Origin of the sequence: Rhodoferax sp. (assembly GCF_010365055.1) — a bacterium.
Classification (GTDB): Bacteria; Pseudomonadota; Gammaproteobacteria; order Burkholderiales; family Burkholderiaceae_C; genus Rhodoferax.
The window spans coordinates 1-54,231 of the sequence record NZ_JAAFHA010000018.1 but is presented as its reverse complement, the minus strand read 5'-3'; the positions used below and the strand labels follow the sequence as shown (position 1 = coordinate 54,231).

Below are 54,231 nucleotides of genomic sequence, written 5' to 3'. Positions count from 1 at the left end.
CCGAGCAGGATCCGAGCGAGCCGTCTGGATTGATCCGGCCGATGCCGGTATTGGGCCAGGTTTGCGGCGTCGGACGTCCCTTGTCATCAAGCTCAACGGTGCTGCCATGGCACTGCAGACAGCCAGCGTTGACGGCAGCGGGCCCGCCTATCACCTCGCCCAGCAGGTTGTCCAGCGAGGCCAGAATATTGCCGGCCTTGGCGTGGTGCGAACGCTGCTGTTGCGCCACTTCAGTCGCATGGCAATTGGCGCAGGTCATGGGGCTGACGACCACATGAATATAGGCGCCCTCATGCAGGAAGGCCCCTTTGTCGCCTTGCTTGGACTTGTGGCAGTCGTAGCAATCCACGTTCTTGGCCGCGTGGGTGCTCTTCTTCCACTCGCCATAGATGCCCGGGTCGTCTTCGGGCCCGTGGCAGCTGAGGCAGTTCTTGCCGATCGCCGCATCGGCGGGCGATTTTTTGTTCGTGGTGTCAACACGCACTGTCTTGCTCGCCCCCGGGGTGGCGGCAAATGCCGGCAGCGCCAACAGGCAGGCCAGTGCCACCCAGATTTGCGCTATCAATCGACCAATTCGCCTCATGGAGTTCTCCTTAAATGATTGTGAAGAAGTGTAAACCGGTGCCGCGGGTAGGAACTTAATGTGACTTAAGAAAAGACACGATTAATGGCCGCTGATCCATGAATCGCTTGGTCCTCGAAGGTGTGCCAGCACACAGACGGCCTGCCGGGCGCCCCGCATGATGAAAATTCGACGTCTCGCCGAATGCTGATCGACGAGAGCGACAAGGCGCAGACCATGATCAAGCGACCGCTGCGAAACGCGGCAGACACCGAATCAGTCCTGTTCCTTGTACCCCTGTCTATTTATTTAAGGTATTCCATGAAACTACTCCGACATTCGAAGCTGGCCCTGGGCGGTGTGTTGATTGCAGGCCTCGCGGCCTGTGGTGGTGGCGGCAGCGCCAGCACCGACAGCAGCGGCAGGTTGAGCCTGGCGCTGACCGACGCTCCGGCTTGCGGCTATGACGCCGTCAACGTGACCATCGAGAAGGTCCGGATCCACCAAAACGGCAACGCCAGCGACACCGACGGCGGTTGGTCTGAGATTGTGCTGAGCCCGGCCCTGCGCGTGGATTTGCTCAAGCTGCAAAACGGCGATCTGGCAGAACTCGGCGAGCTCACACTGCCGACCGGTAGCTACAACCAAATGCGGCTGGTGCTGGCAGACAACGCGGGCGCCAATGTGCTGGCCAATTCCGTGGTCCTCACCAGCGACCCGACCAAGGCCGAGCTCGCCCTCAAGACACCGAGTGGCCAGCAATCGGGCGTCAAGGCCAAGCAATTCAGCCTCACTATCGCCCCGAACCAGCTGGCCAATTTCGTGATCGACTTTGATGCCTGCAAATCGGTCGTGGTCGCCGGCAATTCGGGCCAATATCTGCTCAAGCCGCAGCTCAGCGTGCTTCCGCGCTACATCTCCGGCGTTACCGGCTTCGTGGATGCGGGCCTGGCCAACGGCTTCGCCAGCGTGTCATTGCAGCAGAACGGGGTAGTCATCAAGGCCACCGCTCCCAGCATCGATCCCGCCAATTTCGGCAAGTTCTTGCTGCCGGTCGCACCGGGCAACTACTCGCTGGTCTTGACGGCGCCCGGGCGCACCACGGCCGTCGTCACCAACGTGGTCGTGGCCGCGGACACCGTAACTTCGGTCAACACCTCTGGTGGCGCGCTGAACCCGGCGGTTTCCGATAGTGGAACCGTGACGGGCACCGCCCCGGTGGATACCTTGGTGCGCGTGCTGCAGCCACTGACGACTGGCCCCATCGAAGTCACGGGCCGCTTCGTTGACGGCGGCACGGGTCTCTACACCTACGCGCTGCCCGTGAACGCTCCGCTGGTGGCACCCTATGTGGCGGCACCGGGCGCCCTGGTGTTTGCTGCCGACGCCGCTGCAGCCGGCAAGTACACACTCAACGCCAGCTTGACCGGCTTTACCGACAAGACGACAGTACTCCCCACCTTGGCCGCGGATGCCACGGTCCAGACCAACCTCACATTCCCTTAACCCTTCGAAAGGTCAACAGTGAAAAATACGCAAATCAAAACGGGCCGCGCCTTGGCGCTCCTGCTCGCAGGCCTGCTGGCCACGGCAGGCGCCATGGCCGAGAAGCCGGAGTGGGCGGGTGGTGGCAAGCACGGCAAACCGCAGCAGAAACAGCAACAGCAGCAGAAACAGCCACGTCAGGAGAGCCCATCGCAGGTCAGCCCAGACCGGGCCAGCGGACACTTCCGCGATGACCAGCGCACAGCCGTGAGCAATTACTACGGCGAGCAGTACCGCGTGGGCCGTTGCCCGCCCGGACTGGCCAAGAAAAACAATGGCTGCATGCCGCCGGGGCAAGCGCGCAAATGGGCAGTGGGTCAGCCGATGCCGCGTGACGTGGTGACTTACAGTTTGCCGCCCGCCGTCATCGTCCAATTGGGCGTGGCACCGGCCGGGCACCGCTATGTGCGCGTGGCCTCCGACATTCTGCTGATTGCCATTGGCACCGGGCTGGTCGTCGACGCCATTCAGGACCTGGGGCGCTATTAGTCAAGCCATCAATGCGACTCGAAGCTCGCGAGCCGGTGCACGTCGAGAATGCGAATCTCGCGTTTGTCGATCTGAATCAGCCCCTGGGCTTCGAGTTCGTGCAACACGCGCGAAAAGTACTCGGGTGTCAGTGACAAGCGCGAGGCAATCGTGGCCTTGCTGGCCGGCAAACTGACGGTGATGCTGATGGGATTGCCGCTGCCGGCATCCGCCCCCTCGACGTCGCGCAGCAAGTAGCCAATGAGGCGCTGCATGCCGCTGTGCAGGGCGTAGCTCTCAACGTCCTGAATCAAGCTGTGCAGTCGGCGCGAAATGCCCGCCAGTAGGCGCAGCGAAAAGCGGGGGTCGCGCTCCACCTCAGCCAGCACCGCCTGTTTGCTCACACTGACCAACAGCGTGTCGCTCAGTGCCTGCGCATTCACGATGTGCGGTTGCCCCAGAAACACCAGCGCCTCGGCAAAACTGCGACCAGGGCCAATGATCTCAATCACCTTTTCCTGCCCGGAAGGGGACGCCACATAGAGCTTGATTTGCCCTGATGCGACGATGTGAAACGCCTCACAGGCCTCACCCACCCGAAAAAACATGTCGCCGCGCGCCAGGCGTTTTAACTGGCAACCTTGGGCGACACGTTCGCGCTCCAGCGGCGACAGCGCGCTAAAGAGCGGCAGCGCCGACAGCAGGCGCTGCATGTCGAAAGTTCCGGGATTCATTCTTATTGTCTATGATTAAAACAGCCTCTAGCCCTTTGGCTATATGTCTGAGCAGCTACTCTTTTTGATAAATAGCCGGCTAGACCTCTGAGGGAGAGGACTGGCGGCCTATCTTGTGTCTAGCGTGGCGCCAGCACCGCCATCGTGATGCGCGACAGGCAGCTCAGTTCGCCCGCATCGTTGTGCATGTCGATCTGCCAAACCTGGGTGGTGCGGCCAATGTGCACCGGGCGGGCGGTGCCGGTGACCCAGCCGCTGGTGACGCCCCGGATGTGGTTGGCGTTGATGTCGAGCCCGACAGCGAGTTGACCGTCCGGGCTGGCGTAGGCGGCGCCGCAAGAGCCCAGCGTTTCGGCCAGCACCACGCTGACGCCGCCGTGCAGCAGCCCGTACGGTTGCTTGGTGCGGTGGTCCACCGGCACGCGCGCCCGGATGAAATCGTCGCCGACCTCCAGAAATTCCATCCCCAGGTGGTCAACGGCGGTGTTGACGCTGATAGCGGTGAGTTCAGCCACCGAGATCGGTCGTTTCCAGATAGTCATCAAGGCTCCAATAAGACGAAGGGTCTAGACTATAAACAAAACAAGCCGCTGGCCCTTGTCAACCAGGCGTCATCAGCTATCTTTTTTGAAGTGCATGACTGCCTCAATCGGGCATCTTGTACTGTCCTTGCATCTTGCTGACGTGATCGCTCCAGACCTTGGCGTAGCGCACATCATCGGTCACCGGCTTCCTGATCATCTTCAGGCACTGCGCCATCTGGCCTTCGGTGCTGCTGGGTTTGGAGTACATCTGCAGGGCGAATTTGGAAAAGTCGCGCACCATGAAGTCGAAAATCTGGTCCAGCAATTCGGGCTCGACTTCGTAAATCTTCGCGTTTTCCAGCACCAGCTGGCCATACACCACCAGCGTGAACATCTCGCCCACGGTCAGCAGAAAGTCGATGTCTTTGGCCTGCGCCGGCGTGGGCGGCGCCAGCATCGCCATTTGCTTGAAGGTCTCGATCTGTTCCTTGAACACGCTGAGGTTGGGTGTATCGACGCTGTTGTAGGCGATGCGATAGTCATGGAACTTGATCTTGCCCAGGCCTTTGGTCGGGCCCTGATCGAACAGGAAGCTGTCGTTGCTGCCTTCGTCGCGGCGCGCCACCTCCGGGTACACAGCCGGGGCAAAGAAGTAGTTGGCCATGAACTTGATGATCAGCGCCATGTTCACATGCACCGTACCCTCCAATTTGGGCAGGCCGCGAATGTCGATGGCGGCCATTGCAAAATACATGTCCTTCTCGAAGCCCTTGGCGGCAATCACATCCCACAGCAGATTGATGACCTCTTCGCCTTGCGTCGTGACCTTCATTTTCTGGATCGGGTTGAACAGCAGATAGCGCCGGTCTTCATTGGACGCCGCTTTCATGTAATCGGCGGCGCGCAGCCCAAACAGCTTCATCGCCACCAGGCGCGCGTAGGCGTCGGTAAAGAGCTGGCGCACATGCGGAAAATCCGTCACCGTCATGTTGTACAGATGGCGGTTGCTGGCGTGGTCAAAAGCCTCATAAAACGCATGCGTGCAAATGCCGATCGAGGCCCAGCCGAGGTTGTATTTGCCGACGTTGACGGTGTTGAGCGCGGCGTTCCAGGCATCGTCGCCGTGGTGCAGGATGTCGTCTTCGCTCAAGGGGTACTCATGCAGCTGGTACTCGGCCACGTAGTTCTGGCTGTAGACCACGTTTTTCACCAGCTCGTACTGGGGGTGCTGCGAGTCGGCGACGAAGTAGATGTACTCGCCGGTATCCGCCATCTTGCCGAAGGTGCTGACCATGCGCGCCTTGTTGGCGTTGCCGATGTAGTACTTGCCGCCCGACGCCAGGTACGTACCGTCGTCCAGCTTGGTCACGATCATGTCCGACGAGTAGATGTCGGCGCCGTGCTCTTTCTCGGACAGGCCGAAGGCAAAAACCTCGCCTTGGTCAAGCAGGCGCTTCGCCTTGGCCTGCGCGACCTTGTTCTTGCTCATCCAGATGGGGCCGATGCCCAGCACCGAGACCTGGTAGGCGTACCAGTAGGGCAGGCCATAGAAGCCCAAGATTTCGGCAAAACCGCACACGCGCCAAGTGTCCCAGACCGCGTGCTCGCCGTCCTTGCCGTGCTCGGCGGGCGTCATCATGGAGGCAAAAATGCACTCTTCCTTGCAGAAGTTGAGGAAATCCTCGTACCAGACCGCGCCGTGAAAATCCGCTTTCAGCTTGGTCAGGCCGTTTTTCTCGAAGAAGGCGACGGTCTTCTCCATGATCTCGCGCGAGCGTTGATCGGGGTAATGGCGAACCAGATGGCGGGGATTGAGCAGCAGCATATGAAGCACCTTGGGTTGGTAAGAGGGTAGCTGGTCACTATACCGCTGACCTTTGCGATTGCCGGGCTGGCAATTAGAGGGCTGAGCCTTGTCAGGGCCGAGTTTGCGCTAGGTCAACTCCGGCGCAGGTGGTCACGGTCCCTGTACTTTTTTGGTGAATCTAAATGCGATACACTCTCATTTAGATTAATGCGCTTCTGATGCGAAATCTCCACTTTCTACAGGCTCCCTTCATGCTCTTGTCTCAACTTCCCAACGGTACGCACGCCGTGGTTCAGCGGGTCGTTCCGGCCAATGCCGACGTCGGCGAGGCCACGCTGCGGCGACTGGGGGAGCTGGGTTTTATCGCCGGCGAGCCGGTGCAGGTGCTGCGCCGTGGCCCGGGCGGGCGTGAGCCGCTGGCGGTACAGGTCGGCGAGACGCTGTTTGCCCTGCGTCTGCTCGAAGCCCAGTGCATTGAAGTGCAAACGCCAGACGGCGCCATCCTCTAAGGTCTCTATGTCCCCAACTTCCGGCGCCAACCCGTCACTTCCGATGCACTGCATTGCCTTGGTGGGCAACCCCAATTGCGGCAAGACCGCGCTCTTTAACCTGCTCACCGGTGCGCGCCAGCATGTCGCCAACTACGCCGGGGTCACGGTCGAGCGCAAGGTCGGCCTGGTCCATTTGCCGAACGGCCAGACGGTGTCGGTGGTGGATTTGCCGGGGGCCTACAGCCTGAGCGCCGCGACGCCCGACGAACAGGTGACGCTGGAGGTGATCGAGGGCCGCCGCGCGGGCGAAGACACGCCCGATGCGATTGTGGCGGTGGTCGATGCCACCAATTTGCGCATGAACCTGCGCCTGGTGCTGGAGCTCAAGCGCCTGGGACGGCCGCTGCTGGTGGCCGTCAATATGGCCGATGTGGCGCGCGCCCAGGGGCTCAAGCTCGACCTGGCGCGCCTCTCCAACGAGTTGGGGCTGCCGGTGGTGGAAACCGTGGCCGTCAAACACAATGGGCACGCGCAACTGCTGGCGCAACTGGAGCAACACCTGACGCAGCCCTGGCCCAGTGCGCCCGCCCTGCCCGCCGGCACAGCGCCGGCCAGTTCGGCAGATCTGCAGCGCGAAGTGCGCCGCATCCTGGCCGTGGTGGCGCCGCAGGCCCCGACCTTGGGGCGCTTTCAATACCGGCTCGATGCGGTCGTCATGCACCCGGTGTGGGGCCTGGTGGTGCTGGCGGCGGTGTTGTTCCTGATTTTTCAGGCCGTTTTTTCCTGGGCCAATTGGCCTATGGATGCGATCAAGGGCGCGATGGCGGCGGCAGGCAACTTGATTTTGAGCCACATGGATGCCGGCCCCCTGCGCAGCCTGCTGGTCGACGGCGTGGTGGCCGGCGTCGGCGGCGTGCTGGTGTTCATGCCGCAGATTCTGATTTTGTTTTTCTTTATCCTGCTGCTGGAAGACTCGGGCTACCTGCCGCGCGCGGCCTTCTTGCTGGACAACCTGATGGGCAAAGTGGGCCTGTCCGGACGCGCCTTCATTCCGCTCTTGTCCAGCTTTGCCTGCGCCATTCCCGGCATCATGGCCACGCGCACCATCGCCAACTGGAAAGACCGCCTCGCCACCATCATGGTGGCGCCGCTCATGACCTGCTCGGCGCGCTTGCCGGTCTATGCCTTGCTGATTGGCGCTTTTGTGCCGGAGCGCCGGCTCGGTGGGCTGAGTTTGCGCGGCCTGACCCTGTTTGCGCTCTATGTGGCGGGTGTGGTGTCGGCGATGGCGGTGGCTTGGGTCTTCAAGCGGGTCTGGATGAAAAGCGCGTACCAGCCGCTGATGCTGGAGTTGCCGCCCTACCGCCGACCCAGCCTGCGCAACCTGGCGCAAGGTTTGTGGGAGCGCGCCCATATCTTCTTGCGGCGTGTCGGCGGCATCATTTTTGCCTTGATGGTGGTGCTGTGGTTTTTGTCCACCTACCCGGCGCCACCGCTGGGCTGGGACGCGAGCCAGGGTCCCGCCATTCAACACAGCTTTGCCGGCATGCTGGGCCATGCGTTGCAAACGGTGTTTGCACCCATCGGCTTCAACTGGCAAATTTCGATCGCGCTGGTGCCTGGCATGGCCGCGCGTGAAGTAGTGGTGGGTGCCTTGGGCACGGTGTATGCCTTGTCGGGGGCGGACGCCTCGGTCGCCGATGCCTTGTCGCCGGTGATTGCGCACGGCTGGTCGCTGGCCACGGCCTATGCGATGCTGGCCTGGTTTGTGTTTGCGCCGCAGTGCCTGTCGACGCTGGCCGTAGTGCGGCGCGAGACCAACTCCTGGCGCTATCCGCTGATCATGCTCACCTACCTGTTTGTGCTGGCCTACGCGGCGGCCTTTGTGACCTATCGCGTCGCTCTGTGGTTGGGTGCTTAGGCGATGGGGCTGCAATCCTTGATCGTGTGGCTGCTGGTCGCTGGCAGTTTTGTCTATGCGGCCTGGTCCCTGCTGCCGCAAGCGGCGCGCCGCATCCTGGCGCAGGGCTTGCTGCGCTGGCCCCTGCCGCGCGCCCTCGCCCAATTCTTGCGGCAGGCGGCGCGGGCGCAAGCGGGCTGCAACTGCAGCGCTTGTGACCATGCGCCAGCCAACGTCAGGAAGGCGGGCAAGCCGGGTCCGGCGGACGCAGCGCCAGCGCAGCCACTGGTTTTTCACCCGCGCAAGCGGTCCTGAAAGGGGGAGTGAAAACTCGCGCAGGGTGGCCCGCAAACGGCTGACCTGCACATTGCAGGGGAGCCCAATGTCTCGGTCTCGCAGCTCAGAAGTTGTTCGGTAAGGGATGGAAATCCCCATCCAATGCCGCTGTCCTGGTCTCCGAAAACAAGGACTCCTGGAATTCGACATTTTTCAGGTGATGCTCATCGAGCGCCAGCCGTTCAAGCTCATCCGCAGTGATGGGCATCGAGAAAAGATAGCCCTGCAGTTCGTTGCATCCCATGCTGACCAGCCATTCACATTGACCGACGGTCTCCACGCCCTCGGCCACGACACGCAAATTGAGCGCGGTTGCCATGTTGATGATGGATCTGGCGATCGATCGGGCGTCTTCGCTCTGCTCGAGGTCAGTGACAAAGGCGCGGTCAATTTTCAACTCGGCAGCGGGAAGCCGGCGCAATGACGCCAAACTCGAATAACCGGTGCCGAAATCGTCGATGGACACGTGGAAGCCGGCCTCGCGCATCCTGTCGAAGGTGAGCTGCGTGACCTTGGTGTCCTCCATGGCAACAGACTCGGTAATCTCGCAGGTGAACCGTCCCGGCTTGATGTTGTTGCGCAGCAAGGCCGCCTCAATGCGGTCAACCAGGTCATCCTCGCGCATCTGGTAGCCCGAGATGTTGACCGCCACACGCATGTGCAAACCCCGTTCACGCCATCGCGCGGCCTTGCGGCAGGCCTCTTCAATCACCCAATTGCCGATGGCGCCGATCAAGCCATATCGCTCCGCCAGCGGAATGAAAACCACCGGGCTCACCAATCCGCGTTCCGGATGGTGCCAGCGCAGCAGGGCCTCCGCCGCCGTCACTTTCAGGCTGATCGCGTCAATCTTGGGTTGGAAGTAAAGCTCAAGCTGACCCAGCTCCAGCGCGCTGCGCAGATCATTGACCAAAATGGCTTGCTCGCGCACGTCCGCACCCATCTTGAGGTCGTATTGGCAGAAGTCGCCCCCGCCATTGAGCCTGACGCTTCGCATCGCCAGGGCCGCGTGCCCCAGCAGCATGGCGCGCGACCCATGTGCCGGATACATGGCGATGCCGATCGAGCAAGTCAACGGCGTCTGGATCAAATCAAAGGCAAAACGTCCGGCAAAAACGTCGCTCACGCGGTCTGCCGCTGCTCGGCCGACGACCATCTCGCCCTTCACGATGAGGGCAAATTCACCGGCCGCAAGACTGCAGACTTCAGTGTCTGCGCAGGTGAACGCAGCCAGCCGGCTTGACACGTCCTTGAGCAGGCCGTCGCCAAATTCGTGACCAAAGGCGTCGTTGAGCATGAAAAAATTGTCCAGTGAGACGTACAGGACACAGAGTGCCCCGCCACTGCCGTCCACTTTTTGAACCCACTGGTCCAGGATGGCGTCGAAGCCAGGACGGGTCAGCAGGCCCGTTACCTTGTCGCGCGCCAATTGGGCGGACAGCTGCTTCGATACCCGTTCCAGTTCCACAGCCAGAACCAAGCTGCGCCGGAGTTCACGAAAATACATGCCCAACATGACGATGGTCAGCAACAAGCTCAGCGCCAGAAGGCCAAGCCAGGCGCCCGTGTGATCAGAAAGGAGGCTTGCGCTCATTGAGTGCGAACTGCCGGTGGAAACAAGTAGAACCAAGGGGGCGACATATTTTCCGTTCAGGTATCCATGTGTTGACAGGCCACCGATCAGAGCCAGGGGAATTCAGGACTCCTGTGCCCGGGAGCCTGATGAATGATTCTAATGGTGTGATGTGCCTGAGCGACGCGCGATCTAGGCGCAACGTTGCGGGGGCGGGACCGGCCAAGCCTGGCACCATGCGCCGATATCCTGAATTCGATGGCCCGCCCTCTGGGCCGGCGGCTTGCCTCGTCCCAAAAAAATCTCCCAATCGGCATCACCACCCGCAGCAGGTGCTGCGCCCTTGGCCATTACTTTGGGTGACGCCGTTCGGTTTGTTTGTATTCCCCGACCGCAGTTTGACGGGATCGCACGGCCACCGCGGCAGCCAAACCTTGATGACTGTCATCGGCGCCAAGTTTGAACACTGCCACCGTGTCCACCAGTTCTTGCGCCTGCGATTTGAGGCTGGAAGCAGCGGCCGCCATCTCTTCCACCAGTGCGGCGTTTTGCTGCGTGGCCTGGTCCATCTGCGTCACGGCCTCGCCCACTTGCGCCACCCCCTGGCTTTGCTCGTTGCTCGCGGCGCTGATTTCGCCCATCAGGTCGGTCACGCGTTTGATCGAGCTCACCACCTCGGTCATGGTCACGCCGGCCTGATCGACCAGGGCGGTGCCCTGCTCGACCCGCTCGACGCTGGTGTTGATCAGGGTCTTGATTTCTTTCGCCGCATCGGCCGAGCGTCCGGCCAGCGAGCGCACTTCGGAGGCCACCACGGCAAAGCCGCGTCCCTGCTCGCCCGCTCGGGCCGCTTCGACTGCGGCGTTCAAGGCCAGGATGTTGGTCTGGAACGCAATGCCGTCAATGACGCTGATGATGTCCGCAATCTTTCGGGAGGCGTCGTTGATACCTTTCATGGTCTCTACCACTTGACCGACGACGTTGCCGCCCTTGATCGCCACGCTGGAGGCACTTTGCGCCAGCTGGTTGGCCTGTTTGGCGTTGTCGGCGTTTTGCTTGACGGTGGAGCTGAGTTCTTCCATGGAGGCGGCGGTCTCTTCCAGCGCGCTGGCCTGCTGTTCGGTTCGGGCCGAGAGGTCGTGGTTGCCCTGGGCGATCTCCCCTGAGGCGGTGGCGACGCCCTCGGAGCCCTGGCGCACTGCACTGACCATGGCCATGAGCGCACGATCCGCTTGTTCAAGGTTCTTCATCAGGTCTGCGAATTCGTCGCGACTGGTCGCCGACTGTACTTTCCCCAGCTCTCCGACCGCAATGTTACGCACGGCTTGGCCTGCGCACTGCATGCCCCGCTTGATGCCAAGGTACATGCCGACATACAGATAGATCGACACCAGGACGCTGAGCCCTAGCATGGCCGCAATCAGATTGCGATTAAGCGCCGCAGAGGCTGAACGCTGCGCCAGTAGCTCGTCCAGCACTGCGCGGTTCTGATCCACAAGAGCCCAGGCCGCGTCAATGGTCGCTTTGGCGGCCTCAGCGGCTTGTTCCTGGTTCACGGTGAGCGCGTCGCTGGTGGTGAAATTTTTGCGGATGAAGGCCAGGTACTCCTTGGAACTTGTTTTCAGATCGGCGAAGTTCTTGCTCAGGCGTTTTTCAACTTCGGGGTTGGCCTTCATCGACTGCGACAGCATATTCTCGACGTTGCCAAAGGTGTCGTTAAGCCGTGCATCGGTCACCTCGTAGAAGACCTTGTCGTTCGGCGCAATCGTGCCGCGAGCGATGTTCAGGGTGGAATAAGCCGCGATGCGCACGGTAATGCCGGCGGTGCTCGGCGTGTTGTTCGCCAGCGGGTAACCCAGGTAGAACAAGTCCAAGTCGGATTCGAGCGCCATGCCCGAGCGGTCGCCCATGTCGCGCATGAAGGCATACAAGCGTCCGTACTCGGAGCCGTGGGCCGCGAATGCCTTTTTAGCAAAGTCGCCGTCCACCGGCAGAGCCTCCACTTTTTTCTGCAGTTCCATCCAACCATCGCGCAGTCCTTTGGCTTCCTTGCTCAGATCAAAGAAGGGCTTGACACGCGCGACCTCGGCCTCGATCTCCCCGAGCTTGCGGTCCACCACCGAAGCCTGCTGCTTGAAGCGCTGGCGCACGGTCTCGTCGCCGGGTGCGGCGGTGATGGCAATGCGGCGGCTCTCGATCAGCACCTTGTTCCACTCCACCAGATGCGCCATCAGCGACACGGCGGCGCGCTCCGAATCCAGCGTACTCACACGCTGGTGCAGCGTGGTGACCTGAAGAAAGCCCATGTACAGGAGTAAGGCAAATACCACAAATCCCGCAAGCGCGAATTTGAGACTGAAACGCAGCCTCCCCATCAGGGCCACGGCGGGAGAAAAGAAGGAGTTCATAGCGTGTCTGTCCGTTGTCTTAGTGTGCGCTTTGGGAGACCAGCCCCATCTCGGCGCTGGTCATGAGTTTTTCGATATCGAGCAGGATCAACATGCGCTCGCCCACCGAGCCGATGGCCAGCAGATGGTCGCTGCTGACGGCCGAGGAGAACTCAGGCACCGGGCGCAGTTGCTCGGGCGCCAGGGTGATCACGTCCGAGACGCCATCGACCACCATGCCCACGACCTGGGTGCCGATGGTGAGCACGATCACCACCGTGAAACTGTCGTAGTTGACCTGCTCCAGGTTGAACTTCATGCGCAAATCCAGGATCGGGACGATCACGCCACGCAGGTTGATCACGCCTTTAACGAAGGCCGGTGCATTGGCCATGCGCGTAGGCTCTTCGTAGGAGCGGATTTCCTGCACGCGCAGGATGTCGATGCCGTATTCCTCAGTGCCCAGCTTGAAGGCCAGGAACTCGCGGATATGGGTGGGCACTGCCGTGGGCTGCGATGGCTTCAGAGAACCTGCTGACGGTGTCGTGGTCTGTGTGTTCATGTCAATCCTTGTGTCCATGATCAGAACGATTCCCAATCTTCGGACGCACCGGCTTTGGCCGTGACCACTTTGGCGGGCCTGGGTGCACTTAACGCTGCGGGCTTGGCGCCACCGTGAATTTTTGCTTTGGGTGCAACTGGCGCACTGAGGCGCTTGCTGGCGACAACCGGGGCCGGTGCGGTGTAAGCCAGGCTGCCGCTGGCGGATGTGTCGTTGCGTGACAGTTTGAACACCGCCACCGTACCCACCAGCTCCTGCGCCTGCGATTTAAGGCTGCTTGCTGCTGCCGCCATCTCTTCCACCAGCGCGGCGTTCTGCTGTGTGACCTGGTCCATTTGCGTGACCGCCTCGCCCACTTGCGCCACGCCCTGGCTTTGTTCGCTGCTCGCCGCACTGATCTCGCCCATCAGGTCGGTCACGCGTTTGATGGAGCTCACCACTTCGGTCATGGTCACGCCGGCCTGATCGACCAGGGCGGTGCCTTGTTCGACCCGCTCCACGCTGGTGTTGATCAGGGTCTTGATTTCCTTGGCTGCGTCGGCACTTCGGCCAGCCAGGCTGCGCACTTCAGAGGCCACCACGGCAAAGCCGCGTCCCTGCTCGCCCGCTCTGGCCGCCTCCACTGCCGCATTCAAAGCCAAAATATTGGTCTGGAACGCAATGCCGTCGATGACGCTGATGATGTCCGCTATCTTTCGGGAGGCGTCGTTGATGCCTTTCATGGTGTCCACCACCTGCGTCACCACTTCGCCGCCCTTGATCGCCACGGTCGAGGCGCTCTGCGCGAGCTGGTTGGCCTGTCTGGCGTTGTCGGCGTTTTGCTTGACGGTGGAGCTGAGCTCTTCCATGGAGGCGGCGGTCTCCTCCAGGGCGCTGGCCTGCTGTTCAGTGCGGGCCGAGAGGTCGTGGTTGCCCTGGGCGATTTCGGCAGAGGCGGTGGATACGCTCTCGGAGCCCGTACGCACATGGGAGACAACCTTGGTCAGGTTGGTTTGCATGGCTGACAGGGACTGCAGCAGCTGCGCCACTTCGTCTTTGCCGTCGACATGGATGGCGCGGGTGAGGTCGCCCTGGGCCACGGCATCGGAGACCTCCATCGCATGCGCCAGTGAGCGCGAGATACCGCGAATCAGGGCCATGCCAAACAGGATGGCAAACAGCACGCCGGCGATGATGGAGCCGATCGATACGATGCGGATGGTGGCGTAGCGGGCCACGGCCGCGTCGTATTCCGCCTTGGCTATATCAACCTGCATTTCCATCAGGTTGTCCAAATTGTCCCGCACATTGTCATACAGCTTCCGGACTTGCTCCATCGCAAGACCTTTCGCGCCTTCAAGGTCATTGGCGCGCAGGGCAGCCACGGCGGGCAGCAGCCCTTCCTGGACAAACTTGCTCCGGGCCTCGGCAAACGCCTTGGCCAGCTTCGCTTCGTCAGGGGTCAGTGTGGTGGCCATGTAGGCATCCCAGGTCTTGCCGACCTTGGCGATGTTGGATTCCACTTCGGCACTGTACTTGACAATGGTCTCCGGGGTCGGGTCAAGCAAGGTATTGGCGATGACGAGCCGGTTGCGCTGCAGAAGGAATTGGATCTCGGCGATCTGCTGCATGGGAACCGTGCGGTCTTCGTACACGGTCTGCAAAGCCGCGTTGGATTGGCTGGTGCCAAACAACCCCACGCTGCCAATGGCAATCAACAAGGCCGACAAGATGCCGACCAGGATAACGAGACGGGTGGAGATTTTGAGCTGATTCATAGTGGTTCGTTACTTAATGTGTTGCCGCATGACCAGCCCCCTCTTGGCGCGGGTCATGCGGGTGAGCTCTTCATAGGAGCGGATTCCCTGCGCACGCAAGACGTCAAGGCCGCATTCATCACTGCGCTGCTTGAACGCCAGACGTTCGCTGATGGTGGTGGGCGCTGTGCTTCCTCCCTCTTTCTTAGGCTAGCTTGAACACGGCTACCGTGCCCACCAGGTCCTGCGCCTGCGATTTGAGGCTGGAAGCAGCGGCCGCCATCTCTTCCACCAATGCCGCATTTTGCTGCGTGGCCTGGTCCATCTGCGTCACGGCCTCGCCCACCTGCGACACGCCCTGGCTCTGCTCGGAACTGGCGGCACTGATTTCGCCCATGATGTCGGTGACGCGGCGGATGCTGCTCACGACCTCGGTCATGGTCACGCCGGCCTGGTCGACCAGGGCGGTGCCTTGCTCGACGCGCTCCACGCTGGTGTTGATCAGGGTCTTTATTTCTTTCGCCGCATCGGCCGAGCGTCCGGCCAGGGAGCGCACTTCGGAGGCCACCACCGCAAAGCCGCGTCCCTGCTCGCCGGCACGGGCCGCTTCCACTGCGGCGTTCAGGGCCAGAATATTGGTCTGGAACGCAATGCCGTCGATGACGCTGATGATGTCCGAAATCTTTCGGGAGGCGTCGTTGATACCTCTCATGGTCTCTACCACCTGGCCCACGACATTGCCGCCCTTGATCGCCACGGTCGAGGCGCTCTGCGCGAGCTGGTTGGCCTGTCTGGCGTTGTCGGCGTTTTGCTTGACGGTGGCGCTGAGCTCTTCCATGGAAGCGGCGGTTTCTTCCAGGGCGCTGGCCTGCTGTTCGGTGCGGGCCGAGAGGTCGTGGTTGCCTTGGGCGATCTCGGCGCTGGCGGTGGCGACGCCTTCGGAGCCCTGGCGCACAGAGCCGACCACCTCGGTCAACGACGCTTGCATTTGACGCATGACACCCATCAGGCTGTCAGGATTGCCCACGTTCACGATGTCTGATGCCAGATCGCCTTGTGAAATTTGCGACAACGCCTCGCGTGCGTCGGCGGGGTCCCCGCCAAGCTCCTTGCGCATCGTCCTGAGCATCAGGACATTCAGGCCGATGGCCGTCAATACTGCGATCAGGGCAAGGCCGATGGAAAGCGTTATGGCCGTGTCGGTTTTCTCGTTGACCCGTTGGTAGGCCTCCTTCGCCCCGTCCACCGCTGCTTGCTTCTGTTGAAGGAGTTCGCCCCTCAATTTGCGCCACGCTGGCGTTTCATCGCTGTTGAGCAGGGCAATGGCGTCACCGTTGGCGGCAGCCAGTGCCAGCACTTCTTTCTGAGCTTTGGCATGGACGGCCCGCAGCGCTGGCAACTGGGCGAACGCGGCTTCAAATTGACTGCCTTTGGCGCTCTCTTGTGTCTGCACGAATGCTTTCTCAAAGTCGCCTTGGGCCGCCTTGAGGTTGTCGAACGCCTTGGGATTGCTGGGGTTGAGGATCACGTTGCGCAAGGACTGGCCCATCTGCAGTCCCTGGGCGTACATCTCCGACAGCCCGCGTTCGACCGCCTGTTCGGATTTGATGTAGGCGTCAAAGTCGCTGCGCGTATTGATCAGGGAGCCTATGCTGCTGGCCAACCCGATGACGAACAGAACAGCAGGAATGGCCGCAAAGCTAACAATTTTTGAGTTGAATTTCACGGTTTTCTTTCAGAATATCTTCTTGGTGTTGGTCACGGCGCCGACAGGGCTTTGTGTCACCGGCAGCAGGCTGCCTACGGCGTTTCCGCCATCAGCCCCATCTCGGCGCTGGTCATGAGCTTTTCGATGTCCAGCAGGATCAGCATGCGCTTGCCCACAGAGCCGATGGCCAGCAAATGGTCGCTGTTCACAGCGGTGGAGAGTTCCGGCACCGGGCGCAGTTGGTCGGCGGTCAGCGAAATCACATCGGAGACGCCGTCGACCACCATGCCCACCACCCGCGCACCAATGTCGAGAACGATCACCACCGTGAAACTGTCGTACCTGACCTGTTCCAGATTGAACTTCATGCGCAGGTCCAGGATGGGCACGATCACGCCGCGCAGATTGATCACCCCTTTGACGAACGCGGGCGCATTGGCCATGCGGGTAGGCGGCTCGTAGGAGCGGATTTCCTGCACGCGCAGGATGTCGATGCCGTACTCTTCGCTCCCGAGCTTGAAGGCCAGGAACTCGCGGATGGAGGTGACGGCCCCGCCCATGGATGCGCTGCCGGACGCAGCTGCTGGCGAGCCGGCTGGCGCGGATGGTGGGTTATTCATAGGTCTTGCTCTTCCTAGGTAGGGATCGTTGAACTCAATGCAGCTTGTTTCCGCACCACATCAAGCAGGTCTTCAAATTCGGTGGATTTGTCAAAAAACCAGTCCGCGCCAGCCCCCAGAGACTTCTTGCGATTGAACTCGTTCACATCATTGGTGAACATGGCAATCTGCATCCCGGGTGCCAGTTGCTTCAGGGTGCGGATACTTTGGATGGCATTGCCATCAGGCAAATGAACGTCCAGAATGAGCAGCGTAGCCAATCCGCGTCGCACGCTTTCCAGCGCCTGGGCCAGCGTGGCGGCCGTGTGGACGGCGATGCTCTGGATAGGTTCGAGCAAGCTCGCCAGCGAGGCGCGGATCAGCTCCGAATCATCAACAATCAGCACTTTCAATGTCATGGACTGATCATGCCCAGACCGGCCTGCCAGCACCATCGGGCAATGCCGATTTTCTTGTCAGAAACGCAGGCGTCGGGGTAGGGGGCGCCCTACCCTTGACAGGGCGAAGCGGCGGGGAGCGTTAGCCCAGAAGACCGTGTTGCATGGCATAGCGCATCAGGTCCGCCATGCTGGAGGTGTTCAGCTTCTCCATCAGGCGAACCTTGTGGGTGCTGACGGTTTTGTTGCTGATGGCGAGCTGCGTGGCAATTTCATTCACGCCCTTGCCGGTGGTGAGCAGGCGAAGCACTTCGAGCTCCCGCTCGGACAGCAGGCTGTGGGGCGGGCGCTGCGCCGTGGAGGTCGCATCGAACACCATTTTTTCGGCCAGGTCGGGATCGATGTACTTGCCTTTGGCCGCGACCTTGCGGATGGCCGCCAGCAGTATGTCGGGCTCACAGTCTTTGGTGATGTAGCCGGCGGCACCCGCCTTGAGCATGCGCGCGGCCACCTGCGGCTCGTTGTGCATGCTGAGCACGAGAATGGGCAAATCCGCTTTGTGTGCCTTGACGCGCGCGATCAAATCGGCCCCGCTGATGCCGGGCATGTTCAGGTCCAGCAGCAGGAGATCGAAAGGGTCAAGGCGCAGGCGCTCCAGCACTTCACTGCCGTTGACGGCCTCACCCACCACTTCAAAATCCGGCACCAGTGCAAAAATCTGCTTCAAGCCACCGCGCACGATGGCATGATCATCGGCGATGACCAGTCGTATCATGAATTGCTCCTTGCCGTGTTGAGGTCGATGGGGATCGTCAGGCCGATGACTGTGCCGTGGCCAGGGGCGCTGGCAATGTCCACCCGACCGCCCAGTGCCAGCGCGCGTTCGCGCATGCCAAGCAGGCCAAAGGACTTTTTCCGGGTCGCCGCGGCCAGATCAAAGCCCCGCCCGTTGTCCCGCACTTGCACCCACAGTTCATTGCCACGGCGACCGAGATGGATGTCGACCTGGCTGGCCTGGGCGTAACGGGTGATGTTGGTGAGCGATTCCTGCACGATGCGAAATATCACCACAGCCCGTGTTTCGTCCAGGTCAATGATCTCTTCCCGTGCCAGCAGGGCGCAGGGTATGGCGGTGCGCTCGGTGAAGTCACTGCACAACCACTCAATGGCAGAAATCAGGCCCATGTCCAGGGCCGCCGGTCGCAAATTCCCGGCCACATTGCGCACGCCCTGGATGGCCCGGTCGACCAGGCCTTTCATGCCCTGGACCCTGTCCATCAAGGCCGGATCCTGTGACCCGGATTTCATGCCCAGCAAAGACAGGTCCATGCGCAGCGCCGTCAGCACCTGTCCCAGCTCGTCATGGACTTCGCGCGCTATGTGCTTTCGCTCGCCCTCACGCCTGGTCTCGTTTTGCGCCGCCAGTTCACGTAAACGTTCACGTGATGTGTCAAGGTCGCGGTGCAGTTTGTACATGGCCGTCTGGGCATCCTTGCGCTCGGTGATGTCTTGCGTAATGCCCACGGCACGCAGCACAGTGCCGTCCGCAGCAAACTCGAGCTCAGCCTTTTGACGGATCCATCGGACCGCATTGCCCGCCATGATGCGGTACTCCTGATCAAAGGGGTCGCCTTGAAGAGCCGCCTGCCAGGCCCGGTCCACCGCACGGCGGTCTTTCGCATGGGTGTGCGCCAGATAGGCGTTTGGACTTCCGGCAGTGCCTTCGGGCAGCGCAAAGATGCGGCAGGTCTCGGGGGACAAGCGCATCGTGTCGGTGGCGAGGTCGTAAACCCAACTGCCAACACTGGCAACCGATTGCGCACGGTTCAGCTCTGCTTTGCTCGCCTGCAGGTCGCGCGAGTGGCGGGCGAGGTCGCTGCTGATCTGATCCAGTTCCTTGAGACGCTTTTGATAGACGTGTACGAGAAAGATGATGATCAGCGTTGCCAGGACGACCAGGCTCACCTGCACCACGCCGTACAGCGCTGGCGGACTGGGCGGCGAATACGGCAGCAAACCCCATGACTCGGACATGACCAAGCCGATGATCGCCGCCACGGTCAGAGCAGCCATGACGATCGCCGAACGCTGGCTGATCAGCCAGCCAGACATCAAAATCATGAGCGGATAGGCGGCGATGAGCGGTGCCCGCACGCCGCCATTGAAGACAGATGCCCCGGTGATAATGATCCATACCCCAATTGCCAGCACATTGATGGCGGCCTGCATCCGCCGGCGTGACAGGAGGTACCAAGCCGTCACCGCGACCAGCGCAAGCAGCACCGCCCCCACAAGGCGTGCGGGCTGATCCGGCGCGACGACACGGGCAAGGATCAGGAAAGTGACTGCGCCGACCAGATTGGCGGCAATGGCGTACTTCAAAAAAGTCCGCGACGGCTCCCATGAAATCGGGCTGTCGACATCGTCAGGGAGGCGCGCGGCAGGCTCGTCTTTCGTCTTCACTAGGGGTTCCATTTTCGGTCCAGGGTCGACATCCGTGAACCGGCGTCCTACCAATAATTCATGATAGTTCATCTGGCGAATGAGACGAAGTCTTCTTCAGCTGAACTTCAGCGTTCGAGCAGAATCATTGCCGAGTTTGGATAAAACGGGCCTCTAGCCCTGTTAGCGCGATGGCTTTGCCAAAGGTGCAAATGCCTTTGGAAATTGCAACAAATGGTCGGCTTGGCAACTTGAAGTACTGTTTGAGATCGTTACTCGCAAGGTAAAGAATTGGCTGGTCAGGGAATAATGCTAAAGGCGTGTTTTGTTGGCTGGTGGCGTCTCTTGCGGCAATCTTGAGAAGTTATCTCGTCGAACCAGCGCCATTGCCGGCTGGAGCGTCGTGGCGCTGTTGCGGAACCTGGTATCGCCGATCGTATTCTGATCAATAAATCGGTTATCTCAGCCTGGCTCAGATCAACTGGGCATAGATCGCGCGAATGTCGTTCTTGTTCATCGGACGCGGGTTGTTGTCGAGCAGGCGAGTCACTTTCGCAGCGCCATCGACCAGTGTATCCAGGTTGGCTGCAGTGATGTTCCAGCGCTTGAGATCCGCCGGGATCGCCATATCGCGGTTGAGCGCAAAAAGGCTATCGATCATGGCATGCGCTGCAGATTCCGCAGTCAGCGACAAAACATCCAGTCCCATGGCCATGGCAATGTCACGGAATTTGTCGGCATTGCCGACCATGTTGAAGCGCATCACGTAAGGAAGAAGAATCGCGTTCGAAATGCCATGCGCGATGCGGTATTTGCCGCCCAGAGGATACGCCAAGGCATGAACGGCGGTGGTACTGGACGTCGCAATGCACATGCCGCCATACAGAGCACCGAGCATCATGTCGTGGCGCGCAACGAGATCGTTGCCGTTGGTAAACGCCCGGCGGATGCTGCGTGAGATCAGGGTAATGGCCTTGAGTGCGAACAACTCGCTGAACGGATTGCCTTTCTTCGAGGTATAGCATTCGATGGCGTGCGTAAGCGCATCCATGCCGGTTGAGGCGGTAATTGCAGGCGGCAGACCCACGGTCATCTTCGGATCGAGGATGACGCAGTCGGGCATTAGTTTGGCGCTGACGATACCGATTTTGAGTTCATCCTCCGGCACCAGCAGGATACTGTTCGGCGTCGCCTCCGAGCCCGTACCTGCCGTCGTCGGAATCATCAATGTGGGAATGCCACGGCGGACAATTGGCGCCTTGTTGAGCAGATCCCGCAGGGAAACATCATTATTGAGCAGCACTGCGACGATCTTGGCCACATCCATCGCGCTGCCGCCTCCGATGCCGATAACCAGCTCGTACGACTGCTGCCTCGCCGCATTGAGAATGGCCTGAACCTGGCCAACATCGGGCTCAGGCGGCGTGTTGTCAAGAACCGTCACCGTCACGCCCGCTTTTTCCAGCACGGCCTTCGGGTGGTCGATCAAACCGGCACGCGCAACGCCCTGGTCACTGATGATCAGTACCCGGCTGACGGAAAAATCGGCTACCACCTCGGCGATGGATTCAATGCTGCCCGGCCCGGCGATGATGCGAGCAGGGCATAAAAGTGAATAAAGGCTCATGAAAAATCGTCTCCAGTGAAAGAAAGACCGAAAAAGAGCCAAGCGAAAATACTAAATAGTCAGTAAAAATGATTTTTTTGATCATTTTATCATGCCTATAATGATCGAATCAGTCATTAATATCAACTGCTACACTGCGAGATAAATAGCCATGAGAATGCTGATCATCGCAGATGACCTGTCGGGCGCCGCAGATTGTGCTGCCGGCTGTGTGCAATCGGGTTTGCGCACCATGGTGCAACTCGACAAGGAGGCCGATACCCGAGGCTTTGACGTAGTCGCGTTCGACACCGACAGCCGGCGCCTGCCGGCTGCTGAGGCAGCAACACTGCATCGCGAACTGTTGCAGAAGTTGCTGCAACAGCGTCCGCCGATGCTCTACAAGAAGATTGACTCGACCTTGCGCGGATCCTTCGCGCAAGAGCTTTTCGCTACGCAACAACTGGCGGGAACGCCGATCCTGGCCCCGTCGTTTCCAGCCATGGGACGCACCATGGTCGATGGGCAGTTGTTGGTGAAAGGCGTCGCGCTGCCGGAGACAGAAGTCTGGAAAAACGAGAAGCGTAGCGGCCCCTCCACTCTTCCGGCCATGCTGGAGGCCGCCGGCTTCAAGCCTGTACTTATTCCCTTGGCGACCGTGCGCGGCGACAGCGCGGTGTTGCGTGTCACAATCGAGAAGCAAATTGGCGTAGCACAGCGCGCCATTGTCTGCGACGCCGAATCGGAAAACGATCTGGAATGCATTGCCAAGGCCACGGTATCCTTTTCACATCGCTGCCAACTGGTCGGTTCCGGCGGCTTGATGCGTCACCTGCCAAAAGCCCACGGCTGGTCGGCACCACTTGGCGCGTCGCAAGACAGAATAACGGAATCTGGCGCCCCGGTATTGGCGCTTGTCGGAAGTGTTTCGAGCGCTTCGATGCAGCAGTGTCGGCATCTCGCGGAAACGGCAAAGACACCAGCCTGGACGATCGATCCGGCGCTGTTGCGCGCCGGATCCGCCCATCCCCAATGGCTGGCCACCCAGCAGCGCATCGTCGATTCACTGACGAAAAAAAAGGACCTGGTTCTCACCATCGGCGGCGAATTCCCCGATCTGCGAGAGGGACCGGTGCTTGCCGCATCGCTGGCCCGACTTGTTTCCCCTGCCTTTGCTCTGGTCGGCGGACTGATCCTCACCGGAGGTGAAACGGCGCGCGCCCTGATGTCCGAATGGGGCATCCATGCGCTCGAACTGATCGGCGAACTGGAGGCCGGCATACCGCTGTCTTACGCCATTGGCAGCCGGCGCATTCCGGTCATCACCAAGGCCGGCGCCTTCGGCGGCGAAGACTGTCTGTCGCGAGCCCTGCAATTACTGAAATCCAATGATTAACACCGAAAAAGAGAATCCAAGAATGCCTTACCGTCCAATCATCGGCATCACCATGGGCGACGCGGCGGGCGTCGGTTCCGAAATCATCATGAAAAGCTTGGCGCAGCAGAGCGTTTATGAATTCTGCCGTCCGCTGGTCATTGGCGATGCGTCGCGTCTGAAGCTGGCTGCCACGCTGATCGGCGGTAAACCGCCCGCCGTGCGCACCATTGAAGCCCCCGAGCAGGCGCACTATGAGTTTGGCACGGTCGATTGCATCGACCTTGGACTTGTTCCGCCCGACCTGCCATTCGGTGAATTGTCGCCGATTGCCGGCAACGCGGCATTTCATTACATCGAACGCGCAGTCAAGCTGGCCAGCCAGGAACAGATCGATGCAATCTGTACGGCGCCCTTGAACAAGGAAGCTTTGCATGCCGGCGGACACAAGTTTCCAGGGCACACGGAAATGCTGGCCTTCCTGACCGGCACACCCGAGGTGTCGATGATGCTTGTCGCCCACCAATTGCGCGTGATTCACGTCACGACTCACATTGGTCTGCTTGATGCCATTGCCCGCATTGAACCCGGGTTGGTGGCGCGCACGATCGAGCGTGCCGACCTGACGCTCAAGCGGGCCGGCATAGCAGCGCCTCGCATCGGCGTCTGCGGCATCAACCCGCATGCCGGGGAAGGCGGCCTCTTCGGCCGGGGTGAAGAAGCTGAAAAGATACTTCCTGCGATCACTCTCTGTCGCGCCCGCGGCATCGACGTCGAAGGGCCTTTGCCCGCGGATACCTTGTTCTTTCGCGCCGGCCGTGGGGACTTTGACGTGGTCGTTGCCATGTATCACGATCAGGGACACGGTCCGGTAAAGGTACTGGGCGTCGAACACGGCGTGAATATTACGGTGGGACTGCCCGTGATCCGCACTTCCGTGGACCACGGAACGGCTTTTGATATTGCGGGGAAAGGCATCGTTGATGAACGCAGCATGCTCGAAGCGCTACGACAAGGAGCCGTCCTAGCCACAGTGCGCAGGCATTGACCAGGAGCGAACCGGGCGGAAGCGAAGTACTTTGATACTTAATAGGTAACGCATTTTAATAAGGAGAAACAAATGAATATCGGTTTTATCGGACTGGGGATCATGGGTCGTCCCATGGCCAAGAACCTGCTCAAGGCGGGCTACACGCTGGTGGTTTACGACAAGTTTGCCAAGTTTGACGACCTTGTTGCGCTCGGCGCCAAGGGTGGCGTGTCCAACAAGGACGTTGCGGCGCAGAGTGACATCATCATCACCATGCTGCCCAACTCGCCGCACGTCAAGGACGCCGTGCTCGGCCAGGACGGCGTCGTGGACGGGGCTAAGGCCGGGACCATCCTCGTCGACATGAGCTCGATCGCCCCGGGCGCTACGCAGGAAATCTGCGCAGCACTCAAAGCCAAGGGAATCGTCATGCTCGACGCCCCGGTCTCCGGCGGCGAACCCAAAGCCATCGAAGGCACCCTGGCCATCATGGTCGGCGGTGATGCAAACGCCTTCGAGACGGTCAAGCCGATTCTCGAGAAAATGGGCTCATCGGCGGTTCGTGTAGGCGACATCGGAGCCGGCAACGTCACCAAGCTGGCCAACCAGATCATCGTCGCACTCAATATTGCGGCGGTCTCCGAAGCCTTCGTCCTGGCCACCAAAGCCGGTGCCAACCCGGAATCCGTATTCAATGCGATCAAGGGCGGCCTCGCCGGATCCACGGTCATGAACGCCAAGATCCCGATGATCCTGGACGGTAATTTCAAGCCCGGCTTCCGCGTTGAGCTGCACATCAAGGACCTGCAGAACGCGCTCGACACCGCCCACGCCCTCAACGTACCGGTACCGCTCACGGCCAACATCATGGAAACCCTGCAGGCGCTTAAGAGCGACGACATGGGTGCCAACGACCACAGTGCCATCGTTCGTTACTACGAGAAACTGGCGAAGGTCGAAGTGCGCAAGTAACACCGCAACCCAGAGTTATCAGTTGGAGGAGTTGGCGTGAGAATTGTCGTCGCACCGGATTCATACAAGGGCAGCGTCTCTGCCCTGGGGGTCGCGCAGGCCATGGAGCGGGGCATCCTGCAGGTATTTCCGGACGCCGACGTACGCAAAATACCGATTGCCGACGGCGGAGAGGGAACGGTCGAAGCCCTGGTCACCGCCACCGGCGGAACACTGCATCAACTGGCGGTAACCGGCCCCCTGGGGGAACGCGTCACGGCGCAGTGGGGCATCCTCGGAGACGGCCAGACGGCGGTCATCGAAATGGCCGCCGCCTCCGGTCTGCCCCTGGTCCCGGCCGACAAACGAAATCCCCGGATCAGCACCACCTACGGGACGGGCGAACTGATGCGCGCGGCCCTCGATGCCGGCCTGCGCAAGATCATCATCGGCATTGGCGGCAGCGCCGCCAACGACGGCGGCACCGGCATGGCGCGGGCGCTCGGTGCGCGCTTCACCGACGCCGACGGCACGGAGCTTGTCGACGGCGGCGCGGCACTGATCCGCCTGAAACACATCGACCTGGCCGGACTCGATCCGCGCCTGCAAGACAGCCAGATCACGGTCGCCTGCGATGTGGACAACCCGCTCTGTGGCCCGCGCGGCGCCTCCGCCGTGTTTGGCCCGCAAAAAGGGGCGAGCCCGGAAATCGTCGCCGAACTCGATGCGGCGCTCGCTCATTTTGCCGCCGTTGCCCGGACGGCGACCGGGCGGGACGTTGCCGAACTGGCCGGTGCCGGTGCGGCTGGCGGGCTGGGGGCCGGACTGATGTACTTCACCCCGGCGAAACTCAAACCGGGCGTCGAGATTGTTCTTGACGCCGTCGACTTTGCCGGGGTGGTCAAGGGCGCCACCTTCGTCATGACCGGCGAAGGACGCACCGACTTTCAGACGGCGTACGGCAAAGCCCCGGTCGGCGTGGCCAAGGTTGCCAAACAGTTCGACATCCCTGTATTCTGTCTGTCCGGCGGACTCGGTGGCGGGGCCGATGATGTGCTGGTCCAGGGTATCGATGCGGTGATGAGCATCTGCGACCGTCCGCTGACGCTGGATGAATGCATGCGCGCAGGCAGTGCGCTGATCGAAGCGGGCGCGACACGCTTGTGCCGGATTGTCAGGGCGGCGCGGCCGGACTGGTGATGCGCAAGACTGTGATATTTTTTGAAAGGCAATACAAATCAGGGAGCTTACTTTGGAAAAACGAGATGGGTAGTGTGGTGCTGTCATATCAGCAAATTTGAACTTAACTTAACCTGTATAGAGAGAGCAGAATCATGCAAATCAAAATCTTGAAATCGATCGAGAAAGTGCCTGGGGGCCTGATGGTGGTGCCACTACTCTTTGGTGCATTGCTCAATACCATTGACCAGTTGCACTTGCCATTCATTATGAACTTTCTGAAGGTTCTCGGCGTATCGGAATTCAAACCGGGAATTTATGAATTCTTTCGAATTGGCGGGTTCACGGAAGCGCTGTTCAAGACGGGTACTCTCACCCTGATTGCCCTTTTCCTCTTCCTTGCCGGCAGCCAAATGAATCTGCGCGTCGGTGGAATCGCCATGAAAAAGGGCATCATGCTCACGGCGTCCAAGTACTTTGTCGGACTGGGCGTCGGGATGCTTTGGGGCAAACTCTCCGGAGACCTGTACAACGGATTCCTTGGACTCTCCGTGATGGCGATCATTGCTGCCATGACCAACGGCAATGGCGGCATGTTCGCCGCGCTGACGGCCAAGTTCGGTACGCGTTCCGATATCGGCGCCGTGGCCGTACTTTCTTTGAATGATGGCCCCTTCTTCACGCTGTTGGCGCTCGGCATGCTGGGTTCCAACTTCCCGATCATCGCGTTCATTGCCGTTCTACTTCCGATTGCCATCGGGATGCTGCTCGGCAATCTCGACCATGACCTCCGCGACTGGTTCAAGAAAGCTGAGCAGCTTCCGATCCCGTTCATGGCATTTGCCCTCGGCACCGGAATGAACCTGGGTACGTTCTTCAATCCGACGGTCGTCGTCGCCGGTCTGGTTCTGGGACTGATGACCCTTCTGCTGACGGGTGGAATTGGCATGCTGGTGTTCAAGCTCTCCGGCGAGAGGAGCCAGATTGCGCCGTGGGCTGAAGCGTCGACGGCCGGTAATGCGGTCGGTACGCCCGCTGCGATCGCCGCCGCGGCAACAGTGGCCGCAGCAACCGGCATGATGAGCGCTACAGAAGCCAAGGCCTTCGCGGATATCGCAGGAATTGCCTCGTTACAGATTTCAATTTCCACGATGTCGACGGCCGTCCTATGCCCTATCGCGGTTATTCTTATCGATAAATGGCAGAGAAGCCGAGGAATCATAGGCAATGAGGACCCGATGGAAGCCGATCCAAGCCCCGTAAAGGTCGTGACCGTTTAAGCCAAGATTCGAGAATAACAAAACGCGTGATTATTAGCGGCGCCTGGCCCGTAGTCACACCACACTTCTTTATTGCCGGCGAAGGTGGAAGCTAAGTGGATAGCCCTTGTCGATGGACAGTGCTGCGCGTGGTTTGGGATGATGGGGCGCAAATTCTTGGCCAATCAGGTCGGCGACTGAGGGTCAGCACGATTTTTTGAGGCTGCTTTTCGGTGGCATACTTGGCCTCATGCGGCTGAAATGCCTATCCGCTTTAGCTAACTCAATGCCAGGAGTCAATTTCTCTCGATTCATTCGAGATTTGTTCTGTTGCCTGGTAGTGCGAAGTTCTAGCCTGCCGATACTTCCATTGGCGCGATTAACAAGCTGATCATCGTTTGCGACCGGAATTGTTCGAGTTGTTCGGCGTTCGCTCCACTGTCGGTAATGAGCATCCAGGGGCGTGAAAATTTCGTCCAGTGTTGTTGCGAGGCCATGCCGAGTTTGCTCGAATCGGCGAGCACACTGACTTCAGTTGCGCGGTCGGCCATGCATTGTTTAAGCCAGGCCTGCTCAGGGCTGGCCTCGCATAAGCCATAGTTGGCAACGACGCCATCGGCGCTCAGAAATGCACGATCGACGGTGATGCGGGATAAAGCGGCAAGCGTCTGGGAGCCCAGGGTGGACATGCTGGCCAAGCGAACTTTTCCGCCCAGGATATGGATGCGGGCATCGGGAAGATTGGCTAGCGCCGAAAGGGCAAACAGGTTTACGGTGTAAATCGTCAAGTTTTTATGGCAGCGCAGCGCTTGTGCGAGGGCTTCAATCGTCGTGCCGCCGTCGAGCAACAGGGTTTCACCATCAGCGACCAGACCGGCGGCGGCCTGAGCGATCTCCGCCTTGCGCTGGCTGCACTGCGAACGTCTTTGTTCCAGTGGCGTCTCGATTTCATGGCGAGTGGGATGTGTTGCCGCTCCCCCGTAGGTGCGCATGACCAGCCCTTGCTCGACAAGACTTGCGAGATCCCGGCGAATGGTCGGTTCCGAAACACCGAAGTGCGAACAAAGAGCGTTGATCTGGGCATGCCCGACGGCCTGGGTAAGTTCCAGGATGGCTTGTCTTCGCTGGAGGGTTTTACTAGACATCGGATGCTATGCAAGTTCGGGCAGGATCAGGGGAATGCAATCGGGCCGGATGGTCAGCCCGGTACCTGCGGACGTCGGCAGATGTTTATGCCGTTCTTGTCTTGAGAGTAATGAGCTTACAGTTTCTTGTCTGATCAGGAAATCATGCCTTTTGAGTTGTCGCCGCCATCATGTTGGCAATTACCTGGTCTTCCTGTGCTGTCAGGCCACTAATTCCAGCGCCTCCAATTATTTCTCCGGCAGAATTTTTCAGAACAGCGCCACCCTGCAACCCTGTAAATAGGGGGTCGCAAAAATAGCTGGTTTGTAGGTTGTCCCGCTGCAGCCTTTCCAGAAAAGCATCGGTATTGACGCCCATGCGAGCTGCGGTATACGCTTTTCCCTGCGCTATCGAGATGCTGCGGATTGTCGCTCCGGGCACGCGTGTAAACGAAAGAAGAAGTCCATATTGGTCGCATACCGCGACGCAAATGGGGCGCTTGAACTCGCTATTGGCCAGTTCAATTGCCCTGGCAGTCAAATCCTGAACCATTGCTAAGCTCATTTCCATTTGTAATTCCCTCTGTCTCTTTTAGTTCAATTTTCTATTTCACCGGGCTGACAGCCATGTTCGAGCTAGCGGGTGCGCTGCCTGTGTCCGGCGCTGCCCGTTCATTCATGTCAGGCGAGATGCTTCACGAGACACGGAATGCGCCGGCAGAAACGTGTTCACGCCACCCGGTCGAGTGGCTCTTTCCCGGCGAAAATGGCATCCAGATTATCGAGTGCGCGGAAGCCCATGGCGATCCTGGTTTCCTTCGTGGCACTGCCGATGTGCGGCATCAGGAACACGTTGGGCAGTTCCCGGTAACCGGGGTGAATGTTCGTCGGTTCATTGTTGTAGACATCAAGACCGGCGGCGGTCAGTTTGCCTGATTTGAGTGCTGCGATCAGCGCGTCGTCATCGATTACGGCGCCACGGCTGGCGTTGACGACAATGGCTCCGTCCGGGAGCAGGGCTATGCGCGCGGCGTTGAGCAGCCTGAAGGTTTCCGGAATAGCGACGCAGTGGAGTGCCAGAAAATCGCAATGCGGCAACAGTTCCTCGGGGGTCTTGTGATAAATTGCTCCCGCCTCGATTTCTGACGGTAAGCGCTGCAGATCATTGTAGTGAATCTCCATGTCGAAGCCGCGTGCGCGTTTGGCAACGACCTGACCGACGCGTCCAAAGCCGATAATGCCGAGTCGCTTGCCCGTGACTTGGGTGCCAACCATGAAACTGGGGCTCCAGTCCTTCCACTCACGCGTGCGAACCAGGCGCTCGCCTTCACTGGCCCGGCGTGCCGCGCCGAGCATCAGCATCATGGTCAGTTCGGCCGTCGCGTCGGAGAGCACCTCGGGGGTGTTCGTGACGATAAGGCCATGTTCTTTTGCGGCCTTGGTGTCGACATGGTCGTAGCCAACGGAAAAGTTGGCAATGGCACGGACACTCTTGGGAAGGCGGGCAATCACCTCAGCGGTGAATTTTTCGGTGTGGCAGGGAAGGATGGCATCGGCACCTTCGGCGCGTTTGACCAATTCATCGGCGCTGTAGAGGTCATCCCCGGGATTAAGACGGGCGTCGTAGTCGCGCAGGAGGCGCTGCTCGACGGCATCCGGCAATTTGCGGGTGACAAGAATGACTGGCTTCATTTTTTATCCTCTGTGGATTTCGTTTCTTGATCGTGGAAATATGCGCTTCTCACCAAGTATAACGACGGATAGGGGCGGTTTTTGGCGGGGTTCTGGGCTTCATTTAAGTAGCGGAGCCGACCAGTTGCCATCGCTGGTGGTGGTCATTTTGCGGTAGCCCCGGTAGCAGTCCGCCATCAGTTTTTGCCAATAAGGATCGCGCCGGGGTTTGAGCTTGTCTCGCTCGGTGACATTGGAAAAGGCGATGTCCCGAACTCTGTTGCAGGTTTGAGTTGGTGGTGATGAAGATTATGCTGCCTTCTTGAGTTGCTGGGAGTGGGGACGAATACCGTCTATCAGGATTTCCAGTTGGGCAAAGCCGCGTACCTTCTTGAAGGATTTCCCCGTCTCCAAGTAGAGGGTGTAAGAAGTTCTGTGTAAACGGTCAAATGGCAGGAAACTGCTGCACTTCAAAAGAGATGAAGAAAAATGACCGTAACGAACGAACTGATCAAGCAATGGGCTGTTTACGAAGAAAAGTCCGGTTCAAGAACCATTCGGACGGTCTTCAAAATCACCTAGGCTGGGCCGTGCGCTGCAGGCCACCGACAGTATTGATTCGCTTGAAGCCAAGCGCCCTTGACGCGCCAGTTTCACATGCCCATTGGCGAACAAGGCAGGCTGATGATTCTGTCGGACAATTGCTGCCAAGAATGGCGAATGGCCCAACCTGCGCAGGGCGTGGTTTTCATGCCACCCAGGCCTGCCGCGATATCGCCATCGCACTGCAACAACTTAACCGCACTTTTGCCCCATGACCAAGTATTCAATACTCCTCGTCTGCACTGACAACCTGTGCCGCAGTCCAACGGCTGAGGAGGTCCTGCGCCAGAAGGCGATCCACCAGGGCTTGAACGATCGGGTGCATGTGGCTTCGGCCGCCACCCATGACCTCAGCACGGGAGAACCGGTCGATTTTCATGCGCAGAAACACGCGATGCGACGGGGCTATGACCTCTCCGGTCTCACAGCAAGGCTGTTGCAGCCTGAGGACTTTCAGCGCTTTGATCTGATTCTTGCGATGGACGAGAGCAACCTGCTGACGCTGCGCCTGAGCTGCCCACCACGATTCCACCACAAGCTTCTCTACTTCACGCAATATTGCAGCGAGCCCGTCAGCCAGGATGTACCTGATCCGTTCTACGGCCAGCCCGATGACTTTGAGCACGTCCTTGACGTCATCGAGGATGGTTGCGCCGGTGTTCTTATGGCGGTGCAAGAAAAGCTCAGCGATGATGATTGAATCCAGGGCCGCCATGGCGATCCGTGGGGGTGCTGGCACCATCAGCCGCGTGCGTCGACCGCGCGCCATCACCGCAGGCTATGCGCCAGGCCCGCAATCCATGCAACGCTCGACCACTTGCGGACCGATATGCAGCTTGTGGTTGAGAGCCCGCAGTGCGGTGCGCAGTCCTTCTTCAATGACCGGGTGATAGAAAGGCATTGTCAGCATGTCGGAGATGGTCATGCGCTGTTGCGCCGCCCAGGCCAGCAGATGCCCAATGTGCTCGGCGGCGGGGCCGAACATTTCCGCCCCCAGAAACAAGCCGCTGCCCTGCTCGCCGTAGACCTTCAAGATTCCCTTGTTGCGCAGCATGACCCGGCTGCGCCCCTGGTCTTCAAAGGACACGATTCCCTCGGCGAAGCGGTCCTTGAATTGCTCGTCGAGCTGTTTCAGGTTGAAACCCACCGACGCGATTTGAGGGTCGGTGAAGACCACCGCCATCGGCATGCGGCGCAAACCGGGTTGGATAGCGGGATAACGCCCGGCATTCTCGCCCGCGATGCGACCCTGATCGGCAGCCTCGTGCAGCAGGGGGATGTCGTTGCTGGCGTCGCCGGCAATAAAGATCGAACTGTTGCCGCACTGCTGGGTGAAACGGTCAAACACCGGCACGCCGCGTTCATTCAGCTCTAGTCCAGTGTTTTCCAACGCCAGTGCGGCAAGATCGGGCGTCCGACCGGTCGCCGCCAGCACAAAATCGAACGCATCGGTTTGCCAGGCCCCGTCGCGATGCAGGTAATGGACTTCCACCCCGGTGGCCGTTTCTTTGACTGACTTCACCTGAGCCGATGCGTCCAGATAAAACTCTTCGTTGAAAACCTTGTTGGCGTAGTCCCGAACGGCCGGGTCTCGAATGCCGGCAATGCCGCCGCCAACGCCGAACACCTTGACGTGCACGCCCAGGCGGCTCATGGCCTGGGCCAGTTCCATTCCCACCACACCGGGACCGAACACCGCCAGACTTGTCGGCAGGGTCGGCAAGTCGAATATATTTTCATTGGTCAGCAAGCGCGTACTCAAGCCCTTCAACACCGGCGCCAGCATGGGAATGCTGCCGGTGGCGATCACGATGCGCTGGGCGTGAATCAACTGGCCCTGCGCCGTGACCAGCGTATCGGCATCCTGAAAACTCACCTTGGCCCTCAAACGGTCACTGGGCGCAATGGCTTCAACCGTCTCCAGCACGAATCCGACAAAACGGTCGCGTTCGCGCTGCACGCGCGCCATGACCGCCGCGCCGTCAATGGCAATGTCTCTAACCTGCACCCCGAACCGCGATGCATGCCGCGCTTGGTGCGCGGCCTCGGCGGCGGCAATCAGCAATTTGCTGGGCATGCAGCCGACGCGGGCGCATGTCGTGCCGTAGGCGCCACCTTCAATCAGCAAAACGGAATGAGTATGGGCGCGGGCGGCACGGTAGGCGCCCATGCCGGCGGTCCCGGCACCTATAACGGCGACATCGACGTGAATTGGCTTCATGGCAGCTTCGGTCCAGACGGTGGCAACTTACTTCGCCAGCCAGAGGGTCAGTTCGTCGGCGCCACCGACGTGTTGACCATCGATATACACCTGGGGTGTGGTGCCGCGTCCGCTCACCGCTTGCAGCGAGCTGAAGCTGATGCCGTGGCTGCCCAGTTCAATCTCCTCAAACCGAAGCCCCTTGTCACCGAGCATCTTGCGGGCACGCGCGCAGTGTGGGCAGCCGGGTTTGCTGAAAAAAGTGACGCGCGGCGGTGGGCTGGCCTTGGGGTTGATGTAGTTCAGCATGGTATCGGCGTCCGACACCTTGAACGGATCGCCCGGCTCTTCTGGCTCGATGAACATTTTTTCAATCAAACCATCCTTCACCAGCATGGAATAGCGCCAGCTGCGCTTGCCCAGCCCGATCGCGGACTTGTCCACCAGCAGGCCCATGGCGTCGGTGAATTCGCCGTTGCCATCGGGGATGAAGTGAATGTTTTCGGCGTTCTGCGCTGTCTTCCATGTTTCCATCACGAAGGGATCGTTGACTGACAGGCAGATCACGTCATCGACGCCATTGGCCTTGAAGACGCCAGCGAGCTCGTTGAAACGTGGCAGATGGGTGCTGGAGCAGGTCGGCGTGAAGGCGCCGGGCAGCGCAAACAGCACCACCGTTTTGCCTTTGAACAAGGCGTCGCTGCTGACTTTCTGCCATTCGCCGTTGACCCGGATCGGGAACGTGACGTCGGGGACTTTTTGACCTTCGCGTGATTTGAGCATTGTTTTTCTCCAGTTCGTGTTGCGGTTCTTGATGTCTGCAATGTACGCACGCCCGCACCCATGGTCTGTACGCCAGCGAACCAAGTCCCGGCCGCCAGGTATCGCAAAGCAGATCCATTTCTGCGATCATCCCGGCATGCCCATCGCCACACCCTGTCCGCCCGCCGACGTCCTCGTGGTCTGCCTGTGCGCCGAGTGGTGCGGCGTGTGCCGCGACTACCGCCAGCGCTTTGCCCAGGTAGAGGCGCAGTTCCCCGCCGTGCGCTTTCTCTGGATGGACGTCGAGGACGATGCCGAGCTGCTGGACCCGCTGGATGTCGAAGACTTTCCGACCCTGCTGCTGGCCGTGGGCGACACGCCGCATTTCTTTGGGCCGCTGACGCCGCAGGCGGACACCCTGGCGCGTCTGCTGCGCTCGCTGATCGAAAACCCCGCCGCGCCCGCCCTGGCCGATTCGTCGGTGACAGCGCTGGTGGCCCGGATTCGGGCAGCCAGGCCGGCCTGACGCGCGCGGGCCCCGGCAGCCCACTTTTTTGGACCGGAATCAACGTCCTTGTCATCCAAATCAGGGTATTTCCTCTCGGCGATCAAAGACAGGGGATGTACTATTTTGTTATTGAAAATTGACAGAGCCCGAGTCTTAAATCTGAACCCTGCAGACAGACGCGGGCTTTGCTCAAGGCCGATGAACGGCTTGTTGCAGATGGCGGTAAGAACCGCGAAAAGGTAATTTTTTAAATACCATCACTTTCGGAAAAGGAAATCATGACAACTCAAACCAGCTTCAAAAAAATATTCTCCATCGGACTGCTGGCGCTGGCCTGCGGCGCGCTGCCCAGCCAGGCGGTCGAAGTCGGCGGCGTCAAAATTGACGACGCGACCACGGTCGAGGGCAAGCCGCTCAAGCTCAATGGCGCTGGCATCCGTACCAAGTTCGTGTTCAAGGTTTATGCCATGGGGCTGTACCTGACGGACCACAAGACAACGCCGACCGAGGTCCAGGCGCTGGCCGGCCCGAAGCGCGTCACGATTGTGATGATGCGTGAGGTGCCCAGCGACGAATTGGCCAAGACTTTTGTTGCGGGTTTGAACGCCAATTCAAGCGCGGCGGAAAAAGCGAAGACCAGCGATCAAACGCAAAAGTTTGAAAAAATGTTCAGCGTGGTTCCGGCGGTCAAAAAGGGCGACGTGCTCACGCTCGACTGGTTGCCTGGCACCGGCACCGTCAGCCAATTGAACGGCAAGCCCCTGGGTGAGCCTTTGCCGGACGCCGCGTTCTACAACGCCGTCTTGCGGATCTGGCTGGGTGATAAGCCGGTCGACGATGCGCTCAAGCCCGCCTTGCTGGGCGCCAAGTAAGTCGAACAGAATCGGGCCGATGCGCTGGGTTGGCGGGCACCAACCCAGCCTGTCAATTTCTATTTAATAAATAGCGCTAAGGCTATTCCACGCGGGTTAGAGCCTGATTTTATATAAATGTTCTAGCGTTTGCGGTTCAGCAGCGCGTGCAACAAGATCGCGCCAAAGGTGGCGGTACCGATGCCACCGAGGGCGAAATCACCAAACTTGAGTGTGAAGTCGCCGGTGCCCAGAATCAGGGTGATGGCAGCCACCAGCAGGTTCTTGTTGTCGGCAAAGTCCACCTTGTTTTGCACCCAGATGCGAGCGCCCGCCACGGCAATCAGGCCAAACACCACGATGCTCACGCCCCCCATCACCGGCAAGGGAATGGCGGCAATCACCGCGCCAAACTTGGGGCTGAAGCCCAGCACCAGCGCCAGCAAGCCGGCCACCAGAAACAGCGCCGTCGAGTAGATTTTGGTGGCGGCCATGACGCCGATGTTTTCTGCATAGGTGGTCACACCGGTGCTGCCCGCACTGCCGCTGACCATGGTGGCGATGCCGTCGCCGATGAAGGCGCGGCCGATGTACGGGTCCATGTTCTTGCCGGTCATGGCGGCCACGGCCTTGAGGTGGCCCAGGTTTTCCGCCACCAGAATGATGGCCACCGGCACGATCATCAGCATGGCTTTGGGGTCGAACACCGGGGCGGCAAAGCCGGGCGCGCCCAACCAGGCCGCGTTGATCAGGTTGCTCAGGTCGAGCGGCTTGCCCAGGCCCAGGCCGTTGGTCAGCACCGCGTACACCAGCGAGGCCACGAGCAGGCCGACCAGAATCAGCAAACGCTGCACCATGCCGCGCGTGAACACCGCCACCAGCGCCACGCAGACAAAGGTGACGGCCTGCATCCAACTGTCAAAGTTGCTGGCGGCCATGTTCTTGATCGGCACGCTCGCCAGGTTCAGGCCGATGACGGCGACCACGGCGCCAGTCACCACCGGCGGCATCAGCTTCTCGATCCAGCCGGTGCCCACCACCTGCACCAGCAGGCCAATGGCGGTGTAGGCGGCGCCGCAGGCAATGATGCCGCCCAGCGCCACGCCGATGTTCGGGTTGAGCCCTTGGCCCGCATAGCCGGTGGCGGCAATGACCACGCCGATGAAGGCAAAGCTCGACCCCAGGTAGCTCGGCACCTTGCCGCCGGTGATGACAAAGAAGATCAGCGTGCCGATGCCGCTCATCAAGATCGCCAGATTGGGGTCAAAGCCCATGAGGATCGGGGCCAGCACGGTGGCGCCAAACATGGCAATCACGTGTTGCATGCCCATGACGGTGGTTTGCGGCCACGGCAGCCGCTCATCGGGGGCAATCACGCCGCCTTGCTGCAACACGCTGGCGCTTTTGACGGTCCAGTTCAATATTGACATGGTATTTTTCAATTCAAAAAGTGGGAGGAGACCAGGCACCTCAACCGGCACATACATGCGGTTCAGGCCAGGGCGAATCTTAACGTCGCTGCGGTGCCCACTGGTCATGCCTCGCCCAGGCACGCGCGGGTCAGACCGTCACCGACTGGCTGGCCGGATCGACCCAGTGATTGAATTGATTGGATTTACCAAGGGGCCAGGTATCGCTGCGGGCAGGGTGCCTGGCACAGGACCTGCTCCGCAGGGCGCGGACCGGTCAAAAAAAATCGGTGGCAGGTCATTGAACCCGCCCCCGACTGGCATGGTGGCTTGCGCTGTTACTTGGTCACTTCGTGACCGATCACGCCGCCCACCGCCGCGCCAGCTGCGGTGCCCAGCAGCCCGCCGCCGGCGACGTTACCTGCCACGCCGCCGATGACGGCGCCGGTGGCAGTGCCCTTTTCCTGGTGCGTCATGCCGGCGCAACCGCCGAGGATGACCACTGCCGCTACGGCCAGCACGCGGGCTGCGTTTTGTTGGATGGTTTTCATGTTAATTCCTTGATCGTGAAAAGACTGGTTTAAAGGGAATCAGCACCCATTGGGACGCGAGCGTCAGGGCTTCGAAAAGCGCGCCGTCGCATCCTTGATGCAATCACCCTTGGCATCACCGGCCAAGGCATCACATTTTTCCTTCGCGACGGCAAGTGCGGCCGCGCGCGTTTCGGTAGCAGCGTCGTTGCGCGCCACCGCACTTATTTCGTCAGCCTTGACCTGCGCCTGGGTGGCCTTCTCATCGGCCACGCCTTGGGCCTTGCTGGCTTTGTCATAGGCGGCGTCGTGCGCCATGGCGGTCTTCATGTGCACCTTGGCATTGGCCTTGGCCGTGACCGCCGTCGCCTTGGCCTCTTTGACGCAGACGTCCTTGACATTGCCGGCCAGGTCATCACACTTCTCGAGGGCCAGGGCCAGATTGGCGTCGGCGCGGGCAAGACGCACCTGGTAGCTGGCGGTTTCTGAGGGCGTATAGGCCGCCTTCAGTTCGGCCGTCGCGACTTTCTGTTTCCCATTGGCCTGCTCCCGACAAATGTCTTTGGCGTTGGCAGCGGAAGCTTCACAGGTAGCCTGGGCCACTTTGTAGTTGGCACTGATGCCGGTCTGGGCGGTTTTGTACTGGAGTTGGGTCATGGCTTGCGCCATGGCGCCAACACTGAACCCCAGACCGATCGTCAAGGCCAGCCCGTGGGCCGTCAGTTTATTCATGGCTTGCGTTTTGGCTCAATCAATAGCGCCGTGCCACACCGTTGTCGATGCGCACGCGGTCACCCACGCGAATATCGTCGATGGTGGTCTGCGTGACCGACTGGTAGGAGCCGTCTTGCATGCGGATATTGAATTTGTAGGCGTTGGCCTGCGGTTGGTTGCGCTTTTCCAATTCGTGACCGGCGTAGGCACCACCAGCGGCGCCAAGCACGGTCGCTGCGGTGTTGCCCTGGCCGCTGCCGACCTGGTGGCCCAGGATGCCGCCCACAATGCCGCCCATCACGGCGCCGGCGCCGATACCGCTGCTGCCTTGCTGCACCAATTCGATCGACTGCACCACGCCGTAGCCGGTGTAGGCGCCATAGCTGGACTGCGGGTAGGCCGTGCCGGTGTTGCTGGTGTTGGCCGGGGCCATGGTTTGACAACCGCCGAGCGCCAAGAGCGCTGCCAGCGCGAGAACGGATCCGGTTTTATGCACGAGTTTCATAGCGATCTCCTTAGAAAATGACAGTTAAATGGACTTACTTCTTGATACTCATTTCATTGCTGACATCGCACACGCCTTCGATGCTGTCGGCAACTGCAAGGGCGCGATCAATCTGGCCCTGGCTATTGACAAAACCACTGAGTTGCACCTCGCCTTGACGCGTGATGACGCCAATGTCGAGGCTCTTGATACTCTCGTCGGCCAGCAAAGCGGCCTTGACCTTGGCCGTGACCAAGGTGTCATCCACCTTGCCGCCGATCGTCGGCGCGGCGCTTTGCAGGCTCACATTATTCTGGACGCTCTTGACACCTGTCACCGCGCCCGCGACGGTGACGGCGATATCCATTTGTGTCTGTTTGTCGACAAAGCCGCTCAGCAGGACCTCACCCTTGCGGGTTTCAACCTTGAGGTCAAAACCCTTGATGTCCGGGTCGGCCAGCAGCGCCGCCTTGACGCTGGCGGATACGATGCTGTCGTCAATCACCGTGCCGACCGTCGTGCTCGGCGCCGCGGCGGGGGCCACTGCCGACGGCTGGTCGCAGCCCGCCAGCAGTGCCGTCAGCGCGGCGCTCAATGCCAATAATTCGATTTGGGTACGCATGGGAATGTCTCTCCGTACTTAGGGGCTGGTCGCCGGTGGCCCATGACCTCAAGTTCAGTGAATTGTTGCCGCTTCGCCCCGCCGTTTCCGTGCGTCGGCGCACATACGGCAGAATTAATTTTGATTAGCCTCCACTCGTTTCTTGGCACTGGTGCGGGTGCCCTGCGCTACCATGCAACTCGGTGCACTGTATTTTTCATACTTCCATATTCTTAGGAGCTAGAACCCCATGAACCCCACCAAAATGATAGGCATCATCCTGATCGCTGCCGGTTGCCTCGGCCTGGCCTTTGGCGGCTTCAGCTACACCAAGGAGACCACCGGCATGAAGGTGGGGCCGCTGGAGCTCAAGGTGCAGGAAAAGGAAACCATCAACGTCCCGTTGATCGTCAGCGCCGGCGGAATCATCTTGGGCGTATTCTTGCTGGTGGTTGGTAAAAAATAAGGGCTAAAGAGTCGCCTCAGTCCGGGTTGCGGCAGTCCCGCACCCCAGTCTCCCCGCGGCTCCAGCACGGACTGGCGCTGTCACGGTCCGCCCGTGGAATGCCATCCAGGTTGATGCGTGCGACGCGGGTATCAAAGCCAATGACGCCCAGTTTGTCGAGCTGTAACCTGAGCAACCAGCCGCGTCGCTGGTTGTCGTTGTCAGTCTCTTTCATGACAAAGTTGCCGACGCTGTAGACAATCGGCTTGCCCCGGTACTGCTCGATGTCCTGGGTCACATGCGGGTGACCACCGATGACGGCGTCGGCCCCGGCATCGATCATGGTGCGTGCGAGTTGGCGCTGGCGTGTGGTGGCCGTCAGCTCGTTTTCCCAACCCCAGTGCATGACCGGAATCACCAGGTCGGCGTGGTAGGCGCTGCGGGCTTGTCGGATGTCCGCCACCACTTGTTCATCCTCGCTCCAGGCTATGCCGGGTGCGTTGTAATCCGCCTCGAAACTGCGCGGCATGAATTCGCTGTACCCCAGCAGTGCAATGCGAATGCCCTTGCGCTCAATGATGAGTGGCGTGTGCGCCTGTGCCAGATTCATGCCACCGCCAAATGGCAGCAAGCCCGACTGCTTGATCAGCCCCAGCATTTCGGCAAACGCGGCGCGGCCGAAGTCACCCGAATGGTTGTTGGCCAGGGCCAGGGCATCGAAGTGGCGCTTGAGGACCGGCAGTACCTCTGGATGGGCGCGAAAGGTGTAGTTCTTGTCGCCCGCCGAGCCCGTCGTGGCAATGACGCACTCCAGGTTGACCACGCGGATATCGGCGTTGCTGAAAAAGCCGCCAAAGTCGGCAAACGGATCCTCGCCGCGCCGGATCATCTCGCCCGCCGAGTCATCAAGCACGATGTCGCCGGCAAAGACCAGGCTGACCGCGTCGGACGGCTCAGCGGCGAACCCTGGCAGGCACGCAGCCAGCCAGATGACAAAAAGCCAACGGGGCAGGCAAGCGCTCATGACGCAACACCTTCCAACGTGCAGCGGTACATCAACTCGCGCTCAACCGGGCCGGCATACAGGTGCTGCTCGCCGGTCAGCAGGTAAGGGGTGGCTGACGCTCTGAAAGGCGGCAGGTAGTTGGCTTGCTGCACCAGGATGGGCTGGCGGCTGGCATCCAGGTAGGCGTAGAGCTTGATGTACTCAACATGGGCGGCATCACCCACCATGACTGCTTTGAAACGAAAGCGTCCACCGATATCCACCGAGGCCACCGGATACGGGTCGGACACCGGGCTGGCTTCGATGACGTGGGTGGTTCCCGCATAGGCCACCTGGCAGCGCAGCAGTGGCGCGGCGACCGTCGTGAGAGGCAGAAGGAGAGCCGCCAGTGTCAACGCAGCCCGACGCGCCGTGCGGCTCATTGGGGCCCGAGGGTTCGAACGGAGGTGATTCATGATGCCTATTCTGTGTCATTCAACCCGGACCTGAACGTCTGTCAGCAGGTGAACTGTCTTGCCTGATTTTTTCAAGCGGCTCAGCGCAGCATCTCCGCGAGCCTGGTAAAAGCATGTCGCACAGTGGCGGCGCGCACTTGAGCGCGGTCGCCGTCGAAGTGGCGCATTTCAGTGATCACCTGCCCAGGCACGGCGAAGCCGAACCAGACCGTGCCAACCGGCTTAGCCGGGCTGCCGCCGGTGGGGCCGGCCACGCCAGTCACGGCCACCGCCACTTGCGCGTGCGAATGCGCCAATGCCCCGCGCACCATGGCCCGCGCCACGGCTTCGCTGACGGCGCCCTCGCTGATCAGCAGCTGCGCTGGGACGTCCAGCAACTCGGTTTTGGCGTCGTTGGAGTAAGTGACAAAACCGCGCTCGAACCAGTCACTGGAGCCCACCAGGTCGGTGCAGGCGGCGGCAATCATGCCGCCGGTACAGCTTTCAGCCGTCACCAGTTTCAGTTTGTTTTTTAGCATTAAATCAGCCGCTAGACCGCACAGATAGGTCGTTTGCAGCTCTGATTTTGATAGTTCTTGAGTCATTGGTAAAAGCGCCAGCCAGCGATCACCAGCAGGGTACAAGCCGCTGCCACCAGGTCGTCAAACATGATGCCAAAACCGGCCTTGCGCCAGGCCGCCGGGTCGCTGGCGGTGTTGACGCCATGAAACAGCTGGTCGGCCCAGCGTACCGGGCCGGGCTTGGCTGCATCAAAGAAGCGGAACAGGCCGAAGGCCACCAGTTGGCCCCAAAACCCGGCCGGTGTCACCAGCCACAGCACCAGCCAAAAGGCCGCAATTTCGTCCCACACAATGCTGCTCGGGTCGAGCACCCGCATATTTTTGGCAGTGAGGGTGCAGGCCCACCAGCCCAGTGGCAGCGACAGGGCAATCAACCACGCCCAGCGCGTGTCATTCATCCAGGGTTGCATTACAAAAAACGCCAGCCAGGCCCACAAGGTGCCCGCCGTGCCGGGCGCCAGCGGGCTCAGGCCGGAACCAAAACCCAGCGCCAGCAAGTGTGCCGGATGCGACCACATGAAACGGGGGCTCGGGCGCAGCGGCCCCGACGTGACGGGGCTTGCGGCTATCGGTGGCTCAAAGAAGGGTGCGTCAGCAGGCATGCCGCAATTATCGGTGCCCGGCGCGGCCGACGCTAAAGCAGACGCCCCCAGAACTGCGCCAGCCATTCCTTCAGCCGAAACTGCAGCGGGCGGCGCTGCCAGCCGACCCGATCGATCACTTGAGACGCCTGCAGGTCGCTGGCAAACATGGCTTCCATTTGCCGGGCAAATTCCTGACTCAGCACGACGGCATCGATCTCGTCGTTGTCCAGAAAACTGCGCCAGTCCAGGTTGCTCGAACCCACCGTGGACCAGACGCCGTCAATGACCGCGGTCTTGGCATGCAACAGCGCCCCGGAGCGCTCGTACAGCTTGACGCCGCCCTCCAGCAACTCGGTGTAATGCGCCCGACCGGCGTGAAAGACCAAGCCGGAATCCGAGTGGCTCGGCAGGATCAATTTGACATCGACGCCGCGGCCGGCGGCAGCCACCAAGGCTTGGCGCAGCTGCGGGTCGGGCACGAAATAGGCGTGGGTCAAGTGCACCTGTCTTTCCGCATTGCCAATCGCCGACATCAGCGTCAGGTACATCAGGCTGAAGGGATCATCGGGCGTGCTGCCAATGGTGCGTACGATATCTTGGCCTTGCACCTTGAGTGCGGGAAAGTAGTTCTTGGCTGCGAGCGGACGGCCGCGCTGCTTTTCCCAGGTTTGCAGGAACAATTTCTGGAATTCGCTGACCACCGGACCTTCAATCCGCAGGTCGGTATCGCGCCATTCATCGCCGCCGGCCACCGCCTTGCGGGACCGGCTTGGAATGGAGCCGGAGCCGTAGACGCTGCTGATGTTGATGCCGCCGATGAAGGCGATGCGACCGTCCACCAGCAGCAACTTGCGATGGTCGCGGTGGTTGATCAGCCACGGCCCCTTAGCCGTCAAAGGGTTGATCGGGTTGAATTCGAGCACCTCGATGCCGCCTTGCCGCAAGCGGTCAAAAAAAGCTTTGGGCGTGTTGAGGGCGCCCACGCTGTCGTAGAGGAGGTTGACTTGCACACCGCGCGCTTGCTGCGCCAACAACAGCTCGGAGAACTGGCGGCCGACCTCGTCGTCTTCGATGATGTAAGACTCCAGGTTGATGTGGTCGCGCGCGCTGCGGATGGCGTCAAACATGGCCGGGTAAGTCTGGGCGCCATCCTGCAGCAAGGTGACTTTGTTGCCCAATACCAGCGGGCTGTCATTGACAGCCTGCTCCAGCGCGATCTGTTTGTCCAGAATATCGATGTCGCCGGACTGGCGTTTGAGCTGCGCCAGGATGGCGGCGCTTTTGCGTGCCGGGAGCGCACCGCGCGCCGTCTCAAACCGAGCCGCCTGCCCCGCGTGCCGCTCGATCAGCTCGTCAGTGTCCGGCAGTGTGGCGCAAGCGGAAAACCCGAGCGCGCCGACCGCCGCCGCCTCCATGCGCAAGAGGGTGTGCAGGGTCATTGGCCTTGACTTTTGGGGTGCGGTAGTGCCCGCGCATCGCGCACCAGCTGCCCGCAATCGCTGTCCTGGCCCGGACCTGCGTCGATCAAGGGCAGCAGCGCCAGGAACGGGTTGACCAGGCCCAGTGCCACTGCGCCCAAAGCACGCGCCGCGACACGCGTCTTGTCGACGCCCACGTCGGGCTTGGCAAAAGTCCCGCGCACATAGATCGGGCTGCGCAAAGCCAGGGGACTGGTGTCCTTGGTCTTTTGATTGAAGGTCAGGTCCAGCCGCTCCTGCGCCAGGTCGATGTTGCCGCTGCCGAGCAGGGTCGTGACCTGGGTGTCGAGCACCAGAGCGTCGGTTTGCATCTTGCCGTTCTTGACGTCAAAGTCGGCCACCGCGCAACGCAGCTTGATGAGCCGGTCGCCGCTCAGGCTCAGTTGCAGTATTTCCCACAAATGCAGGCCGGCTTTTTCCATCAACAACTTGCTGATCTCGCCGCCGGAGACGACCAGTCCAACCTTGCCATTGGCACTCGCCAGCATGCGACCGACCGAGTTGCCTTGTCCGGCCAGATCGAACTCGCCGTTGATTTGGCCAATGCTGTTCTGGTTCAGCTCAATCGTTGGAAACAGCTTGGACAGCAGTATTTTGCGGGCCCGTACCTTGGCATGCGCCACGATCGGATCCTTGCGTCCATCGAGTGAGACCACCGTGTTGAGCTCGCCGCCGGCCAGACCAAAGTTGAGCGGATCGAGCGTCAACACGCCATCCTGCAGGCTCAAGTGGGCCACCAGGTCTTCAAGTGGCAACTCCTTCTCGCGCTTAAGGGCCTTGGCCCGCAAGCTCACCTCGGCGTTCACGCTGCGCCAGCGCTCGGTGTTGAACGGCAGATCCGGCAGCACACGTGCTCGCGCCGGTGTGCGGCCTGCAGTTGGCGCCGCCTGGGTGGGCAATTGCTCGGCTGCATTCTTAGCGGCCTTTACGCTACCCGGGCGCGCGCCGATCAGCGGCCCCAGGTCGGCCAGATCAAGCACACTGGAGGTCAGCTCTGCCGTCAACGTCGGGCGCTGGCCACCGGTTTTGACCTGGAGCGAGCCGGTGATGTCGCTGGTGCCGATGCGGCCCGAGAACTTTTCGTAGCGCCAACTGTTGCCGCTGTGCAGCAGGTGGCCGGCGGTGACGTAGCTGCGGGTGGCTGGGAAGGTGATGCCCAGCAAGGGAAAGAGCCGCGCCAGGTTGTCGCCGCTGAGTGCCAGCGTCAGATCCACCGCGGTAAATTTGAGCAAGCTGGTGACGCTGCCCTCGGCGCGCACGCGGGTGTGGCCCACGCTGGCGTCAATTGTCAAAGGGTAGGGGGTGCTGTCGTCGCGCAAGGCCAGCACCGGGCCGCCACGGCCTTCAGCCTTGAGCGCCTGGCCCTTGTACTGCCCGCGGGCGCTGAAAGTCAGGCCGGTGTCGGCGGCGCCTGCTGTCGGCGGCAAGCTGGAGAGTTCGGCTCGGACGCTGGTCTTCTGGGCGGCATCGTCGTAGCCCAGGCTGCCCTGATCCAGCGTCAGACGGTCGATCTGGATGCGGGCGCCCGGGTCCTGCTGCTGCTGGTCGAGCAACCAGCTCTGGCGCCCTTCGCTGCCTTGCTCCAGAAACACAACCGGTCGCTCCAGTCGCAGTTCAGGGAACACCAGCTTGCGCTGAAGTAGTTGTGTCAGGTCGAGCGTGATCTCCACGGCCTCGGCAGTGAGCATCTGTTTTTCTTGGGTCCAAGGCGGATTGGCGAACGTCACCGCGTTGGCACGAATGCGCGGCCGCGGCCAGCCCAAGGCCACGTTCATGTCGCCCTGGATGGCCAGCACCCGGCCAGTTTTCTCCAGCGCCATGCGCTCCACCGGCGCGCGCAGCCAATTCCAGCCGAAAACCAAAATGAAAAGCACCGCCAGCACCAGTGGCACGATGACGACTCCGGCTAGCCATAGCAGGGAGCGGGGCAGCGTCAAGGCGCGGTGAACGGGCGTAGCAGTCATGTTTCTTCCAAATAAATACTGCGCCAGGGAAGGCGCAGTCTAGGGATCCATTGTCCGCCTACCTTGGACAATGCCGACAGGCATAGCCTACCAGGCGAGCCGACCATGCAAGTCGGCTCGCCCGGGACTTGGCTTACTGAGCCGGCACAATCACAACGGTGCCAGGGGTGCCTGTTCCTTTGGCGCCGGTGCGGCCAGTAGCGCCGGTGCTACCGGTTGCGCCGGTATAGCCCGTTGCGCCGGTTTCACCAGTGGCGCCAGCGCCGCCGGTTGCGCCGGTTGCGCCGGTATAGCCAGTCGCGCCGGTGGCACCAGCGCCGCCGGTCGCGCCGGTATAACCCGTTGCGCCAGTGTTGCCGGTTGCGCCGGTATAGCCCGTGGCGCCGGTGTCACCGGTTGCGCCCTGAGGGCCGGCCGGACCGGCGGGCAGTGAAAAACAGCCAACCAATGCAAACGCGGCGGCCGTGGTGGCCAATAGAGTCGAGTACTTCATGATGATTCCTTGTAGTGAGCGAATGGGGAACTAAGCACGTTTGCGTGACTAGCGACCCAGTATTGATCGGTATCTGAAAGAAAGAACGCTGGCAGATCAGGCCATCGCTATTGCAGCATCGCATCAGCAACCGATGGTTCGGCTACACCCATGGGCATAGACCTCGGTCGTTAGGTGACGACTGAGAACAAGGTTACGCAAAGCGCAGCATCCATTCAGTGCGCCAGCGCACATGGCGCCAATTTTTTTTTAGCAGAGTTCTGGTCCTTGGCGCCCGCCGCCGAGTTGTGAGGGCGTTATGTGGGCCAGCGCACGGATCATGCCGACACAAGCTGTCAGCATTAGACTGTGACAGTCAATAACCAAAGGAACCCTTCATGAAAGCAAGCAATAAAGTCCGGCATCTCGTGCTGTCTGTCCTGGTGGCGGCCAGTGCCGTCGCCGTGCCCGCGTTTGCGCAAATCAGCGTCAACATCAACCTCGGGCCGCCGGCACCGCTGTATGAAGCCAGGCCGGTCATCGCGCCGGGCTACGCCTGGGCACCGGGCTACTGGACGCTCAATGGCGATCGTCACATCTGGGTGCGCGGACGCACCATCGTTCAGCGCGACGGCTACCGCTGGGCGCCTGACCGTTGGGACCAGCGGGGCACGGTCTATGTGCGCCAACCGGGCCATTGGCAGCGCGATGACAACTACAAGGTCGTCAAGATTGAAAAACAGAAGAAGCCCAAGCACTGGAAAAACGGTCATGGCGAGGATGGCGACAACGGCAAGCATCGCGGGAATGGCAAGCACAAGGATTGATGTCTGCAATCACTTCAGTAGCGACTCCCGATTTATTCTGGCGCCTTGGTGGCGCCAGAATAGTTTGGCAAGCCGGAAATGCCGGGTAGCAAGACTGCCCGGCTAATGAGCGACCCGAAAGCGCGTGCCGCGGAAACTGAACACTGAACTGCGTGCCCGGATTTCTTCCAGCGTCAGCTCGGGCGCCGCCAGGGCGCCTTGGGTCAGCACCAGGTTGTTGACCAGCAGTAGCCGTTGCGCCGGATTTTCCGAGTAGACGGCGCCGGTGACGGTCAACGCCGGGACTTGGCGCCGCAGGTCCTCAGGCAACTCACTGAGCAGCGGCACCGCGGGCAAGGTGGGCGTTGTTTTGGCTGGCGCTGTGACCGCGATATTCGGCTCGGGCTTGACCTCAGGTTTGGATCGCGCTGGCGATGCAACGGCAGGCGCCGCCCGCGTCGGCTTTGGCGCTGGCTTGACAGTGGCGGGCGCGAGGGCCGCGACCGGCGGCGCCGTCGCTGTAGTCACCGGGGGTTGAACCACGACGGGTTTCAGGGCCACCGCGAGCGGCGCTTCGGCCGCTGATTGCCACATCCACAGGCCAACCCCGATGGCACCGATCGCCACGGCCGCAGCGACGGCCAGCCAGAGCCGACTGCGTTCACTGGGCACGACGTGACCGCTGGGGGTCGCCATTTGGCGCGTGTGCACGCCGGGCACGTTGCCGCGCTCACGTTCGGTATCGGCCCGCTTCAGGGCGTCGAGGATGTAGGACATGGGTTCAATTCGGGTCAGTCGAAAGACGCGGGCCACTGCCGCCCGTGGCGCTGTCGAGTTGCAGGAAAGTCATGGGGCCGGGCTGGCCGTCGGGTTGCAGGCCTTGGGCGCGCTGAAAGGCGCGCACCCGGGCCCGCAGCGCCGCATCGAGTTGTTGCGGGGCCGCCCCCGCCCCCGCTGCTGGCGCCCCATCGATCTGCGCCAGTTGGGTCGCCAGCTGGTCGATCAAGGGTCCACGGCTGCCGTCAGACAGATCGCCGGCATAGCCCGGCGGCGCCCGCCAGAAGGTGGCAAAGTCGCCACGCCAGAGTCCACCCAGCGCCACCAGACGGACGCGATGCAAGCTGGACCCCACTTGCAGCGTGGCGGTCTGTTCGCCCAGGCCCACCAGCACGGCGTACACCGGTGCGCCGTCTTGCGCTTGCAGGGTCAGGATGCCGGGGCGCCCGAGCTGGCGCAGCAAAGGGACGCTGAGCCGGTTGGTGCGGTAGCACTGGAGCCCAAGCGCCGCCGCCGCCAGGCACGGATCCCCGTCGCTCACGCCTGCTAGGGCGGGCAGTGCCCAGCGGCCGGCCAGCGCCCGCCAGGCCGGGTTGATATCGCGCGGCATTTGCGCCAGCAGGCCAGCGATCTCTTCAGGCGAACTTGGCAGCGCCGGCGCCGCCTTGATCGGCGCCAACGCGGCAACGGGCGCGGCTGACACAGGGGCCGGGGTTGGCGGCTGCGTCGGCTGCTGGCGTGGCCACAGCAAGGCCCCTGCCAGCGCGACGCCGACCGCCAAACCCAGACCGCCGAGCGCGTAGGCGCTGCGCCATGGGCTGCTGCTGGTCGAGCGAGCGCTGTCGGGCCCGAACACCTCGGCCGCCGCCTTGTCCACCACGCGCCGGTTGACGCGCGGCAAGCCGCTGGCCCAGGCCCCCAGCAGCGCGCGTCCACACAGCAGGTTGATGCGCCGCGGCACGCCGCGCGCGAGGCGGTGGATGCGCTGCAGGGACGCCCGGTCAAACGGCAGCGCGCCGGTGTGGCCGGCCACCGCCAGCCGGTGCCCGATGTACTGGTTGCTCTCGGCGGCGCTCAAGGCGTCCAGGTGAAAACGCGCAATCACGCGCTGGGCGAGCTGTTCAAGCTCCGGGCGCGCCAGCAGGGCACGCAGTTCGGGCTGGCCGATCAGCACGATCTGCAGCAGCTTGCGCTCGTTGGTTTCCAGGTTGGTCAGCAGGCGAAGCTGCTCCAGAACCTCGGCTTGCAGGTTCTGCGCCTCGTCGATGATGAGCACGCTGCTTTGCCCGCTGGCGTGGCGTTGCAGCAAGAAGGCATTGAGCGCGTCGATGTAGTCCTTGCCCGTGGGTGCGCCCGAGGCGGCAGGCGCCAGCGTGATGTGGAACTCCTCGCAGATGGACTGCAGCAACTCCGTCACGCTGAGTTTGGGGTTGAAGATGTAGGCCACCTGGCAGCCGCTGGGGATCTGCTCCAGGAAGCAGCGGCAAATCGTGGTCTTGCCGGTGCCGATGTCGCCGGTGAGCAGAACAAACCCGCCGCCGGTGCCACTGGTGCCGGCGGCCGCCCCACCCGAGCCGACCACGCCGTACAGCAGATGCGCCAGCGCCTCGCGGTGGCGCTCGCTCATGAACAGGTAGCGCGGGTCGGGCGCGATGGAAAAGGGGTCTTGGCTCAAGCCGAAATGCTGCGAGTACATAAGTGGCAAGGATAACCCCGAGCTGCAGCGGTGTCTGCCGCGTGTCCGCCCGAGGACCCCGGGTTCTACAATCCGCCCCTCACCCTGTTGCCCCTTGGAATTTTTAAAGACCCGCTATGAGTGCCTTTTTAGAAGAAACCGTTTTAAGCGTTCACCACTGGACCGACCGTCTGTTCAGCTTCACCACCACGCGCGACCCGACCCTGCGCTTCTCCAACGGCCACTTCACCATGATCGGCCTGCGCCTGGAAAGCGGCAAGCCACTGTTGCGCGCCTACAGCATCGCCAGCGCCAACTACGAAGATCATCTGGAGTTCCTGAGCATCAAGGTGCAGGACGGTCCCCTGACCTCACGCTTGCAGCACATCAAGGTGGGCGACAAAATTGTGGTCGGGCGCAAACCCACCGGCACCTTGCTGATTGACTATTTGCTGTCGGGGAAAAACCTGTACCTGATCGGCACCGGCACCGGCCTGGCGCCCTTTCTGAGCATCGTGCGCGACCCCGAAACCTATGAACGTTTTGAAAAGGTCATTCTGGTGCACGGCGTGCGCGAGGTGGCCGAGCTGGCCTACCACGACTACCTGAAACTCGAGCTGCCCGAACATGAGTTTCTGGGCGATATGGTGTCGGAGAAGCTGCTGTACTACCCGACCGTGACGCGCGAACCCTTTGTGCACCAGGGCCGCGTCACCACGCTGCTGGAAACCGGCCAATTGCAGGCGGACCTGGGCTTGCCCAAGTTCGACCCGGCGCACGACCGCGTGATGCTGTGCGGCAGCCCCGAGATGCTGCGCGACCTGAAACACCTGCTGGAAAAGCGCGACTTCATGGAAGGCAACACTACCAAGCAAGGCGACTTCGTGATCGAGCGGGCCTTTGTCGAGCAGTAAGAGCCAAGCGTCGTCCAGCGCCACACTCGCATTGAGCGCCCAGCCGCGTGTCCCCTGTGCTTCCTCCCGCTGACAGCCCCCAGGTAGCCGCCATGCTGCTGGCGGCCGGCCGCGGCGAGCGCATGCGCCCGCTGACCGACAGCACGCCAAAGCCGCTGCTGCCGGTGCATGGCAAGCCGCTGATGCAGTGGCATCTGGAAGCGCTGAGCCGCGCGGGCGTGCGCCGTGTGGTGGTCAACACGGCTTGGCTGGGGCTGCAGATTTCTGCACGATTTAATGATCATTTCAGCCTCCAGCCAGCGTCCAGTCGGCCTGAGCAGCTATCAAATAAAACCGATCTGTCCATTTCCTATTCGCATGAAGGCGAGGATTTCGGCGGCGCGCTGGAAACCGCCGGCGGCGTTGCGCGCGCCTTGCCGCTGCTGTGCCCGCCCGCGGCCGCTGGCGCCCAGGCAGACGTGTTCTGGGTGCTCGCCAGTGATGTGTATGTGCCTGACTTTGTCTTCAGTGCCGCGGCGGTGGCGCGTTTTGTCGCCAGTGACAAGCTGGCGCACCTCTGGCTGGTGCCCAACCCGGCGCACCACCTGCGCGGTGACTTCGGCCTGGACGAGACTGGCGGCATCGCTCTGGCGCTCAATCTGCCTGCTCCAGATACGCGAGCGCGCTACACCTTTTCCAGCATCGGCCTGTACCGCCGCGCCCTGTTTGAGCCGCCCTGGTGCAACATCGCTAGCGGCAACCCGCTCGGCGTCAAAGCCCCTTTGGCGCCGCTCCTGCGCGCAGCCATGGACAATGGACTCGTGTCGGCCGAACTGTATGGCGGCCCCTGGACCGACGTCGGCACGCCCGAGCGGCTGCACGCCTTGAATCTGAATTCACCCTCTGCCCACCCCCGACGCCTTTTGGAGCCCCACCCATGACCGCAACAGCTCTCGCAAAAACTGCCGATGCCGGCTACGCCCAGCGTCGCGCGCAACTGGCCAAGCTCATCGGCCCGCACGGCATCGCCATCATCCCCACCGCACCCGAGCAGCAGCGCAACCGCGACAGCGATTTTCTCTACCGCCCCGACAGCTATTTCTACTACCTGAGCGGGTTCACGGAGCCCAAAGCCTGGCTGGTCATCACCGGCGACGGCAAGAGCACGCTGTTTTGCCAGACCAAAGACCCCGAGCGTGAAATCTGGGACGGCTTTCGACTGGGTCCGCAGGCGGCACCGGCAGCCCTCGGTGTTGACGCGGCCATTGCTGTTGGCGACATGGACGCCCAGATGCCCGCTCTGCTCGATGGTTTTGAGGCCGTCTGGTACCCGTTTGCCACGCACAAGGGGCTGGAGACCCGCATTGACGGCTGGCTGCACAGCGTGCGCGCCCGCGTGCGTTACGGCACGCTGTGCCCCGAGCAGCAGCGCGACCTGTGCGGCGTGCTCGATGAAATGCGCCTGGTGAAAGACGCGCACGAGCAGGCCACCATGCGGCGTGCCGCGCAAATCAGTGCCGGTGCCCACATTCGCGCCATGCAGCTCTCAAGCAGGATGCTGCGCGCGGGCCAGGACGTGCGCGAATACCACCTGGACGCCGAGCTCTTGCACGAGTTTCGCCGCCACGGCTCGCAGGCCCCGGCCTACGGCTCCATCGTGGCCGCCGGGGCCAATGCCTGCGTGTTGCACTACCGCGCCGACGCGGGACAAGTGCGTGACGGTGAACTGGTGCTGATCGACGCCGCCTGCGAGCTCGACGGCTACGCCAGTGACATCACCCGCACCTTCCCCGCCAACGGCAAGTTCACCGGGCCGCAGCGTGTGTTGTACGAACTGGTGCTGGCGTCGCAAGAAGCGGCCGTTGGCGCCACCCGCGCCGGTGCGCGTTTTACCGACCCGCACGAGGCCAGCGTCAAGGTGCTGGCGCAAGGCATGCTCGACCTCGAGCTGCTTGACCGGAACAAGGTCGGCAGTCTGGAGGACGTGATCGAGAAGCGCGCCTACTTCCAGTTCTACATGCACCGCACCGGGCACTGGATCGGCATGGACGTGCATGACTGCGGCGCCTACACCGAGCCCTCGGAGATTGGCACTGTCAGCACGCGCAAGGACGCGCTCACCGGTGAGCTCATCAAGGACCGGCCGGCGCGCATCCTGCAGCCCGGCATGGTGCTGACGCTGGAGCCCGGCATTTATGTGCGACCGGCGGAGGGCGTGCCTGCCCAATTTCACAACATCGGTATCCGCATTGAAGACGATGCCATCGTCACCGCCAGCGGCTGCGATCTGATCAGCCGCGACGTGCCGGTGACGGTCGACGAGATTGAAGCGCTGATGCGGGCTTGACGCTGGCAGCTGGCGTTTGGTCGCACGGGTGCAGGGCGCCTGCCTCAGCGCGTTCCGTGGCTATTTTCCAGATAAGGACACCGAAGACCTGCAAGCGCAGGCCTGACGGCATCACAGCAATGACTACCGGCTGGCTGAGCGCTCGGCCAGGTAGATTTCGATGCGGCGGTTCTGGGCCCGGCCGCGATCGGTGTTGTTGTCGGCAATCGGCTCATACGAGCCGCGGCCATCAATCTGGACGCGCCGGCCATCCACGCCACGGGCCATCAGGTAATCGCGCGCACTGGCAGCACGGTTGACCGACAAGGGGTTGTTGATGCTGTCCGAGCCCGTGCTGTCGGTGTGGCCGATGATGCGGATTTCGGTGTTGGGCTGGTTGCTCAAGCCCTGTGCAAACTGGTCCAGGATCGGCCGCATATTGGGCTTGATGTCAAAGCGATTGACGTCGAACGAAATGTCGCTCGGAATATTGAGCTTGAGCTGGTTGTCAGCTGTCTGCATGACATCCACACCCGTGCCTGCCGTGGCGCGTTCCATCTCCGCCTTCTTCTTGGCCATCTGCTGCGACCAGATGTAGCCGCCCAGTGCGCCGACGCCAGCACCGATCGCAGTCGACTGGCGGCTGTCGCCAATAGCGGCACCCGCCAACGCGCCCACGCCGGCGCCGATGGCTGAGCTGCGCTGGGTCTCGGTCATGTTGGCGCAGCCGCTGACCAGCAGGGCAACAGCGCTCATGCTGAAAATAATGGTGCGAGTCTTTGATGCGATGGTTTTCATGTTTCGTCCTGTTGAGTTGTTCATGCTTTTTCTTATATCACTCGTATCTCGGCTTTCTTTGAGAAACCGCATGTCCTACAAGGAAAATGGGTGGGCGCTTATCTGAGCGCCGGCCCTACGCCTACGAATCGCCCGGAATCCGCGCAGGCGGCGCCCTTACACCAGCAAGGCGGCCAGCGCGGCCAGGGCAGCGGTTTCGGCGCGCAGCACGCGCGGCCCCAGTGTCACCGGCGCAAAGCCACAGGCCAGCGCGGCCTCTTCCTCGGCCGGGCTCAGGCCGCCTTCCGGGCCGGACAAAAAGGTGACGCCGCCGGCGGCGCTGGTGTCGGCAGGGCCCGCGCAGGCAGCCACAGCCGCACGCACACCTTGGGCACCGGGACGCAAGGACAACACCAACTGCCGCCCGCTCACCTCAAGCGGTCGCGCCTTGAGCCACGCCGCCAAGGTCATCACCGCGTGAATCACCGGCACCCGGTTGCCACCGCACTGTTCGCAAGCGGCCACGGCCACGCTTTGCCAATGCGCTTGCTTTTTAACGGCCCGCTCCGGGTTGAGCCGCAGCACGCTGCGCTCGGTCGTCAAAGGTTGAATGCTGGCCACGCCCAGTTCGGTGGCTTTTTCGACCAGCCAGTCCATGCGCTCGTTGGCCGGCATGCCCACGGCCAGGTGCACTTGATGCGCGGCCTCGCGCTCTACCGGGTGCCAGGCGCCGACCTGCACCTGCACATCGCTGCGACCCATGCGCGTGACGCTGGCATCAAACTCACCCCCGGGGTGCGCTGCCGCGTCCGCGGCCCAGCCGGGGCCCCCGTTGAACAGTGTGATGTGGTCACCCGGCTGCAGGCGCAGCACTTGCACGTGGCGGGCCGCGCTGGCCGGCAGGTCAAGCAAGTCGCCGCAGCGCAGCGAGGTGGGGCAGTAGAAACGGGGCATGAAGAAATCGGGCGGAACTATCTTACGCTATAAAATAAGTAGCATGTAACGCTTATTCCACCTGGGCTGGTGGCCAAAATGTTATAAAAATGCCGACTGACAGTCGGCATGGTGGGGGCAGGTAGACGCGGACTATTTGGCTGCGGATGCAGCTTCAGCCGGCGCTGATGCCGCTTCAGCCGGAGCGCCGGCGGCTTGCGGCTCGGCAAATTTGCCACCGGCGGCGTTCGCCATATAGACGACTGCGCGACCGATTTCCAGGTCCTGAAACTCACCGCCACCTTGAGCGGCCATGGCATTCTTGCCTTTGAGCGCCGCGTTCAGCAATGCGTCATAGCCGGTCTGGATGCGCGGCGCCCAAGCCGCTGCATCGCCAAATTTGGGGGCGCCGACGACGCCCGCGGTATGGCAGGCCGTGCACTGCGCTTTA

At 61.3% G+C, this 54,231-nt stretch carries 54 protein-coding genes; 18 read left to right on the top strand and 36 right to left on the bottom strand.

The features are described from left to right. On the bottom strand, window positions 1-583 hold a 583-nt coding region (locus tag GZ093_RS06760; protein WP_296483849.1), incomplete at its 3' end, for a multiheme c-type cytochrome. Window positions 584-883: 300 nt separating this feature from the next. On the opposite strand from GZ093_RS06760, the gene GZ093_RS06755 reads away from it, so the two are divergent. Further along, window positions 884-2,068 carry a DUF4382 domain-containing protein gene (locus GZ093_RS06755; protein ID WP_296483846.1) on the top strand — a complete coding sequence of 395 codons (1,185 nt, stop codon included), beginning with the start codon at window positions 884-886 and terminating at the stop codon, window positions 2,066-2,068. 18 nt (window positions 2,069-2,086) lie between these two features. After that, entirely contained in the window at window positions 2,087-2,596 is a 510-nt protein-coding gene (locus GZ093_RS06750; RefSeq protein ID WP_296483843.1) for a hypothetical protein, read from the top strand. An 8-nt stretch (window positions 2,597-2,604) separates the two neighbouring features. On the opposite strand, the gene GZ093_RS06745 is transcribed toward GZ093_RS06750, so the two are convergent. The 3 genes from GZ093_RS06745 to GZ093_RS06735 form a co-directional block, all read right to left on the bottom strand. Continuing rightward, entirely contained in the window at window positions 2,605-3,309 is a 705-nt protein-coding gene (locus GZ093_RS06745; RefSeq protein WP_296483840.1) for a Crp/Fnr family transcriptional regulator, read from the bottom strand. A gap of 119 nt (window positions 3,310-3,428) precedes the next feature. Continuing rightward, window positions 3,429-3,851, bottom strand: a complete 423-nt coding sequence (locus GZ093_RS06740; protein WP_296483838.1) for a hotdog fold thioesterase — start codon at window positions 3,849-3,851, stop codon at window positions 3,429-3,431. A 103-nt stretch (window positions 3,852-3,954) separates the two neighbouring features. After that, window positions 3,955-5,658: an acyl-CoA dehydrogenase family protein gene (locus GZ093_RS06735; RefSeq protein WP_296483836.1), complete on the bottom strand. Its 1,704-nt coding sequence runs from the start codon at window positions 5,656-5,658 to the stop codon at window positions 3,955-3,957. A gap of 233 nt (window positions 5,659-5,891) precedes the next feature. Between GZ093_RS06735 and GZ093_RS06730 the strand changes: the two genes are divergently transcribed. Genes GZ093_RS06730 through GZ093_RS06720 form a run of 3 tightly spaced genes read left to right on the top strand, consistent with a single transcriptional unit; the run spans window position 5,892 to window position 8,346 of the window. Next, entirely contained in the window at window positions 5,892-6,149 is a 258-nt protein-coding gene (locus GZ093_RS06730) for a FeoA family protein (protein ID WP_296483834.1), read from the top strand. Between the two features lie 7 nt (window positions 6,150-6,156). After that, the gene (locus GZ093_RS06725) at window positions 6,157-8,052 is read left to right on the top strand and encodes a ferrous iron transporter B (RefSeq protein ID WP_296483831.1); all 1,896 of its coding nucleotides are present in this window, start codon (window positions 6,157-6,159) and stop codon (window positions 8,050-8,052) included. A gap of 3 nt (window positions 8,053-8,055) precedes the next feature. Beyond that, window positions 8,056-8,346 (top strand): hypothetical protein, encoded by a 291-nt coding sequence (locus GZ093_RS06720; RefSeq protein ID WP_296483828.1) that lies wholly within the window; start codon window positions 8,056-8,058, stop codon window positions 8,344-8,346. Window positions 8,347-8,431: 85 nt separating this feature from the next. On the opposite strand, the gene GZ093_RS06715 is transcribed toward GZ093_RS06720, so the two are convergent. The 10 genes from GZ093_RS06715 to GZ093_RS06670 all read right to left on the bottom strand — a co-directional run bounded on the left by GZ093_RS06715 (window position 8,432) and on the right by GZ093_RS06670 (window position 21,441). After that, window positions 8,432-9,961 (bottom strand): bifunctional diguanylate cyclase/phosphodiesterase, encoded by a 1,530-nt coding sequence (locus GZ093_RS06715; protein ID WP_296483826.1) that lies wholly within the window; start codon window positions 9,959-9,961, stop codon window positions 8,432-8,434. Window positions 9,962-10,290: 329 nt separating this feature from the next. Beyond that, window positions 10,291-12,348 (bottom strand): methyl-accepting chemotaxis protein, encoded by a 2,058-nt coding sequence (locus GZ093_RS06710; protein WP_296483824.1) that lies wholly within the window; start codon window positions 12,346-12,348, stop codon window positions 10,291-10,293. A 19-nt stretch (window positions 12,349-12,367) separates the two neighbouring features. Beyond that, entirely contained in the window at window positions 12,368-12,889 is a 522-nt protein-coding gene (locus GZ093_RS06705) for a chemotaxis protein CheW (RefSeq protein ID WP_296483861.1), read from the bottom strand. 20 nt (window positions 12,890-12,909) lie between these two features. Further along, complete coding sequence (locus GZ093_RS06700) at window positions 12,910-14,646, bottom strand: methyl-accepting chemotaxis protein (RefSeq protein WP_296483823.1); 1,737 nt, start codon at window positions 14,644-14,646, stop codon at window positions 12,910-12,912. Between the two features lie 184 nt (window positions 14,647-14,830). After that, window positions 14,831-16,351 carry a methyl-accepting chemotaxis protein gene (locus GZ093_RS06695; RefSeq protein ID WP_296483820.1) on the bottom strand — a complete coding sequence of 507 codons (1,521 nt, stop codon included), beginning with the start codon at window positions 16,349-16,351 and terminating at the stop codon, window positions 14,831-14,833. A 74-nt stretch (window positions 16,352-16,425) separates the two neighbouring features. Then, window positions 16,426-16,893 carry a chemotaxis protein CheW gene (locus GZ093_RS06690; protein ID WP_296483858.1) on the bottom strand — a complete coding sequence of 156 codons (468 nt, stop codon included), beginning with the start codon at window positions 16,891-16,893 and terminating at the stop codon, window positions 16,426-16,428. A 74-nt stretch (window positions 16,894-16,967) separates the two neighbouring features. After that, complete coding sequence (locus GZ093_RS06685) at window positions 16,968-17,351, bottom strand: response regulator transcription factor (RefSeq protein WP_296483815.1); 384 nt, start codon at window positions 17,349-17,351, stop codon at window positions 16,968-16,970. A 121-nt stretch (window positions 17,352-17,472) separates the two neighbouring features. Beyond that, window positions 17,473-18,105, bottom strand: a complete 633-nt coding sequence (locus GZ093_RS06680) for a response regulator transcription factor (protein ID WP_296483813.1) — start codon at window positions 18,103-18,105, stop codon at window positions 17,473-17,475. After that, window positions 18,102-19,805: a histidine kinase gene (locus GZ093_RS06675; RefSeq protein WP_296483810.1), complete on the bottom strand. Its 1,704-nt coding sequence runs from the start codon at window positions 19,803-19,805 to the stop codon at window positions 18,102-18,104. The genes GZ093_RS06680 and GZ093_RS06675 overlap by 4 nt, the downstream gene beginning before the upstream one ends. A gap of 439 nt (window positions 19,806-20,244) precedes the next feature. Beyond that, complete coding sequence (locus GZ093_RS06670) at window positions 20,245-21,441, bottom strand: iron-containing alcohol dehydrogenase (protein WP_296483807.1); 1,197 nt, start codon at window positions 21,439-21,441, stop codon at window positions 20,245-20,247. 109 nt (window positions 21,442-21,550) lie between these two features. Between GZ093_RS06670 and GZ093_RS06665 the strand changes: the two genes are divergently transcribed. The 5 genes from GZ093_RS06665 to GZ093_RS06645 all read left to right on the top strand — a co-directional run bounded on the left by GZ093_RS06665 (window position 21,551) and on the right by GZ093_RS06645 (window position 27,193). After that, complete coding sequence (locus GZ093_RS06665; RefSeq protein WP_296483805.1) at window positions 21,551-22,774, top strand: four-carbon acid sugar kinase family protein; 1,224 nt, start codon at window positions 21,551-21,553, stop codon at window positions 22,772-22,774. After that, on the top strand, window positions 22,767-23,801 hold the full coding sequence (gene pdxA, locus GZ093_RS06660; RefSeq protein ID WP_296483802.1) for a 4-hydroxythreonine-4-phosphate dehydrogenase PdxA: 1,035 nt from the start codon (window positions 22,767-22,769) through the stop codon (window positions 23,799-23,801). The genes GZ093_RS06665 and pdxA overlap by 8 nt, the downstream gene beginning before the upstream one ends. A gap of 72 nt (window positions 23,802-23,873) precedes the next feature. Beyond that, window positions 23,874-24,755 carry a 2-hydroxy-3-oxopropionate reductase gene (gene garR / locus GZ093_RS06655; protein ID WP_296483800.1) on the top strand — a complete coding sequence of 294 codons (882 nt, stop codon included), beginning with the start codon at window positions 23,874-23,876 and terminating at the stop codon, window positions 24,753-24,755. Between the two features lie 36 nt (window positions 24,756-24,791). Beyond that, window positions 24,792-25,934, top strand: coding sequence for a glycerate kinase (locus GZ093_RS06650; protein WP_296483795.1), 1,143 nt, complete (start codon window positions 24,792-24,794; stop codon window positions 25,932-25,934). 134 nt (window positions 25,935-26,068) lie between these two features. Continuing rightward, entirely contained in the window at window positions 26,069-27,193 is a 1,125-nt protein-coding gene (locus tag GZ093_RS06645; RefSeq protein ID WP_296483793.1) for a 2-keto-3-deoxygluconate permease, read from the top strand. A gap of 329 nt (window positions 27,194-27,522) precedes the next feature. Here GZ093_RS06645 and GZ093_RS06640 read toward each other — a convergent pair whose 3' ends face one another. The 3 genes from GZ093_RS06640 to GZ093_RS06630 form a co-directional block, all read right to left on the bottom strand. After that, a complete protein-coding gene (locus GZ093_RS06640) occupies window positions 27,523-28,317 on the bottom strand; it encodes a DeoR/GlpR family DNA-binding transcription regulator (protein WP_296483789.1) in 795 nt (264 codons plus the stop codon). A gap of 142 nt (window positions 28,318-28,459) precedes the next feature. After that, window positions 28,460-28,867 carry a heme-binding protein gene (locus tag GZ093_RS06635; protein WP_296483786.1) on the bottom strand — a complete coding sequence of 136 codons (408 nt, stop codon included), beginning with the start codon at window positions 28,865-28,867 and terminating at the stop codon, window positions 28,460-28,462. 158 nt (window positions 28,868-29,025) lie between these two features. Next, window positions 29,026-29,988, bottom strand: a complete 963-nt coding sequence (locus tag GZ093_RS06630) for a D-glycerate dehydrogenase (protein WP_296483784.1) — start codon at window positions 29,986-29,988, stop codon at window positions 29,026-29,028. 793 nt (window positions 29,989-30,781) lie between these two features. Here GZ093_RS06630 and GZ093_RS06625 point away from each other — a divergent pair. Beyond that, on the top strand, window positions 30,782-31,270 hold the full coding sequence (locus tag GZ093_RS06625) for a low molecular weight protein-tyrosine-phosphatase (RefSeq protein WP_296483781.1): 489 nt from the start codon (window positions 30,782-30,784) through the stop codon (window positions 31,268-31,270). Window positions 31,271-31,348: 78 nt separating this feature from the next. Here the strand turns inward: GZ093_RS06625 and GZ093_RS06620 are convergent, their stop codons facing one another. Further along, window positions 31,349-32,791: a dihydrolipoyl dehydrogenase gene (locus tag GZ093_RS06620; protein WP_296483778.1), complete on the bottom strand. Its 1,443-nt coding sequence runs from the start codon at window positions 32,789-32,791 to the stop codon at window positions 31,349-31,351. 27 nt (window positions 32,792-32,818) lie between these two features. Continuing rightward, the gene (locus GZ093_RS06615; protein WP_296483776.1) at window positions 32,819-33,553 is read right to left on the bottom strand and encodes a glutathione peroxidase; all 735 of its coding nucleotides are present in this window, start codon (window positions 33,551-33,553) and stop codon (window positions 32,819-32,821) included. Between the two features lie 31 nt (window positions 33,554-33,584). Between GZ093_RS06615 and GZ093_RS06610 the strand changes: the two genes are divergently transcribed. Further along, on the top strand, window positions 33,585-34,058 hold the full coding sequence (locus GZ093_RS06610; RefSeq protein ID WP_296483775.1) for a thioredoxin family protein: 474 nt from the start codon (window positions 33,585-33,587) through the stop codon (window positions 34,056-34,058). A 260-nt stretch (window positions 34,059-34,318) separates the two neighbouring features. Further along, the gene (locus GZ093_RS06605) at window positions 34,319-34,912 is read left to right on the top strand and encodes a chalcone isomerase family protein (protein ID WP_296483773.1); all 594 of its coding nucleotides are present in this window, start codon (window positions 34,319-34,321) and stop codon (window positions 34,910-34,912) included. A 122-nt stretch (window positions 34,913-35,034) separates the two neighbouring features. Here GZ093_RS06605 and GZ093_RS06600 read toward each other — a convergent pair whose 3' ends face one another. The 5 genes from GZ093_RS06600 to GZ093_RS06580 form a co-directional block, all read right to left on the bottom strand. Further along, window positions 35,035-36,321: a solute carrier family 23 protein gene (locus GZ093_RS06600; protein ID WP_296483771.1), complete on the bottom strand. Its 1,287-nt coding sequence runs from the start codon at window positions 36,319-36,321 to the stop codon at window positions 35,035-35,037. 317 nt (window positions 36,322-36,638) lie between these two features. Then, window positions 36,639-36,851, bottom strand: coding sequence for a glycine zipper 2TM domain-containing protein (locus GZ093_RS06595; protein ID WP_296483767.1), 213 nt, complete (start codon window positions 36,849-36,851; stop codon window positions 36,639-36,641). Window positions 36,852-36,914: 63 nt separating this feature from the next. Next, entirely contained in the window at window positions 36,915-37,562 is a 648-nt protein-coding gene (locus tag GZ093_RS06590) for a hypothetical protein (RefSeq protein ID WP_296483764.1), read from the bottom strand. A 19-nt stretch (window positions 37,563-37,581) separates the two neighbouring features. Beyond that, the gene (locus GZ093_RS06585) at window positions 37,582-38,049 is read right to left on the bottom strand and encodes a glycine zipper 2TM domain-containing protein (RefSeq protein ID WP_296483761.1); all 468 of its coding nucleotides are present in this window, start codon (window positions 38,047-38,049) and stop codon (window positions 37,582-37,584) included. Between the two features lie 34 nt (window positions 38,050-38,083). Continuing rightward, entirely contained in the window at window positions 38,084-38,650 is a 567-nt protein-coding gene (locus GZ093_RS06580; RefSeq protein ID WP_296483759.1) for a BON domain-containing protein, read from the bottom strand. Between the two features lie 229 nt (window positions 38,651-38,879). Between GZ093_RS06580 and GZ093_RS06575 the strand changes: the two genes are divergently transcribed. After that, window positions 38,880-39,095: a hypothetical protein gene (locus GZ093_RS06575; RefSeq protein WP_296483757.1), complete on the top strand. Its 216-nt coding sequence runs from the start codon at window positions 38,880-38,882 to the stop codon at window positions 39,093-39,095. 16 nt (window positions 39,096-39,111) lie between these two features. On the opposite strand, the gene GZ093_RS06570 is transcribed toward GZ093_RS06575, so the two are convergent. The 7 genes from GZ093_RS06570 to GZ093_RS06540 form a co-directional block, all read right to left on the bottom strand. Then, entirely contained in the window at window positions 39,112-40,098 is a 987-nt protein-coding gene (locus GZ093_RS06570; RefSeq protein ID WP_296483754.1) for a CapA family protein, read from the bottom strand. Next, window positions 40,095-40,535, bottom strand: coding sequence for a hypothetical protein (locus tag GZ093_RS06565; RefSeq protein WP_296483753.1), 441 nt, complete (start codon window positions 40,533-40,535; stop codon window positions 40,095-40,097). Before GZ093_RS06565 ends, GZ093_RS06570 begins: the two co-directional genes overlap by 4 nt. 80 nt (window positions 40,536-40,615) lie before the next feature. Next, window positions 40,616-41,053 carry a CinA family protein gene (locus tag GZ093_RS06560; RefSeq protein WP_363260331.1) on the bottom strand — a complete coding sequence of 146 codons (438 nt, stop codon included), beginning with the start codon at window positions 41,051-41,053 and terminating at the stop codon, window positions 40,616-40,618. 62 nt (window positions 41,054-41,115) lie between these two features. Beyond that, on the bottom strand, window positions 41,116-41,697 hold the full coding sequence (locus tag GZ093_RS06555; protein WP_296483746.1) for a phosphatidylglycerophosphatase A: 582 nt from the start codon (window positions 41,695-41,697) through the stop codon (window positions 41,116-41,118). A 32-nt stretch (window positions 41,698-41,729) separates the two neighbouring features. Continuing rightward, entirely contained in the window at window positions 41,730-43,118 is a 1,389-nt protein-coding gene (gene cls, locus GZ093_RS06550) for a cardiolipin synthase (RefSeq protein ID WP_296483744.1), read from the bottom strand. After that, the gene (locus GZ093_RS06545; protein WP_296483741.1) at window positions 43,115-45,121 is read right to left on the bottom strand and encodes an AsmA family protein; all 2,007 of its coding nucleotides are present in this window, start codon (window positions 45,119-45,121) and stop codon (window positions 43,115-43,117) included. Before GZ093_RS06545 ends, cls begins: the two co-directional genes overlap by 4 nt. 133 nt (window positions 45,122-45,254) lie before the next feature. Further along, the gene (locus tag GZ093_RS06540) at window positions 45,255-45,614 is read right to left on the bottom strand and encodes a collagen-like protein (RefSeq protein ID WP_296483739.1); all 360 of its coding nucleotides are present in this window, start codon (window positions 45,612-45,614) and stop codon (window positions 45,255-45,257) included. A 377-nt stretch (window positions 45,615-45,991) separates the two neighbouring features. On the opposite strand from GZ093_RS06540, the gene GZ093_RS06535 reads away from it, so the two are divergent. After that, a complete protein-coding gene (locus GZ093_RS06535) occupies window positions 45,992-46,420 on the top strand; it encodes a hypothetical protein (protein ID WP_296483736.1) in 429 nt (142 codons plus the stop codon). A gap of 102 nt (window positions 46,421-46,522) precedes the next feature. On the opposite strand, the gene GZ093_RS06530 is transcribed toward GZ093_RS06535, so the two are convergent. Continuing rightward, complete coding sequence (locus GZ093_RS06530; RefSeq protein ID WP_296483735.1) at window positions 46,523-47,176, bottom strand: general secretion pathway protein GspB; 654 nt, start codon at window positions 47,174-47,176, stop codon at window positions 46,523-46,525. Between the two features lie 4 nt (window positions 47,177-47,180). Continuing rightward, window positions 47,181-48,851, bottom strand: coding sequence for an AAA family ATPase (locus tag GZ093_RS06525; protein ID WP_363260327.1), 1,671 nt, complete (start codon window positions 48,849-48,851; stop codon window positions 47,181-47,183). Window positions 48,852-48,988: 137 nt separating this feature from the next. Here GZ093_RS06525 and GZ093_RS06520 point away from each other — a divergent pair, with 137 nt between their 5' ends. From GZ093_RS06520 to GZ093_RS06510, 3 genes are all read left to right on the top strand, one after another. After that, entirely contained in the window at window positions 48,989-49,765 is a 777-nt protein-coding gene (locus GZ093_RS06520) for a ferredoxin--NADP reductase (RefSeq protein WP_296483732.1), read from the top strand. Between the two features lie 92 nt (window positions 49,766-49,857). Continuing rightward, window positions 49,858-50,685 (top strand): nucleotidyltransferase family protein, encoded by an 828-nt coding sequence (locus GZ093_RS06515; RefSeq protein WP_296483852.1) that lies wholly within the window; start codon window positions 49,858-49,860, stop codon window positions 50,683-50,685. Beyond that, the gene (locus tag GZ093_RS06510) at window positions 50,682-52,091 is read left to right on the top strand and encodes an aminopeptidase P N-terminal domain-containing protein (protein ID WP_296483729.1); all 1,410 of its coding nucleotides are present in this window, start codon (window positions 50,682-50,684) and stop codon (window positions 52,089-52,091) included. The genes GZ093_RS06515 and GZ093_RS06510 overlap by 4 nt, the downstream gene beginning before the upstream one ends. A 123-nt stretch (window positions 52,092-52,214) precedes the next feature. Here the strand turns inward: GZ093_RS06510 and GZ093_RS06505 are convergent, their stop codons facing one another. The 3 genes from GZ093_RS06505 to GZ093_RS06495 form a co-directional block, all read right to left on the bottom strand. Further along, complete coding sequence (locus GZ093_RS06505) at window positions 52,215-52,868, bottom strand: OmpA family protein (protein WP_296483727.1); 654 nt, start codon at window positions 52,866-52,868, stop codon at window positions 52,215-52,217. Window positions 52,869-53,024: 156 nt separating this feature from the next. Then, the gene (locus GZ093_RS06500) at window positions 53,025-53,801 is read right to left on the bottom strand and encodes a 16S rRNA (uracil(1498)-N(3))-methyltransferase (RefSeq protein WP_296483725.1); all 777 of its coding nucleotides are present in this window, start codon (window positions 53,799-53,801) and stop codon (window positions 53,025-53,027) included. Window positions 53,802-53,933: 132 nt separating this feature from the next. After that, the coding region (locus tag GZ093_RS06495) for a c-type cytochrome (protein ID WP_296483720.1) at window positions 53,934-54,231 on the bottom strand (298 nt) is incomplete at its 5' end.

What these genes read in the sequence shown, in the direction of transcription:
- GZ093_RS06755 (WP_296483846.1), top strand. Translation starts at nt 884, where the DNA reads ATGAAACTACTCCGACATTCGAAGCTGGCCCTGGGCGGTGTGTTGATT.
- GZ093_RS06745 (WP_296483840.1), bottom strand. Translation starts at nt 3,309, where the DNA reads ATGAATCCCGGAACTTTCGACATGCAGCGCCTGCTGTCGGCGCTGCCG.
- GZ093_RS06740 (WP_296483838.1), bottom strand. Translation starts at nt 3,851, where the DNA reads ATGACTATCTGGAAACGACCGATCTCGGTGGCTGAACTCACCGCTATC.
- GZ093_RS06735 (WP_296483836.1), bottom strand. Translation starts at nt 5,658, where the DNA reads ATGCTGCTGCTCAATCCCCGCCATCTGGTTCGCCATTACCCCGATCAA.
- GZ093_RS06730 (WP_296483834.1), top strand. Translation starts at nt 5,892, where the DNA reads ATGCTCTTGTCTCAACTTCCCAACGGTACGCACGCCGTGGTTCAGCGG.
- GZ093_RS06725 (WP_296483831.1), top strand. Translation starts at nt 6,157, where the DNA reads ATGTCCCCAACTTCCGGCGCCAACCCGTCACTTCCGATGCACTGCATT.
- GZ093_RS06720 (WP_296483828.1), top strand. Translation starts at nt 8,056, where the DNA reads ATGGGGCTGCAATCCTTGATCGTGTGGCTGCTGGTCGCTGGCAGTTTT.
- GZ093_RS06715 (WP_296483826.1), bottom strand. Translation starts at nt 9,961, where the DNA reads ATGAGCGCAAGCCTCCTTTCTGATCACACGGGCGCCTGGCTTGGCCTT.
- GZ093_RS06710 (WP_296483824.1), bottom strand. Translation starts at nt 12,348, where the DNA reads ATGAACTCCTTCTTTTCTCCCGCCGTGGCCCTGATGGGGAGGCTGCGT.
- GZ093_RS06705 (WP_296483861.1), bottom strand. Translation starts at nt 12,889, where the DNA reads ATGAACACACAGACCACGACACCGTCAGCAGGTTCTCTGAAGCCATCG.
- GZ093_RS06700 (WP_296483823.1), bottom strand. Translation starts at nt 14,646, where the DNA reads ATGAATCAGCTCAAAATCTCCACCCGTCTCGTTATCCTGGTCGGCATC.
- GZ093_RS06690 (WP_296483858.1), bottom strand. Translation starts at nt 16,893, where the DNA reads ATGGGCGGGGCCGTCACCTCCATCCGCGAGTTCCTGGCCTTCAAGCTC.
- GZ093_RS06685 (WP_296483815.1), bottom strand. Translation starts at nt 17,351, where the DNA reads ATGACATTGAAAGTGCTGATTGTTGATGATTCGGAGCTGATCCGCGCC.
- GZ093_RS06680 (WP_296483813.1), bottom strand. Translation starts at nt 18,105, where the DNA reads ATGATACGACTGGTCATCGCCGATGATCATGCCATCGTGCGCGGTGGC.
- GZ093_RS06675 (WP_296483810.1), bottom strand. Translation starts at nt 19,805, where the DNA reads ATGGAACCCCTAGTGAAGACGAAAGACGAGCCTGCCGCGCGCCTCCCT.
- GZ093_RS06665 (WP_296483805.1), top strand. Translation starts at nt 21,551, where the DNA reads ATGAGAATGCTGATCATCGCAGATGACCTGTCGGGCGCCGCAGATTGT.
- pdxA (WP_296483802.1), top strand. Translation starts at nt 22,767, where the DNA reads ATGATTAACACCGAAAAAGAGAATCCAAGAATGCCTTACCGTCCAATC.
- garR (WP_296483800.1), top strand. Translation starts at nt 23,874, where the DNA reads ATGAATATCGGTTTTATCGGACTGGGGATCATGGGTCGTCCCATGGCC.
- GZ093_RS06645 (WP_296483793.1), top strand. Translation starts at nt 26,069, where the DNA reads ATGCAAATCAAAATCTTGAAATCGATCGAGAAAGTGCCTGGGGGCCTG.
- GZ093_RS06640 (WP_296483789.1), bottom strand. Translation starts at nt 28,317, where the DNA reads ATGTCTAGTAAAACCCTCCAGCGAAGACAAGCCATCCTGGAACTTACC.
- GZ093_RS06635 (WP_296483786.1), bottom strand. Translation starts at nt 28,867, where the DNA reads ATGGAAATGAGCTTAGCAATGGTTCAGGATTTGACTGCCAGGGCAATT.
- GZ093_RS06630 (WP_296483784.1), bottom strand. Translation starts at nt 29,988, where the DNA reads ATGAAGCCAGTCATTCTTGTCACCCGCAAATTGCCGGATGCCGTCGAG.
- GZ093_RS06625 (WP_296483781.1), top strand. Translation starts at nt 30,782, where the DNA reads ATGACCAAGTATTCAATACTCCTCGTCTGCACTGACAACCTGTGCCGC.
- GZ093_RS06620 (WP_296483778.1), bottom strand. Translation starts at nt 32,791, where the DNA reads ATGAAGCCAATTCACGTCGATGTCGCCGTTATAGGTGCCGGGACCGCC.
- GZ093_RS06615 (WP_296483776.1), bottom strand. Translation starts at nt 33,553, where the DNA reads ATGCTCAAATCACGCGAAGGTCAAAAAGTCCCCGACGTCACGTTCCCG.
- GZ093_RS06610 (WP_296483775.1), top strand. Translation starts at nt 33,585, where the DNA reads ATGTCTGCAATGTACGCACGCCCGCACCCATGGTCTGTACGCCAGCGA.
- GZ093_RS06605 (WP_296483773.1), top strand. Translation starts at nt 34,319, where the DNA reads ATGACAACTCAAACCAGCTTCAAAAAAATATTCTCCATCGGACTGCTG.
- GZ093_RS06600 (WP_296483771.1), bottom strand. Translation starts at nt 36,321, where the DNA reads ATGTCAATATTGAACTGGACCGTCAAAAGCGCCAGCGTGTTGCAGCAA.
- GZ093_RS06595 (WP_296483767.1), bottom strand. Translation starts at nt 36,851, where the DNA reads ATGAAAACCATCCAACAAAACGCAGCCCGCGTGCTGGCCGTAGCGGCA.
- GZ093_RS06590 (WP_296483764.1), bottom strand. Translation starts at nt 37,562, where the DNA reads ATGAATAAACTGACGGCCCACGGGCTGGCCTTGACGATCGGTCTGGGG.
- GZ093_RS06585 (WP_296483761.1), bottom strand. Translation starts at nt 38,049, where the DNA reads ATGAAACTCGTGCATAAAACCGGATCCGTTCTCGCGCTGGCAGCGCTC.
- GZ093_RS06580 (WP_296483759.1), bottom strand. Translation starts at nt 38,650, where the DNA reads ATGCGTACCCAAATCGAATTATTGGCATTGAGCGCCGCGCTGACGGCA.
- GZ093_RS06575 (WP_296483757.1), top strand. Translation starts at nt 38,880, where the DNA reads ATGAACCCCACCAAAATGATAGGCATCATCCTGATCGCTGCCGGTTGC.
- GZ093_RS06570 (WP_296483754.1), bottom strand. Translation starts at nt 40,098, where the DNA reads ATGAGCGCTTGCCTGCCCCGTTGGCTTTTTGTCATCTGGCTGGCTGCG.
- GZ093_RS06565 (WP_296483753.1), bottom strand. Translation starts at nt 40,535, where the DNA reads ATGAATCACCTCCGTTCGAACCCTCGGGCCCCAATGAGCCGCACGGCG.
- GZ093_RS06560 (WP_363260331.1), bottom strand. Translation starts at nt 41,053, where the DNA reads ATGCTAAAAAACAAACTGAAACTGGTGACGGCTGAAAGCTGTACCGGC.
- GZ093_RS06555 (WP_296483746.1), bottom strand. Translation starts at nt 41,697, where the DNA reads ATGCCTGCTGACGCACCCTTCTTTGAGCCACCGATAGCCGCAAGCCCC.
- cls (WP_296483744.1), bottom strand. Translation starts at nt 43,118, where the DNA reads ATGACCCTGCACACCCTCTTGCGCATGGAGGCGGCGGCGGTCGGCGCG.
- GZ093_RS06545 (WP_296483741.1), bottom strand. Translation starts at nt 45,121, where the DNA reads ATGACTGCTACGCCCGTTCACCGCGCCTTGACGCTGCCCCGCTCCCTG.
- GZ093_RS06540 (WP_296483739.1), bottom strand. Translation starts at nt 45,614, where the DNA reads ATGAAGTACTCGACTCTATTGGCCACCACGGCCGCCGCGTTTGCATTG.
- GZ093_RS06535 (WP_296483736.1), top strand. Translation starts at nt 45,992, where the DNA reads ATGAAAGCAAGCAATAAAGTCCGGCATCTCGTGCTGTCTGTCCTGGTG.
- GZ093_RS06530 (WP_296483735.1), bottom strand. Translation starts at nt 47,176, where the DNA reads ATGTCCTACATCCTCGACGCCCTGAAGCGGGCCGATACCGAACGTGAG.
- GZ093_RS06520 (WP_296483732.1), top strand. Translation starts at nt 48,989, where the DNA reads ATGAGTGCCTTTTTAGAAGAAACCGTTTTAAGCGTTCACCACTGGACC.
- GZ093_RS06515 (WP_296483852.1), top strand. Translation starts at nt 49,858, where the DNA reads ATGCTGCTGGCGGCCGGCCGCGGCGAGCGCATGCGCCCGCTGACCGAC.
- GZ093_RS06510 (WP_296483729.1), top strand. Translation starts at nt 50,682, where the DNA reads ATGACCGCAACAGCTCTCGCAAAAACTGCCGATGCCGGCTACGCCCAG.
- GZ093_RS06505 (WP_296483727.1), bottom strand. Translation starts at nt 52,868, where the DNA reads ATGAAAACCATCGCATCAAAGACTCGCACCATTATTTTCAGCATGAGC.
- GZ093_RS06500 (WP_296483725.1), bottom strand. Translation starts at nt 53,801, where the DNA reads ATGCCCCGTTTCTACTGCCCCACCTCGCTGCGCTGCGGCGACTTGCTT.